Origin of the sequence: Gordonia paraffinivorans NBRC 108238 (assembly GCF_000344155.1) — a bacterium.
In the GTDB taxonomy this organism is placed as follows: domain Bacteria; phylum Actinomycetota; class Actinomycetes; order Mycobacteriales; family Mycobacteriaceae; genus Gordonia; species Gordonia paraffinivorans.
In genome coordinates this window covers 1-42,795 of sequence record NZ_BAOQ01000041.1, presented here as the reverse complement: position 1 = coordinate 42,795, position 42,795 = coordinate 1, and the positions used below count along the sequence as shown (strand labels likewise).

37 protein-coding genes, 1 pseudogene and 1 riboswitch are annotated in these 42,795 nt (G+C 69.6%); of the genes and pseudogenes, 17 read left to right on the top strand and 21 right to left on the bottom strand.

Annotated features, from left to right (window positions below):
* Positions 1-320 precede the first annotated feature (320 nt).
* Together GP2_RS18090 and GP2_RS18085 are read left to right on the top strand one after the other, a co-directional pair.
* Positions 321-2,030 (top strand): adenylate/guanylate cyclase domain-containing protein, encoded by a 1,710-nt coding sequence (locus GP2_RS18090; RefSeq protein WP_006902027.1) that lies wholly within the window; start codon positions 321-323, stop codon positions 2,028-2,030.
* A gap of 130 nt (positions 2,031-2,160) precedes the next feature.
* Positions 2,161-3,051: an oxidoreductase gene (locus GP2_RS18085; RefSeq protein WP_006902026.1), complete on the top strand. Its 891-nt coding sequence runs from the start codon at positions 2,161-2,163 to the stop codon at positions 3,049-3,051.
* A 79-nt stretch (positions 3,052-3,130) separates the two neighbouring features.
* Here the strand turns inward: GP2_RS18085 and GP2_RS18080 are convergent, their stop codons facing one another.
* Together GP2_RS18080 and GP2_RS18075 are read right to left on the bottom strand one after the other, a co-directional pair.
* Complete coding sequence (locus GP2_RS18080) at positions 3,131-3,643, bottom strand: hypothetical protein (RefSeq protein WP_006902025.1); 513 nt, start codon at positions 3,641-3,643, stop codon at positions 3,131-3,133.
* Between the two features lie 175 nt (positions 3,644-3,818).
* The gene (locus GP2_RS18075; protein ID WP_006902024.1) at positions 3,819-4,031 is read right to left on the bottom strand and encodes a hypothetical protein; all 213 of its coding nucleotides are present in this window, start codon (positions 4,029-4,031) and stop codon (positions 3,819-3,821) included.
* A 127-nt stretch (positions 4,032-4,158) separates the two neighbouring features.
* Between GP2_RS18075 and GP2_RS18070 the strand changes: the two genes are divergently transcribed.
* Positions 4,159-4,785, top strand: a complete 627-nt coding sequence (locus tag GP2_RS18070) for an alpha-ketoglutarate-dependent dioxygenase AlkB (RefSeq protein ID WP_040527404.1) — start codon at positions 4,159-4,161, stop codon at positions 4,783-4,785.
* 125 nt (positions 4,786-4,910) lie between these two features.
* Here GP2_RS18070 and GP2_RS18065 read toward each other — a convergent pair whose 3' ends face one another.
* Genes GP2_RS18065 through GP2_RS18055 form a run of 3 tightly spaced genes read right to left on the bottom strand, consistent with a single transcriptional unit; the run spans position 4,911 to position 8,774 of the window.
* Positions 4,911-6,632: a GMC oxidoreductase gene (locus tag GP2_RS18065; RefSeq protein ID WP_006902021.1), complete on the bottom strand. Its 1,722-nt coding sequence runs from the start codon at positions 6,630-6,632 to the stop codon at positions 4,911-4,913.
* Positions 6,629-8,200, bottom strand: coding sequence for a flavin-containing monooxygenase (locus GP2_RS18060; protein ID WP_006902020.1), 1,572 nt, complete (start codon positions 8,198-8,200; stop codon positions 6,629-6,631). The genes GP2_RS18065 and GP2_RS18060 overlap by 4 nt, the downstream gene beginning before the upstream one ends.
* On the bottom strand, positions 8,193-8,774 hold the full coding sequence (locus GP2_RS18055) for a TetR/AcrR family transcriptional regulator (protein ID WP_006902019.1): 582 nt from the start codon (positions 8,772-8,774) through the stop codon (positions 8,193-8,195). Before GP2_RS18055 ends, GP2_RS18060 begins: the two co-directional genes overlap by 8 nt.
* A 216-nt stretch (positions 8,775-8,990) precedes the next feature.
* On the opposite strand from GP2_RS18055, the gene GP2_RS18050 reads away from it, so the two are divergent.
* Complete coding sequence (locus GP2_RS18050) at positions 8,991-9,974, top strand: LLM class F420-dependent oxidoreductase (protein WP_006902018.1); 984 nt, start codon at positions 8,991-8,993, stop codon at positions 9,972-9,974.
* Positions 9,975-9,977: 3 nt separating this feature from the next.
* Here the strand turns inward: GP2_RS18050 and GP2_RS18045 are convergent, their stop codons facing one another.
* Positions 9,978-11,144, bottom strand: a complete 1,167-nt coding sequence (locus tag GP2_RS18045) for a pyridoxal phosphate-dependent aminotransferase (protein WP_006902017.1) — start codon at positions 11,142-11,144, stop codon at positions 9,978-9,980.
* A 189-nt stretch (positions 11,145-11,333) separates the two neighbouring features.
* On the opposite strand from GP2_RS18045, the gene GP2_RS18040 reads away from it, so the two are divergent.
* Entirely contained in the window at positions 11,334-13,184 is a 1,851-nt protein-coding gene (locus tag GP2_RS18040) for a serine/threonine-protein kinase (RefSeq protein ID WP_006902016.1), read from the top strand.
* Positions 13,185-13,191: 7 nt separating this feature from the next.
* On the opposite strand, the gene GP2_RS18035 is transcribed toward GP2_RS18040, so the two are convergent.
* The 4 genes from GP2_RS18035 to GP2_RS18020 all read right to left on the bottom strand — a co-directional run bounded on the left by GP2_RS18035 (position 13,192) and on the right by GP2_RS18020 (position 20,937).
* Positions 13,192-14,877, bottom strand: coding sequence for a DNA repair helicase XPB (locus GP2_RS18035; protein ID WP_006902015.1), 1,686 nt, complete (start codon positions 14,875-14,877; stop codon positions 13,192-13,194).
* Between the two features lie 146 nt (positions 14,878-15,023).
* Positions 15,024-15,950 (bottom strand): oxygenase MpaB family protein, encoded by a 927-nt coding sequence (locus GP2_RS18030; protein WP_006902014.1) that lies wholly within the window; start codon positions 15,948-15,950, stop codon positions 15,024-15,026.
* 169 nt (positions 15,951-16,119) lie between these two features.
* Positions 16,120-18,468: a helicase-associated domain-containing protein gene (locus tag GP2_RS18025; RefSeq protein ID WP_006902013.1), complete on the bottom strand. Its 2,349-nt coding sequence runs from the start codon at positions 18,466-18,468 to the stop codon at positions 16,120-16,122.
* Positions 18,469-18,516: 48 nt separating this feature from the next.
* Positions 18,517-20,937: a protein kinase domain-containing protein gene (locus GP2_RS18020; RefSeq protein WP_006902012.1), complete on the bottom strand. Its 2,421-nt coding sequence runs from the start codon at positions 20,935-20,937 to the stop codon at positions 18,517-18,519.
* A gap of 244 nt (positions 20,938-21,181) precedes the next feature.
* Here GP2_RS18020 and GP2_RS18015 point away from each other — a divergent pair, with 244 nt between their 5' ends.
* From GP2_RS18015 to GP2_RS21970, 4 genes are all read left to right on the top strand, one after another.
* Positions 21,182-21,388, top strand: coding sequence for a hypothetical protein (locus GP2_RS18015; protein ID WP_006902010.1), 207 nt, complete (start codon positions 21,182-21,184; stop codon positions 21,386-21,388).
* 5 nt (positions 21,389-21,393) lie between these two features.
* Entirely contained in the window at positions 21,394-21,924 is a 531-nt protein-coding gene (gene moaC, locus GP2_RS18010; RefSeq protein WP_006902009.1) for a cyclic pyranopterin monophosphate synthase MoaC, read from the top strand.
* Positions 21,921-22,406: a MogA/MoaB family molybdenum cofactor biosynthesis protein gene (locus GP2_RS21975; protein WP_006902006.1), complete on the top strand. Its 486-nt coding sequence runs from the start codon at positions 21,921-21,923 to the stop codon at positions 22,404-22,406. Before moaC ends, GP2_RS21975 begins: the two co-directional genes overlap by 4 nt.
* Positions 22,407-22,499: 93 nt before the next feature.
* Positions 22,500-22,931 carry a molybdenum cofactor biosynthesis protein MoaE gene (locus tag GP2_RS21970; RefSeq protein WP_006902005.1) on the top strand — a complete coding sequence of 144 codons (432 nt, stop codon included), beginning with the start codon at positions 22,500-22,502 and terminating at the stop codon, positions 22,929-22,931.
* A gap of 132 nt (positions 22,932-23,063) precedes the next feature.
* Here GP2_RS21970 and GP2_RS17995 read toward each other — a convergent pair whose 3' ends face one another.
* From GP2_RS17995 to GP2_RS17975, 5 genes are all read right to left on the bottom strand, one after another.
* Positions 23,064-23,702 (bottom strand): transglycosylase family protein, encoded by a 639-nt coding sequence (locus GP2_RS17995; RefSeq protein WP_006902004.1) that lies wholly within the window; start codon positions 23,700-23,702, stop codon positions 23,064-23,066.
* 6 nt (positions 23,703-23,708) lie between these two features.
* Positions 23,709-23,905, bottom strand: a riboswitch (cyclic di-AMP (ydaO/yuaA leader).
* Between the two features lie 254 nt (positions 23,906-24,159).
* The gene (locus GP2_RS17990) at positions 24,160-24,408 is read right to left on the bottom strand and encodes a MoaD/ThiS family protein (protein WP_006902003.1); all 249 of its coding nucleotides are present in this window, start codon (positions 24,406-24,408) and stop codon (positions 24,160-24,162) included.
* An 11-nt stretch (positions 24,409-24,419) separates the two neighbouring features.
* Positions 24,420-25,511 (bottom strand): GTP 3',8-cyclase MoaA, encoded by a 1,092-nt coding sequence (gene moaA / locus GP2_RS17985; RefSeq protein WP_006902002.1) that lies wholly within the window; start codon positions 25,509-25,511, stop codon positions 24,420-24,422.
* 13 nt (positions 25,512-25,524) lie between these two features.
* The gene (locus GP2_RS17980; protein ID WP_006902001.1) at positions 25,525-26,070 is read right to left on the bottom strand and encodes a flavin reductase family protein; all 546 of its coding nucleotides are present in this window, start codon (positions 26,068-26,070) and stop codon (positions 25,525-25,527) included.
* A gap of 7 nt (positions 26,071-26,077) precedes the next feature.
* On the bottom strand, positions 26,078-26,287 hold the full coding sequence (locus GP2_RS17975) for a hypothetical protein (protein WP_006901999.1): 210 nt from the start codon (positions 26,285-26,287) through the stop codon (positions 26,078-26,080).
* A gap of 229 nt (positions 26,288-26,516) precedes the next feature.
* Between GP2_RS17975 and GP2_RS22390 the strand changes: the two genes are divergently transcribed.
* Positions 26,517-26,930, top strand: coding sequence for a cold-shock protein (locus GP2_RS22390; protein WP_040527398.1), 414 nt, complete (start codon positions 26,517-26,519; stop codon positions 26,928-26,930).
* Between the two features lie 75 nt (positions 26,931-27,005).
* Here GP2_RS22390 and GP2_RS17965 read toward each other — a convergent pair whose 3' ends face one another.
* Positions 27,006-27,542, bottom strand: coding sequence for a DUF2771 family protein (locus GP2_RS17965; protein WP_006901997.1), 537 nt, complete (start codon positions 27,540-27,542; stop codon positions 27,006-27,008).
* Entirely contained in the window at positions 27,539-29,530 is a 1,992-nt protein-coding gene (locus GP2_RS17960; RefSeq protein ID WP_006901996.1) for an MFS transporter, read from the bottom strand. Before GP2_RS17960 ends, GP2_RS17965 begins: the two co-directional genes overlap by 4 nt.
* Positions 29,531-29,617: 87 nt before the next feature.
* On the opposite strand from GP2_RS17960, the gene GP2_RS17955 reads away from it, so the two are divergent.
* Complete coding sequence (locus GP2_RS17955; RefSeq protein WP_006901995.1) at positions 29,618-30,406, top strand: DUF3027 domain-containing protein; 789 nt, start codon at positions 29,618-29,620, stop codon at positions 30,404-30,406.
* Between the two features lie 17 nt (positions 30,407-30,423).
* On the top strand, positions 30,424-33,174 hold the full coding sequence (locus GP2_RS17950; protein ID WP_006901994.1) for a sacsin N-terminal ATP-binding-like domain-containing protein: 2,751 nt from the start codon (positions 30,424-30,426) through the stop codon (positions 33,172-33,174).
* 89 nt (positions 33,175-33,263) lie between these two features.
* Here GP2_RS17950 and GP2_RS17945 read toward each other — a convergent pair whose 3' ends face one another.
* Positions 33,264-33,854, bottom strand: coding sequence for a TetR/AcrR family transcriptional regulator (locus GP2_RS17945; protein WP_006901993.1), 591 nt, complete (start codon positions 33,852-33,854; stop codon positions 33,264-33,266).
* Positions 33,855-33,980: 126 nt separating this feature from the next.
* On the opposite strand from GP2_RS17945, the gene GP2_RS17940 reads away from it, so the two are divergent.
* On the top strand, positions 33,981-35,120 hold the full coding sequence (locus GP2_RS17940) for an acyl-CoA dehydrogenase family protein (RefSeq protein ID WP_006901992.1): 1,140 nt from the start codon (positions 33,981-33,983) through the stop codon (positions 35,118-35,120).
* Between the two features lie 87 nt (positions 35,121-35,207).
* On the opposite strand, the gene GP2_RS17935 is transcribed toward GP2_RS17940, so the two are convergent.
* On the bottom strand, positions 35,208-35,930 hold the full coding sequence (locus GP2_RS17935) for a hemerythrin domain-containing protein (RefSeq protein ID WP_006901991.1): 723 nt from the start codon (positions 35,928-35,930) through the stop codon (positions 35,208-35,210).
* 211 nt (positions 35,931-36,141) lie between these two features.
* On the opposite strand from GP2_RS17935, the gene GP2_RS17930 reads away from it, so the two are divergent.
* From GP2_RS17930 to GP2_RS17915, 4 genes are all read left to right on the top strand, one after another.
* Positions 36,142-36,759 (top strand): phosphatase PAP2 family protein, encoded by a 618-nt coding sequence (locus tag GP2_RS17930; RefSeq protein ID WP_006901989.1) that lies wholly within the window; start codon positions 36,142-36,144, stop codon positions 36,757-36,759.
* 68 nt (positions 36,760-36,827) lie between these two features.
* A complete protein-coding gene (locus GP2_RS17925) occupies positions 36,828-39,587 on the top strand; it encodes an outer membrane protein assembly factor BamB family protein (protein ID WP_255218660.1) in 2,760 nt (919 codons plus the stop codon).
* Between the two features lie 36 nt (positions 39,588-39,623).
* Entirely contained in the window at positions 39,624-40,874 is a 1,251-nt protein-coding gene (locus tag GP2_RS17920; protein ID WP_006901986.1) for an acyl-CoA dehydrogenase family protein, read from the top strand.
* Positions 40,875-40,926: 52 nt separating this feature from the next.
* Positions 40,927-42,006, top strand: coding sequence for a phosphotransferase family protein (locus tag GP2_RS17915; RefSeq protein ID WP_006901985.1), 1,080 nt, complete (start codon positions 40,927-40,929; stop codon positions 42,004-42,006).
* A 40-nt stretch (positions 42,007-42,046) separates the two neighbouring features.
* Here the strand turns inward: GP2_RS17915 and GP2_RS17910 are convergent, their stop codons facing one another.
* Together GP2_RS17910 and GP2_RS21710 are read right to left on the bottom strand one after the other, a co-directional pair.
* Positions 42,047-42,319, bottom strand: coding sequence for a hypothetical protein (locus tag GP2_RS17910; protein WP_040527396.1), 273 nt, complete (start codon positions 42,317-42,319; stop codon positions 42,047-42,049).
* 345 nt (positions 42,320-42,664) lie between these two features.
* Positions 42,665-42,795, bottom strand: a pseudogene (locus GP2_RS21710) (IS256 family transposase); the annotation flags it as partial.

The window sequence follows — 42,795 nt, the reverse complement described above, 5'->3', positions numbered from 1 at the left end:
CGGCCGGGCCGGTATCCCGCCGGCACCCGCGCATCCCCCGCGCGGGTGCCGGTTCGTGTTGTCCGGTCCCGTCCCGGGCGGGCCGTCAGGCCGCGTGGAGCGGGCTGTTCGGCGAGGCGTCCACGGGGCGTGGGCGCCCGGGCGCACTCGCAGTCGTTGTCGTCCTGCCTGATGGTGTGGCGCCCGCCGGCGCCGGGTACGAGCATGCCGACGGGCCCGGTGGTAGGTCCGTGGTCGCAACCCGGCGGGAACATTCGATGTGTCCCCGGTAACAGGGGCTTCGGTACGCTTTTCTATATCGCCACAGGCAGGAGACACCGATGAAGCGCAGGCGCCACAGTTCTCGTGGCGTGCCGTGGACGCGGTTGCGACGCCGCACCTCCGGGCTGCTGTGGGGACTCCCGACGGTGCCCAGCCCGCGCGGATGGGCACGTGTCGGTCCGGAGATGCGCGCGCGGATCGCCCGGCACTCCGTCTTCACCGCGGTGTCGGCTGTCGTGCTCAGCTATGCGCTGATCGGTCTCGAGACGTTCCTGCTGGTGCAATTGTCCTTCAACGGCGGACAGCTCACCTTCGCCGAGACTCTCGGCGCCCCCAACTTCCCGGCGGTCGTCGGTGCGATCGTCACCGGCATCGTCGTCAACGTCGTGTTCGGACTCCTGGTCTTCCGCCCGCAGCTGGAGTGGTTCGTCAGTTGCCGGCCCGCCGATCACGCACGCCGACGGGCGGTGCAGCGCGTTCCCGGCATGCAACTGCTCGTCTCGGTCGCGGCATGGGTCTCGGCCGCCCTGTTCTATGTCGCGGTCGCCGACGACCTCACCCTTGCCACGGTCGCCGGTGTCGCGGTCGCGTTCACCCTTGCCGGCGCGTCGAGCGCGTGCCTGACCTACCTGTTCGTCGAACGGGCGTCCCGGCCCCTGTCGATCGTGGTCCTCGAGGACTTCCCGGCCACCCACGTGATGCACGGTGTCCGCATCCGGTTGATGGTGGTGTGGGTGGTCTGTTCGGCGATCCCGATGATCGGTCTCTTGACCGTCAACGCCGGACGGTTCACCGGACTGCTGCCCGACGTCGCCGGTGCCGTGGACTGGACCACGGTGGTGCTCACCCTCGTCGCGCTCGCCGCCGGCGCCCGCGTCATCGCGCTCGTGGGTCAGGCCCTCGCCGACCCTCTCACCGAGATGCACCTCGCCGTCCACCGCGTAGAGCACGGCGACTACAACGCACGCGTCCCGGTCTACGACTCGTCAGAACTCGGTGTGCTGCAGCACGGATTCAACGAGATGGTGAAGGGCCTCGCCGAGCGCGAGCGGATGCGCGAGATCTTCGCCCGTCACGTCGGAGACACCGTCGCCGATCTCGCCATCTCCGATGGGATCGGCATGCACGGCACCAACACCCGGGTCGGGGTGCTGTTCGTCGACATCGTCGGCTCGACCAAGCTCTCCCAGGACCGCAGCCCCGACGACGTCGCCGAACTGCTCAACGCCTTCTTCAGCATCGTGTTCGACGTCGTCGACCACAACCAGGGCTTCGTCAACAAGTTCGAGGGTGATGCGGCACTCGCCATCTTCGGCGCGCCCGTCGAGATCGAGGACCCCGCCGGCCACGCCCTCGCCGCCGCCCGCGAGCTCGCCGACCGCCTCGCCAACAGCCTCGACATCCGCTGGGGGATCGGCGTCTCCTACGGGGAGGTGTTCGCCGGCAACATCGGCCACGAACGCCGCTACGAGTACACCGTCATCGGGGACCCGGTCAACGAGTGTTCGAGGCTGTCGGACATGGCCAAGACGGGCCGCGTTCCGGCGCTCGCCGGCGGGGCTGCGATCGAGGTGGCCGGTACCGAGGCGCAGGAATGGGAACTGCTCGGCAGCCGCATCATGCGCGGGCGGTCGGTGCCGACCGAGTTCTACGCCCCTCGGGAACTCGTGAACCGACTCGGATCGTCGACGAACGTGATCGCCGAACTGTTACGCCCGGCGCGCAAGATCGTCGGGGCCAACCTGAAAACGGGGCTGTTCGGCGGGTGAGCGCCGGGTCGTGGCCGTGCGTTCGCAACCGGTGGCGAACCGTTGACGCCGCACTCGGCCGTCAATAGCGTGGGGGCGCAGGGCCGCGGCGCAGGTGCCCGGCCGCACGACCAGCACAGGGGGCTCGGACATGAGTGGTTGGACCTCGGCGAACATTCCCGACCAGACCGGACGCACCTTCGTGGTGACCGGCGCCAACAGCGGCCTCGGTGCCGAAGCGGCCACCGCGCTCGTCGGGGCCGGGGCAGAGGTCATCCTGGCCTGTCGGAACACCGTCAAGGCGGATGCCGTCGCCCAGCGGCTCGGACCCAAGGCGACGGTGGCGAAACTCGACCTCGCCGACCTCGCATCGGTGCGCAGCTTCGCCGAATCCGTTACCGGGGCAGACGTTCTCATCAACAATGCCGGCCTGATGGCGGTACCGCTGCAACGTACCGCCGACGGTTTCGAGATGCAGATCGGCACCAATCATCTCGGCCACTTCGCACTCACCGCACTGCTGCTGCCGAAGATCTCCGACCGGGTGGTGACCGTGTCGTCGGGGCTCCACCAGCTCGGCAATCTGCAACTCGACGACCTGAACTGGGAGAAGCGTCGCTACAACCGTTGGCGTGCCTACGGCGACTCGAAGCTCGCGAATCTCATGTTCGGGCTGGAGCTGGCGCATCGGTTGCGGGACGCCGGATCGTCGAAGCAGTCGTTCGTCGCGCATCCCGGCTATGCCGCGACGGAACTCCAGGGGCGCACCGAGACGGTCATGGACTTCCTCATGAAGCTGACCAACAAGACGCCGATGGTGCAGTCGGCCGCTGCAGGCGCCTGGCCGGAACTGTATGCCGCGACGATGCCCGGTCTCGAGTCCGGAACCTACTACGGACCAACGCAATTCTTCGGGCTGCACGGTGCACCGGGGCGGAACCGATACAAGAAGATCGCCGACGACGCGTCAGTGCGCGCACGGCTCTGGGAGGAGTCGGAGAAGCTGACGGGCGTGACATTCGACGTGGCATCGGCTGGCTGAGGCCACCAACGCAGAGTGCGGGCCGAGCGTCGGAAAGCGACACTCGGCCCGCACCTTTCGGATCGGCCGGGAAAGCCGGCTATCGCACCGAGAACGCGATGCTGTTCGACGCCCCGGAGATGGTGTCGGTGACGCGGATCGTGAAATCGCCGGCGCCCTTGAAGAAGTACGACTTCACCGCGGTGCAGTCGCGGGTCTTGAAGAGCGCTGCCTCCTTGGGCACCTTCGGGCCGGACAGGCGGACCTCCATGCGGCACTCGTCGCCGTCGACGATCGGGCCGGCCTCGATGATCGAGTTCCAGCGCACGCCCAGGCGTGAGTTCCGCGGGAAGGTGCCCGGCGAGAGCTCGCGGGCGTTCTTCGGGTTGTAGACCCAGACGTTGATCGAGCGGACGCCGTTCGGTGCGTCCTTGCGGCCGAGCTTGCCGTAATGGGTGACCTTGTCGCCCGACGACCCCAGCGCAGCGCTGCCGGAATCCAGGCTTCCGCTCGCGCTGCCGAACATGTCGCCGACGGGATCGGCGGTCGCCGGAGCGATCGGGATCAGGATGGCGGCTGCGGCCAACAGGCCGGCGACACCGGTGCGCTTCATCGAAGTGGGTTCCCCTCGTACGGTTTATAACGAAATGATTAAAGCAAAGTAGCGCGCCGTCGGCTGTGGGCTGTTTCACACCTTGCCGCGGTGGCGCAGGGGCGACCAGCGGGAGTGTCGGCGGAATGCGAACGTCTGCGAGGCGTCCCGGGCCGTACCGACTCCTGATCGGTTGTCACGCGGCGTCGCGGCGTCGCCGGATCACCATCGTGAGCTGGATGATCGCGGCCGCGACCGCGGCGATCACCGGGATGTAGACCAGTACGTCGGAGCTGCCGCTCGCGATCTCCCGGACGGGAAAGATCATGAGCGGGAGAACCAGGCACCAGGTTCCGACGCCTGGGGTGCCGGCATCGGCGTGGTCGGTGGAGTGGTCTGCGTCGCTCATCGTTGCACGGGGTCGGCCTTGGCGGTTTCGGCGTATGGATCGACACCGATACTAGTGAAGGTGCGAACCCGGTCCTTCCGGGCCGTGATATCGAAAATGTGTTCGATATGGGTGTATTGTGACCGGCATGTCCATCGGCATCCAGGGCTCGTTGTTCGCCGAGGCCGACATCGAACCGACCCTCGGCGACCTCGCGGCGACGACGCGCCGGCCGCTTGCCGACGGCGCATGGGTGGACCTGTGTCCCGGCTGGATCGGTGGCCCGGACGAGCTGTTCGAGCGACTCCGGCGCGACGTGCCGTGGCGGGCGGAACGCAGGCAGATGTACGACCGGGTGGTCGACGTCCCTCGGCTGGTGTCGATCTATCAGGCCGACGACCCGTTCCCGGACCCGCTGATCACCGAGATGCGGTCTGCACTGTCACAGCACTATCGCGAGGAGCTGCCGGAGGGTTTCGCGACAGCGGGGATCAGCCTGTATCGCGACGGCAACGACTCGGTGGCCTGGCACGGCGACCGTATCGGCCGGTCGGCGACCCACGACACGATGGTTGCGATCATCTCCCTCGGCGCCCCGCGGCCGCTCTTGCTCCGGCCCCGTGGTGGCGGGAGGTCGTTGAGGTTCACGTTGTCGTCGGGCGACCTGCTCGTGATGGGCGGCAATTGCCAGCGGACGTGGGAGCACGCCGTGCCGAAGGTGCGCGGAGCCGGGGCGCGGATCAGCATCCAGCTGCGGCCGCCGGGTGTGTGGTGACGGCCGGCGTCAGGATGTAGAAGTCGTGGACGCCATGACCCGCTGAGTTCTACGAAATCCGTTGGAGCACGGATGTGTTGGGGCGTGGGGGAGCATGCGCCGCTGGCGCATGCTCCCCCACGCGTCTAGCCGGCGTTCGAGATCGGCTCGATCGGCAACCGCAGCGCGGCCGGCGCGTGGGCCGGGACCGTCGGGCGGACCGGCGGAACCGGTGCGACCGGACGGTACGGCTCACCGAGAGCCGGACGCGGGTCGGCCTCACCTGCGTTCGGCCACATGGCGAGTGCACGCTCGGCCTGGGCCGTGATCGTCAGGGACGGGTTCACGCCGAGGTTCGCAGAGACCGCCGAACCGTCGACGACGTGCAGACCCGGATGGTTGAACACCCGGTGGTACGGGTCGATCACACCGTCCTCGGCCGAGTTCCCGATCGAGCAACCGCCCAGGAAGTGCGCGGTCATCGGGATGTTCAGCCAGTCGACGAACGAACCGCCCGGATCGCCGTCGATCTCGTCGGCGACGCGGCGAACGGCCTCGTGGCCCTCCGGAATCCAGGTCGGCGGCGGGTCGCCGGCGCCCTTCCGGCTGCGCAGCATCGGACCGAAACGACCACGGCCGGAGAACAACTCGAGCGAGTTGTCGGCGGTCTGCATCACCAGCGCGATGATGGTGCGCTCCGACCAGTTGCGCACCCAGAGGCTCCGCGCCGTCACGATCGGATGCCGGATCGCCTCGACGATCGCCATCAGCGGCCGCGGCAACGGGCCGTCGCCGTCGATGAGCATCGCCTGGAGCAGGCCGATCAGATTGGAGCCCTTGCCATATCGCACCGGCTCGATGTGGGTGTGGTCGTTGGGGTGGAACGACGAGGTGATCGCGACGCCCTCGGTGTAGTCGACCTTGCGGTTGCGGGCCGTCGCGGCAAGAACCGCCTCGGAGTTGGTGCGGACCACCTTGCCGAGACGCTTCGACAGGCCCGGCAGGTGGCCCTTCTGCTGCATGTCGAGCAGCAGCTTGTTGGTGCCGTAGGTGCCGGCGGCGAACACCACGTGATCGGCGGTGAACACCCGCCGTCCGCGGCGTGACCAGCGACGTCCCGTCCGGTGCGACTCCACGACATACCCGCCCTCCGACCGCGGGTAGACCGTGTCGACGGTGGTCATCGGGATGATCGTCGCCCCGGCCTGTTCGGCCAGGTACAGGTAGTTCTTCACCAGGGTGTTCTTGGCGCCGACGCGGCAGCCCGTCATGCAGGACCCGCAGTCGGTGCACCCGGTGCGTGCCGGGCCGACGCCGCCGAAGAACGGGTCCTCGACGGTCTTGCCGGGCTCGCCGAAGTACACGCCGACCGGCGTGTGCACGAAGGTGTCGCCGGCGCCCATGTCCTGCGCGATCTTGCGGATCACCTTGTCGGCCGGGGTCTCCCGCGGGTAGGTGGTGACGCCGAGCATGCGCGATGCCTGGTCGTAGTAGGGGTCGAGCTCCGAGGCCCAGTCGGTGATCCGGCCCCAGTGCGGGTCGTCGAAGAACGCGGGCAGCGGCCGGTAGAGCGTGTTCGCGTAGTTCAGCGACCCGCCGCCGACGCCGGCGCCCGCCATGACGAGCACGTCGCGGAGGGGATGCATGCGCTGCACGCCGAACAGCCCGAGGGCCGGCGCCCACACGTAATCGCGCAGGCGCCAGCTGGTCTTGGGCAGATCCTCGTCGGCGAACCGCCGTCCCGATTCGAGAACCGCGACGCGGTAACCCTTTTCGGTCAGGCGGAGTGCGGCGACCGAGCCGCCGAAGCCGGAGCCGATGACTATGGCGTCGTAATGATCGGCGTCATGACGATCGGTTCTGGTCACTTGGTGAGAGTCCTTTCGACGGAGTCGGATTCGGTCTCGACAGCATCGGCGCTGTCGGTGGCGGCCTCGACGGCCGGCGCGGTGGCCGGGATGGCGTCGTCGAAGCGGTGGTCGGCGGTCACGAACGTCGACATCATGCGGCGGAAGTCGCTGGTGTACTTCGGCCACATGACCGAGTTGCGGCCGGTGGAGTCGAGGTACCAGCTCGAGCAGCCGCCCGAGTTCCACACGGTCCGTTCGAGTTCGGGGTCGAGCTCGGCGTTGTAGCGGTCCTGCGCGTCCTGGGTGACCTCGAAGACGCTGCGGCCGTTGCGCTTGAGCTCGCCGATCGTCTTCGACATGTAGTACGCCTGCGGCTCCAGCATCAGCACGATCGAGCTGTGGCCGAGGTTGGTGTTGGGGCCGTACAGGAAGAACAGGTTGGGGAAGCCGTGCACCTCGACGCCGCGGTACGCGCGCGGCGAACCCTGCCACGTCTCGGCCAGGGTGCGGCCGTCGCGGCCGGTCACGGCCTTGGCGATGGGCGGCTCGGTCGGGGTGAAGCCGGTGGCGAAGATGACGGTGTCGACCTCGTGCTCACGACCGTCGGCGTCGACCGCGCCGTTCTCGGTGAGCCGCGACAGCGCGCCGGTCACGGTGACGTTCGGGCGCTGCAGCGCCGGGAACCACTTGTTGGTCAGCAGCATCCGCTTGCAGCCGATCTGGTAGTCGGGGGTGAGCCGACGACGCAGATCCTTGTCCTTCACCTGCACGCGGAGCTGGGCCAGCGCGACCGTCTTCGCGATGGGGAGCAGCTTGGGGTTGCGGGCCATCATCGCGACGTAGAACTCGCGGTAGGCCCACACCATCTTGCGGACGAGGCGGTGCACGCCCGGGACGCGGCGGTAGACCGCGCGCTCGAGCGGGCTGATGGTGCGGTCGATGCGGGGCACGACCCACGCCGGGGTGCGCTGGAAGACGGTGAGCTGGTCGACGGTGTCGACGATCTCGGGCACGATCTGGATCGCCGACGCGCCGGTGCCGATGATCGCGACCTTGCGGCCGCGCAGGTCGTGGCTGTGATCCCACTGCGCGGAGTGGAAGACCTTGCCCGAGAACTTCTCCATGCCGGGCACCTCCGGGACGCCCGGCTCCGAGAGAGCGCCGGGGGCGGCCACCAGGAACCGGGTGCGGATCTGACCGCTAGTGGTGTCGACGACCCACTCCTGTGCGGCGCCGTCCCAACGGGCGGCGGTCAGGGAGGTGTTGTAGCGGATCTGATCCTCGTAATCGGCGGCGACCGAGCGAAGGTACTCGTGGATCTCGCCGCGGCGCCCGTAGGTGTGCGACCAGTTCGGGTTCGGGGCGAACGACAGCGAGTACAGCGACGTCGGGACGTCGCATGCCGCGCCCGGGTAGTCGTTCTCGCGCCACACGCCGCCGGCCCCGGCGGCGCGCTCGATGGCGAGGGCCCGCAGCTCCGGATGGTCCTTGCGCAGGCGGTGGAGTGCGGCGAGGCCGCCGAATCCGACGCCGACGACGAGGACGTCGACGCGCTCGGGCAGTGCTCGCGTGCTGGTGTCAGTCATGGTTCAACAGGTCCTTCCAGATGGGCAGGAGGCGGTCGATGTATTCCCGGTCGGCCTCGGGCGAGCGCAGGATGCGCGACACCGCGAGTCCGCGGGCGAGTTCGATGGAGAGTTCGAGTTCTTCGGGGGTGTAGCGGTCGCCGAACAGTTCGGCGCCTCCGACGGCCAGGGCATCGGAGACCTTCTTCTCGAGGGGGATCATCGCCGTGCGCAGGTTGACGTCGGTGCGGGCGGCGACCCACAGCTCGAGCGCGGCGTCGAACAGCGGCCCGCTGAACGCCTCGACGAGGACCTCGAGGCCTTCCTCGCCGGTGCGCGGCCGGGACAGCACCTCGGCGAGGCGTCGCTCCACGAGATGGTCGACGGCCGCGACCACCAACGACTCCCGGGTGGGGAAGTGATGGAGCAGTGCGCCGCGCGAGACGCCAGCCCGCCGGTTGACCTCCTGGGTGGTGGTGCCGGCGTATCCGACCTCGACCAACGCCTCGATCGCCGCGTCGAGAACCCGTGCCTGGGTCGCGGCGGTGCGTTCGGCCTGGGTGCGCCGACGCGGGGTGGTGGTTTGCTCGGTCACGGTGAGCAGCGTAACACAGAAACAGTCCGGACTGTTTGTAAGTTGTGCCGATTTCGGCAAAAGTGCAGTTCGGGGCCGCTGGGGTGATCCGACGTGGGGGCTTCCGAGGCGACGGTCCGCTAGCTGCAGCTAGCGCCTGGGATGCGAACTCGGGACTCTGCGGACGTCGACGTCCGACGCCGACGCGATCGACGGGCCGCGGAGTAGGTTCGACGCATGCGTTTCGGACTCTTCATCCCCCAGGGCTGGCGACTCGATCTCGTGGGCATCGACCCCGCCGACCAGTGGGAGGTGATGTCGTCGCTGGCCGACCGCGCCGAATCCGGCGGCTGGGACTCCATCTGGGTCTACGACCACTTCCACACCGTGCCGCTGCCGACCGACGAGGCGACCCACGAGGCCTGGACGCTGGTGACGGCGTTCGCCGCGACCACCCGGCGCGTCGACATCGGCCAGATGTGCACCGCGATGAGCTATCGAAACCCCATGTACCTCGCCAAGGTCGCCGCCACCGCCGACCTCATCTCCGGCGGCCGGGTCCAGATGGGCATCGGAGCCGGCTGGTACGAGCACGAGTGGCGCGCGTACGGTTACGGATTCCCTTCGGCCGGAGAGCGTCTCGCCCGCCTCGACGAAGGCGTGCAGATCATGAGGCAGGCGTGGGAGACCGGCCGCGCCTTCTTCGCCGGCAAGCACTACAGCGTCGACGGCGCCATCTGCCGGCCGCAGCCGACGGCCGGGAAGCTGCCGCTGTGGATCGCCGGCGGCGGCGAGAAGAAGACGCTGCGCATCGCCGCCAAGTACGCCGACTACACCAACTTCGACGGCACGCCCGCCGGCTTCGCCCACAAATCGGCTGTGCTGCAGCAGCATTGCGCCGACCTCGGACGCGACTTCGATTCGATCGTCAGGTCGGCCAACTACAACGTGATCCTCGGTGAGACCGATGCCGACGTGGAGCGCAAACTCGACGACCTCGAGTCGCGGATCGCGAAGATCGTCGGAGCCGACGCGGCGTCGGGAACCATGGGCGCCTTCCGCGGGATGCCGGCGGTCGGGACCCCGGAGAAGGTCGCCACGAACCTGCGCGCCCTGAAGGACGCCGGGATGGCCTACGGCATCTTCTACTTCCCCAACATCGCGCACGACCTCGAGGACCTGGAGCTCTTCGAGCAGCAGGTGGCGCCCGCGCTACGGTGAGGCCTACAGCCTCCGCAACCGCTCGGCGGCCTCGGCGATGACGTCGTCGCGCTTGGCGAAGGCGAAGCGCACCATGTGGTTCCAGGGGTCCTTGTCGTCGGCGAACACGCTCACCGGGACCGCGGCGACGCCGATGCGCCCGGGCAACGACCGGCAGAACTCGATGCCGTCGTCGATGCCCAACGGGCGCGGGTCGGCGCACACGAAATAGGTTGCCTCGCTGCGGTGCACGTCGAACCCGGCGTCGAGGAGGGCGGCGGTGATCATGTCGCGCTTGGACTGCAGCGCGGCGGCCGAGTGGTGGACCCAGCCCATCTCGTTGTCGAGGGCGTGCGCGACCGCCGGCTGGAACGGCCCCGACCCCACATACGACATGTACTGCTTGGCGGTGCGGGTCGCCGCGACCAGCTCGGGCGGGCCGCTGATCCACCCGACCTTCCAGCCGGTGCAGTTGAACGTCTTGGCCGCGCTCGAGATCCGCAGCGTGCGTTCCCGCATACCCGGCAGCATCGCCAGGGGAGTGTGGGTGCGGCCGTCGAACAGCAGGTGCTCGTACACCTCGTCGGTCACCGCGATGACGTCGAACTCGAGGCAGAGCCGGGCGATCTCGGCGAGATCGTCGTCGGACAGGACGGTGCCGGTCGGGTTGTGCGGGGTGTTCAGCATGAGCACCGCGCTCTTGGGGCCGAAGGCATCGGCGAGGCGGTCGCGGTCGAGCCGGAAGCCGTCGCCGTCGGGGATCAGCGGCACGACGCGGCGGACCCCGCCGGCCATCGCGACCGTCGCCGCATACGAGTCGTAATACGGCTCGATCATGATGACCTCGTCGCCGGGTTCGATCAGGCCGACGATGGCTCCGGCGATCGCCTCGGTCGCGCCGACCGTGACGAGGACCTCCCGGTCGGAGTCGTAGTCGAGGTCGTAGTGCTCGCGCTGGTGACGTGCGACCGCGTGTCGCAACTCCGGCACCCCGATCCCGGGCGGGTACTGGTTGTGGCCGTCGGTGATCGCGCGGCGGGCCGCCTCGAGCATCGACTCCGGGCCGTCGGTGTCGGGGAACCCCTGGCCCAGGTTGATGGCGTCGTGTTCGACGGCCAGCGCCGACATCTCGGCGAAGATCGTCGTCATGAACGGCCGCAGGCGGGTCGTGGTCCGGCTCTCCGAGGACATGGAACCAGGGTGGCACATCACGGGCGAGGCGCCCGGACCGCAGGTGCCCGGCCGCGAGGCCCTGGGGCGATCCCGAGGCGTGGTGTACGGGAGTGGTCCGGTCGACGGACGCCACGTCACCTCATCCTCGCCGTTTGGGCCGAGGGGATGAAAGACTACAGGCGACCCGACGACCGATGAGGAGGAGCGATGCCGCGTAACCCCGGCGAGCACTTCGCCGGTTACACGATCATCCGACTCATCGGCCGTGGCGGGATGGGTGAGATCTACCTGGCCCGACACCCGCATCTCCCGTGCGACGAGGCGCTGAAGGTGCTCCCGGCGAATCTCAGCTGCGCCCCCATGTACCGGCAGCGATTCGTCAAGGAGGCCGAGCACGCCTCCAGCGTCGTGCACCCGTCGATCGTCACGGTCTTCAACTCCGGCGAGTACGACGGCCACCTGTGGATCGCGATGGAGTACATCGACGGCATCGACGCCCTCAAGCTGCTCCGCCAGAATCCCCATGGTCTCGACGCGGGAACAGTGATCGCGATCGTCCGGGCGATCGGCGCCGCCCTGGACCGGGCGCACGCCACCGGACTGCTGCACCGCGACGTCAAGCCGGCCAACATCCTGCTCCAGGGAGTCGGGGAGCCGGAGCCGCGCGTGCTGCTGGCGGACTTCGGCATCGCGAAGTCGCAGCAGGACGCCGGCCACCTGACCTCGACCAATGTCTTCGTCGGCACCGTCGCCTATGCGTCGCCGGAACAGTTGCTGGGTGAGACCGTCGACGCGCGCGCCGACCAGTACGCGCTCGCCGCGACCGTCTTCGAACTCCTCACGGGCCGCCCGCCGTTCCAGGGGGAGAGCACGGCGTCGATCATCGGCCAGCACCTGCAGAAGATGCCGCCCCGCCCGTCCACCCTGCGGCCGGGGATCTCCCCGGCCGTCGACGCGGTGTTCGAACGCGCACTCGCCAAGGAACCCGGACGTCGCTACGGGTCGTGCCGGGAGTTCGCCGAGGAGCTCGAGCGGGCGCTGAACGCCCCGGACCTGGCGAAGACCCGAAAAGCCCAGGATCTGCAGAAGGGCCCGGATCCGTCGAAGACCCCGACCGTGCGTCCCGGCGCCCCGGTCCCGGGCGAGCCGGCGGGTGCGCCGCGGATCCGTCACGCCCAGGCGTACCCGGGTGTGAATCCCGGGTACGGCCCGTCGCAGCCGCCTCACCCCGCGGTGTCCGGCGCCCCGGCCCCGGTCGCCCAGAACGTCGGGCCGGCGAATCCGTACGCCGGACAACCCGGAGGCGCCGGGCCGGGATACCCGTCGGGCCACTCACCTCAACCCGGTCTCACCCCACCCGGCGGGTACCCGCCGCCGTATGGGGGCGCTCAGGTGCCGCCGCCGAAGAAGAAGAGTTCGGGGCTGCTCATCGGTCTGGGTGCGCTGGCGCTGGTCCTGGTCCTCGCGATCGCCGGTGTGGCGATCTTCGTGGCGATCTCGGTGTCCGACGAATCCGGCCGCGCCGCCGCCCGCTCGACGCCGGGCACGACGACCAGCGACGATCCGACGACGACGACCACCACGACCCAGGACCCGGCGGACCGCACCCCGGACACCTCGCCGAGGGCGGTCACCGGTCCCGGCGCCGTCAGCGTCGGTGAGTGCATCAGCGTCACGATGCAGCCGGGTTCGGCGACGACCGTCCTGGCCTCGCGCGTCGACTGCGGGTCGGCCGGGCTGAACTTCTACACCGCGGCGAAGATCGACAACGCGGCTTCCTGCGCCAGCGAACAGAATTCGACGCTGACCTTCCCCGGCAGCAGTGAGAAGCTCTGTCTCACACCGAATTTCTACGAAGGGCTGTGCTACCAGGTGCCGCTGACGGGCGGGTCGCTCGCGGACTACCGAGAGGTTCCGTGCAGCAGCGCGCCCGCGGCGCGGACCGTGCTGGCGCGGGTGAACACCAGGTCGACGTCGGCGGTCTCGTGCAGCGCGGGGGAGACCCGCTGGACGTTCTACCAACCGGTGTCGATCGGATACTGCCTGGTCGAGGTGTAGGCGGCCCTCAGTCGATGACCGGCGGGTCCGTCGGCGCGGTGTCGCCGATCGTCGGGCCCAGCAGGTCGTCGGCGTCGGTGATCCGGTAGGCGTAACCCTGCTCGGCGAGGAAGCGCTGCCGGTGGGCCGCGTAGTCGGCATCGAGGGTGTCGCGCGACACCACCGAGTAGAAGTGGGCTTGTCCGCCATCGTGTTTCGGTCGCAGCAGACGTCCGAGACGCTGGGCCTCCTCCTGGCGTGACCCGAAGGTGCCCGACACCTGGACGGCGACCGAGGCCTCGGGCAGGTCGATGGAGAAGTTCGCGACCTTCGACACCACCAGGGTCTGCAGCTCGCCCGACCGGAAGCGGTCGAACAGCGCCTCGCGCTCCTTGTTCTTGGTCGATCCCTGGATGACCGGGCAGTCGAGTTCGCGGCCGAGCTCCTCGAGCTGGTCGATATAGGCGCCGATGACCAGCGTCTGCTGGTGCTGGTGCTTGTCCAGGATCGCCTTGACCACGTTGACCTTGGTGTGCGCGGTGGAGCAGAGCTTGTACTTCTCCTCCGGCTCGGCGACCGCGTACTGCAGGCGCTCCTCGTCGGTGAGGGTGACGCGAACCTCGATGCACTCGGCGGGCGCGATCCAGCCCTGCGCCTCGATGTCCTTCCACGGGGCGTCGTACCGCTTGGGGCCGATGAGGGAGAAGACGTCGCCCTCGCGGCCGTCCTCGCGGACGAGGGTCGCGGTGAGTCCGAGTCGGCGGCGCGACTGCAGGTCGGCGGTCATGCGGAACACGGGCGCGGGCAGCAGGTGCACCTCGTCGTAGATGATCAGGCCCCAGTCGCGCGAGTCGAACAGGTCGAGGTTCTTGTACTGCCCCTTCGACTTGCGGGTCATTACCTGGTAGGTCGCGATCGTGACCGGGCGGATCTCCTTGCGTTCGCCGGAGTACTCGCCGATCTCCTCCTCGGTCAGCGAGGTGCGGGCGACGAGTTCACGCTTCCACTGGCGTCCGGCGACGGTGTTGGTCACCAGGATGAGCGTGGTCGCCTGGGCCTTGGCCATCGCCGCGGCACCCACCATCGTCTTGCCGGCACCACATGGCAGCACGACGACACCCGAACCGCCGGCCCAGAACGAGTCGGCGGCCATCTCCTGGTAGTCGCGCAGATGCCAGTCGGTCTGTTCGAGGGTGATCGGGTGCGCCTCGCCGTCGACGTATCCCGCGAGGTCCTCGGCCGGCCACCCGACCTTCAGCAGCACCTGCTTGAGGCGTCCGCGCTCCGACGGGTGCACGACGACGGTGTCGTCGTCGATCCGCGCGCCCAGCATCGGGGCGACCTTCTTGTTGCGCATGACCTCTTCGAGGACCGCGCGGTCGAGGCTGACCAGTGTCAGGCCGTGCACGGGGCTCTTGACCAGTTGCAGCCGGCCGAAGCGGCCCATGGTGTCGACGACGTCCATCAGCAGCGGCTGCGGCACGGCGTACCGCGAATAGGTGACGAGCGCGTCGACGACCTGTTCGGCGTCGTGACCGGCGGCGCGCGCGTTCCACAGCGCGAGCGGCGTGACCCGGTAGGTGTGGACGTGCTCGGGGGCGCGTTCGAGTTCGGCGAAGGGTGCGATCGCCTGACGAGCCGCCTGCGCGTCGGGGTGGTCGACCTCGAGCAGCAGGGTCTTGTCGGATTGCACGATCAGGGGTCCATCGGTCACCCGCTCCATTGTCCAGATGCGGGGGACAGTTGTCAGCGACGGCCCCGCCGACCTGCTGAGAACCGCCCCTGCACGCCGCGCTGGACAGGAGCCCCGGCGACGATCTGGCATTCGCGTGACCCTCGTGCGTCTGGTTCCGGGGCGCTTCAGAAGACGGGGATTCCCAGCTTTCGGCGCAGCCGCAGATCGAGGATGTTGAGCCGGAAGATGCCGCGCAGCATCGGTGCCATCAGCGGGTCCACCAGGCGGAACCCGGCGAGGACCGCCTCGTAGCGACGGGCGTCGGCGGCCGAGAAGGACCAGCCCATCATCTTGCGGAACTCCGGTGGGAGGCCGGCGTTGACGGCGTAGGTGAGGAAGCCGCCGAGCGTCTTGTGCGCGATCGTGCCGACCACACCCGCGCGGAACTCGAGGAACGACAGGTCGGCCAGGCTGCGCAGCTCCTCGCGCACCGGCTCGTCGATGCGGAGTTCGGCGAGCTGGGAGTTCCAGTAGACGAGGAGTTCGGCGTAGGTCCGGGGCCACTTCTCGCGCGGCACGTTCAGCGCGGTGCCGAGGGGGTGCGCCTCGGTGAGGACCGTCTGCTTCTCGGCGTCGGTGAGCGGGCCGTACAGCAGTTCGTACTGGTCGATGAAGTACTTGAGCAGACACACCGCGACCCACAGCTGCAGCCGCGAGTCGTTGGCGCTGTAGCGCACCGGGCTGGTCTCGGTGGAATAGACCCGGTCGTGGACGCGGCCGACGTGTTCGTGGACGTAGGCCCTGTCGGCGTCGCTGCCCATGAGCGCGACGGCGAGATAGGTGCCGGTGGTGCGGGCACGCTTGATCGGTCGCTTGATGGCGTTGCCCGACGGCACGCGGCTCTCGTGGACTCCGTGGCCGACCTTCGGGTTGGACAGCTGCATGATGACGTTCGCGACCGACAGGGTGGGGCCGACGACGGTCACCAGGTCGGCGGCGCGGCGGACGTGGCGGCGACGGCGTCGCGGCCGGATGCGCGCGACGAGGTCGTGCTGGTAGGTGTCGGGGACGCCGTTGCCCGCGATCTCGGTGAGGTGGCGTGTGCTGGTCATGGCCGGGTGCCGCCGAGTCCCTCTGCGAGCGGACCTCGCGGAGACGAGGGGTACGTCCCGAAGCTGTGCAACCCGATCATCGCGGCCCACTTTCCTCAACGCCGAGTGATGCCGAGCGTAGCAAGAAAGTGAGACGTGGGTCACAGGGTGTCTCGTCCGGGGCCGGAACTCAGTCGTCGAGCAGCTCCACGCTCGTGATCCGGTGCAGCGAGAACCGCTGCTCGGTGTCGGTGCCGTCCTCGACCGCCACGAGCTGGCCGGCGCCGAGGATCTTCGGCGTCACGACGTGGCGGCTCGCCGAGCCCTGTGCGTCGACGTATCCGACGCGCAGGCGGCGGTTGGCGCGCAACGCGAGCTGGATCAGCGCGGTCGACGACTCGCCGCCGCCGGTGGCGCGGACCGGTGCCGACGAAGGGTTGCGCGCGGGTGTCGCCGCCGCGGCCCGATCGGTGGAGCGGATTCGGGTGACCACCGCGCGCAGCTGCGCGACCGACGGCGTGCCGCGGCGCGGCTGCGCCTGGCGCCGGGCCCGCGACACCGCGACGCGGCTGCCGCGCTCGCGCAGGTCGACGAGCGCCCCGGTGGAGTCCTCGCCCGCCGGGGCGAAGCCGGCGGCGCGCAGTTGGTCGATCACGTCGCGAACGTCGGACGGCGAGACCGCCACGGTCGGGGCGAGCGATCGCAGTGCGAGGGCCTCGGCCGCCGGACTGCGCATCACCGCTGCCAGCACCGTCGGGTCCTCGCAGCGGATGAACGCCGACGCGACGCCCACCCGCAGCTGTCCGTGCTTGCGTGCCACGTCCTCGATGAGGTACGTGAGCGACTGCGGCACAGGGGTTCTCGAGTGCCTGGTGAACATCTCCTGCAGCTCGTTGGCCGAGCGCCCGGCGTCGAGCGCGCGCCGCACCGTCTTCGGGGTGATCCGGTACACCGAAGCGGCGCCGCCGGATTCGAGGTCGGCGACCAGTTCGACCTGCTCGGCGAGCTCCGGGGTCATCGGGCCGGGCACGGTGAGGGTCAGGTCCGCCTGGGTCAGGAAGTGGTCCACCGGCTCGGGCAGGGCTGCGCGCATGGCCGCGAGAACCGCCGCGTCGGCGTCGGCGGGATCGGCGTCCGGTTCGGGTTCGACGGTGTACGCGCGCCCGACGCTGGTCAGCGCGTCGTGCGCAACGAGTCCGAGTTCCCTTGCCTCACGCAGTGTCTCGGCAACCAGGTGACGGCTGAACCGACGGATCAGGCGGGGGCGGTGCCAGTGCAGGCTCGCGAGGACGGCATCGGGGGTGACCGCGACGGCCGCGTCGGCCTGCGCGAGCGTCGAGAGGATCAGCTGACGCTGGATGGGCGCGTAGGAGTCGTGCAGCTCGGAGGACAGCGTGGCCATCGCGTTGCCGTCGCGGTCGGGTTCGCCGACCTGCCAGGCGCGCCGGGGCATGTGCAGCCACGCATCCGCGAGGGCCAGCCACTGACGTTCGCGCGGCTGGTGGAGCCAGGTGTCGGCGGTCTGCGTCGGGGCGAAGGCCTGCTCGCCGGTGTCGTCGGGCGGCGGCGGTTCCGGAAAACCGGCGTCGATGAGTCGGAGGTAACCGGCGAGTTCGATGAGCAGGGCCACGCGTCCGGTCTCGAGTTTGGTCAGCTTGGCGATCCGGCGGAGCTCGCGCACGCCGAGCGCGCCCGAACGCAGCACGGCGGCGGGGGTGGCCCCGAGGACGTTGAGAATCGCGGTGAGATGCCGGATGAGTTCCAGGGCCTCGCCACCTCCGGCGGCGTCGACGGCCTTGGCCGGGAACCGCGGCCTTGCGCCCGGCTCGTGCAGCGGCGGCGGTGCGAGTGTGTCGGTGTGCCAGGCGGGTTCGCCGCGGATCACCGCCCCCACCATCGGCGGTAGCTCGACGGTCTGATGGTCGACGCGCGCCAGCAGCCCCGACGAGATCAGTTGCGCCACCGGGGCGGTCGGGTCGGCATCGGGTGCGGCGTCGCGGCTTCGGCCCAGCGCCGGACCGCGGGCGAGGGTCTCGAGGAGTTCGCGGGGCCGCTCGGGGAGCTCGGCGATCATCGCTGCGATCTCCTCGCCGGACCTGCCGGCGAGCGGACCGGTGAGATGCCGTGCCTTCCACGGCAACGCCGCGTCGACGTGGTCGCCGGCGAACAGGGAGGAGTCCTTGCCCCACAGGATCGCGCGGCGCCGGAGCAGGTCGATGCGGGCGCGGACCTCGTCGGCGTCGGCGCGACCCGACAGCGCCTTGACGATCGACGCCGCGGTGAGCGACTTCGGCTTGCGCTTGGACGTGTCCGTGCGGAAGGCGATCACCTGCTCGAGGACGGCGACCGACAGCACGTCGAGATCCTCCCCGGCCACGGTCAGCGATGCCGCAGAGAGTGCGCGTTGCGCGAGGACACGGGTGCCCTGCGGAGTGGGGGAGGCCAGATCCGGCCGCTCGATCAGCAGCTCGGTGAGCTCGTCGTCGGAACGTGCGGCCAACTCAGCGGCAAGGCCGGCGTGCTGGTCATCCGAACTCATTCGATCGAGCTTACCGGGGCCCGGCCGGGGTCCCCCGACGCGTCGGGATCAGATCGACAGCTTCGTCGGCGACGAACGGTTGGCGCCCTCGCCCTGGGAGCCGTCGCCGACCTGGCCGCTGCGGTTGAAGCCCCAGCAGTACACCGACTCCGATGCCATCGCGCACGAGGTGCCGTTGCCGGTGGCGATCGAGGTCACGTCGGCGATGTTGATGATCTCCCGGGGGACGCGGGTGGCGCCGCCGTTGGAGCCGAGCTGGTTGCGGTCGTCGTCGCCCCAGCAGTACGCCCTGGTTCCGGCGATCGCGCAGGTCGATCCCCAGTCGGTCGAGATCGCGGTGACGTCGGTCAGGTCGGCGACCTTCGTCGGCGTCTTGCGGGAGTCGGTGGTGTTGTCGCCGAGCTGCCCGTACCGGTTGGCGCCCCAGCAATGGGCTTCTCCGCCGGCCACCGCACAGGTGGTCTGGAAGTAGTTGCTGGTGTTGGTGGACGGGTCGTTGTCGTCGTCGGGCGCAGACTCGTGGTAGCCGCCGACCGCGATGTCGGTGACGTCGTCGAGGCCGTCGACCTTCACCGGCGTCGACCGCGCCTTGGTGCTGCCGTCGCCGATCGCCCCGGTGTCGTTGTTGCCCCAGCAGTAGGCGCTGCCGTCGGAGACCGCGCACGTGGTGCCGTAGGCGGTCGAGATGTCGGTGACCTTGCCCAGTCCCGACACCTTCTGGGGCCTCGACGTCCTCTCGGTGGCGTCGCCGATGCCGAGCTGGCCGTACTCGTTGTTGCCCCAGCAATAGGCGTCGGTGCCCACGACCGCGCAGGTGGTGCCCCAGCCGGTGGAGATCGCCTTCACGTCGGTCAGTCCGCGGACCCGGATCGCGTCCTCGACCGGTTCGCCGTCGGTGCCGTCGCCGACCTCGCCGTAGTTGTTGTTGCCCCAGCAGTACGCCTCGCCGGTGGTGGTGATCGCACATCCGGTTCCGACGTAGGAGTTGTCGCCGGTCAGATAGCCGCCGACGGCCACCATGGTCGCGTCGGCGACGCCGCCGACGACCTCGGGGCGCGCGTGCGGCTCGACCGTGCCGTTGCCGAGTTGGCCGGTGCTGTTGAGGCCCCAGCAATAGACCTTGCCCCCGACGACCGCGCAACTGGACCCGAAGTTGGTGCTGACCAGCGGTTGCGCGACGGTGGCGGGCGGCGGATCGTCGTCCCCGCCGAGGACCGCGACGCCGGCGATCGCGCCGGCCACCAGGACGAGCACCGCACCGAGTACGCCGGCGACGATCAGGCCGGTGCGCTTCTTCTTCGGCGCGGTCGGCGTCGGTACCGGCTGCGAGGCCGCATATCCCGGCTGCGAGTCGAACAACGGTTGCGGGCCGGACCGGTTCACATCCGCGCCCATCGCCGGCTGCGGCCCCGATGCCGCCATCGTCGGCTGTGGACCCGAAGGTCCGTTGACGACCGCGCCCGGACCGGACGGTCCGTTCACCACGGGCTGGGGACCCGACGGTCCGGCCGCAGCAGGTGCCGGCGGTGGCGTGTACCCGCCAAAGGGCCGGCCGAACGGTTGCTGCGGGCCGGACCCGACCCCGGCGCCTCCGACGAGCGGGGGCGGAGACACCGGTGCGGCGATCGTCTGTCCGGCCGAGGCCGTGGCCTCCGCGGCCTCCCGCAGCGCGGCCGCGAAGCTGCGGCAGTCGGGATACCGTGCGGCCGGGTCCTTGGCGAGGGCGCGCTGGAACACCGGGTCGAGATGGGCGAGGTCGCCGCGCAACTGCCCGATCGGGGGCACCGGGCGCTGGATGTGTCCGAGCATCACCGAGGGCTCGGACGGTCCGACGAACGGCGGCTGGCCGGCGAGCAGGGCGTACGCCGTGCAGGCGAGCGAGTACTGGTCCGACCGCGGTGTGGCATCGGCGCCCTCGAGCGTCTCGGGGGCCGAGAAGGCGACGGTGCCGATGAACGAGTGGGTGCCGGTCAGGTTGGCCGAGCCGGCGAGCTTGGCGATGCCGAAGTCGAGGACGAGCGCGCGGTCGACGGCATGCGTCGCGGGGTCGCGCGTCACGAGGATGTTGGCGGGTTTGATGTCGCGATGCACGATGTGGTGCCGGTGCGCGTAGTCCAGGGCGTCGGCGACCTGTTCGACCACGTCGGCGACCTCGGCCGGCGTCAGGCGCTCCTCGGTGAGGTCCTTGCCGTCCACATAACTCATCGAGAACCACGGCGAACCGTCGGCGATGCCGTACTGGTAGATGGTGATGATGCTGCGGTGGTCGAGCTTCGCGGTGGTCTTGGCCTCGTTGGTGAAGCGCTGTGCGAACCCCGGCTGCGCGGCGACCGCCGACGAGATCACCTTGAGCGCCTCGCGTCGCTCGAGCTGCAGGTTCTCCACCAGATAGACCTCGCCCATGCCGCCTGCCCCCAGCTGGGAGATCACGCGGTAGCCGGCGATGTGGGTGCCCGGACTCAGCGGCACGGCGACACCTCTTTCCTCGGAGACGGGGGTGTTTCGGGGTCTACGCTGGGACGGTATCCGTTCCGGGACCCTCTTGGTCATCTCCCGACCGGATGAATCCTTCGCGGTATTCGTGCTCGTGGCGGCTCTCGATGAGGGCGGCAGCGGGCCGGTGAGCTGTGCCGACGCGCCGGCCTCCCGCGTTCGCGTGCCACGCCCCGGACTCGTCACCACCCGGTCGTGACCGCCGTGGCACAATGCTCCCGTGGCAAACAACAGTGGTGACACCGGCAAGAAGCATTACGTCGACAACGGCTGGCCGAGGACCGCCGACGGCGAGGTCCTCGACCACGCGGTCTCCGAGCTCGCCACCGACATCTCGGGCGCCCTGTCGCCGTTCGGCGACACGGAGTTCCCGATCCCGGCGGACGAGCTGCCCTTCGTCCAGCCGAAGACCGTCGTCAACCGCTGACGCCGATGCCGGCCTCCCGGACTGACGGCGGGGCGGACCGACGCGATGGCACCGGCCTGACCCACATCGACAGCACGGGCTCGGCCCGGATGGTCGACGTCGGCGACAAGGCGACGACGAAGCGTCGTGCCGTCGCCGGCGGCACCTTCCACACCACCTCCGAGGTCATCGGACTCCTCAGCGAGGCGAAGCTGCCCAAGGGAGATGTGCTCGCGACCGCGCGCATCGCCGGGATCATGGCGGCCAAGCGCACCGACGAGCTGATCCCGCTCTGCCATCAACTGGCGTTGTCCTCGGTGGAGATCGACTTCGCCATCGGTGCCGACACCATCGACGTCACCGCGACCGTCGCCACCTCCGGCCAGACGGGCGTCGAGATGGAGGCCCTGACCGCGGTCGCGGTCACCGGGCTCACACTCCACGACATGGTCAAGGCCGTCGACCGGAACGCCCGGATGGACGGAATCCGGTTGCTGCAGAAGACCGGCGGAAAATCCGGCGACTGGTTCCGGGACGAGTCGCCGTCCGGATCATGACGTCCGCCGAACCCCGCCGCGCGCGGGTCGTCGTCGCCTCGACCCGCGCGGCCACCGGCGTCTACGAGGATCGGACCGGGCCCGTCATCGAGACCTGGCTCACCGAGCAGGGGTTCGACGTCGACGGCCGTGTCGTCGTCCCCGACGGGCCACCGGTCGGGGTCGCCCTGCGCGCCGCGATCTCCGACGGCATCGACCTCGTCCTCACGACCGGCGGGACCGGGTTGTCGCCCACCGATCGCACCCCCGAGCAGACCCGCACGGTGCTCGACTTCGAGATCCCCGGCCTCGCCGACGCCATCCGGGCCGCCGGGCTGCCCCAGGTGCCCACGGCGGTGTTGTCCCGCGGCGTCGCGGGCGTTGCGGGGGCCACGCTGGTGGTGAACCTGCCAGGGTCGACCGGCGGTGTCCGCGACGGTCTCGGCGTTCTCGCCGGGGTCGTACACCATGCTCTCGAGCAGATCCGTGGCTCGGATCACTGACGCATTCGGCTCTCTGACGCCTCCGGGCCTCTGAGGACCGGACCCCTCCTCCAGCGACGTCCCGCACTTTCCCAGACAGAACAGGATTCACCGATGACCGTAGTCGTGCACACCGCGGTGTCCGAGCAACCGATCTCGCTGGCCGAGCACGAGGCGATGGTCGCCGAGGCCGCCGGCGGGAAGGCCGGCGCGGTGGTCGGATTCGTCGGCACGGTTCGCGATCACGACGGCGGCCGTACCGTCACCGCGCTCGACTACTCCGGACACCCGACGGCGCCGAAGGTGCTCGCCGAGGTCGTCGAGGAGGTGTCCGACGTCGACGGGGTCCGGGCGGTCGCGGTGTCGCACCGGATCGGCGCGCTCCGGATCGGGGATGTGGCGTTCGTGGTGGCGGTGGCGGCCGATCATCGTCGCGCGGCCTTCGAGACCTGCTCCCGGCTCGTCGACGAGGTCAAGGATCGCCTGCCGGTGTGGAAGCACCAGTTCTACGGCGACGGCACCGAGGAGTGGATCAACTCGGCGTAGGTCGCCTACCGACCCGCAGAATTGGAAAAGGGCCCCGCACGGAGATCGATCAACGTGCGGGGCCCTTCGTCTGGGTCCCTCTGCGGGCGCGGATCGTGTCCGCGCCGCTGCAGATCAGGAAGCTGTCACAGATCAGGGATTGGGCAGCAGGTGCTTGTTGTCGTTGAACAACTTGATCTGGTCGGGGCTCAGCGACACACCGCTGTTCTTGGCGGCATTCCAGAGGTTCTTGACCTCGGGGCTCACGCCGGCCTCGGTGAGCGCGTCGGTGACCAGGTTGGCCACGTCCTCGGTGCTCTTGGCCTCGGGGGCCTTCACGAAGCTGAAGCTGCCGTTGCCGTCGAGCTGCGGGGCGATCGACTTGGGAGCCGGGACATCGGTGGGAGCGGTCCGCGGGGTGTGACCCGACAGGACGGTGCCGCAGGTCGGCCAGGCGCCCTTGCCCTGGTTGGCGAGCACGCGCTCGGCGACGACGATCTGCTCCTCGCGGGTGGCCTGGTCGGCGGTCGGGGCGAACTCGCCGCCGCCGTGTGCGGTCCAGGTGCTCGGCGAGAACTGCAGGCCGCCGTGGTAACCGTTGCCGGTGTTGATGGCCCAGTTGCCGCCGGACTCGCACTGCGCGACCTGATTCCACTCGGCGTCGGTGGCGGCGTTGGCGGTACCGGTGCCCAGGAGAGCGGCACCGCCGCCGAGGACAGCGCCGGTGAGCGCGACCTTGGTGATGGTCTTGGTGGTAGAGCTGGTCGTCTGCTTGCGATGACGTCCGGACATAGATCAGTTTCCTCTCTCCACGCGCCTACGAAGTCAGCTGTCGGGTTCGAGCGAGAGGCTGCTCGGCCCCGGTGCGTCGCCGCGGAGTGTTAACCGCGGTTCTGCGCCCGGGACTTAACCCCAAGGGCACCTGGTCGGTGCCCGGTCTCAGGGGATGAGGTGGGTCCCCCGTCCTCGCTCCTAGATTCTTGCGGTCGTCCCTACCGGCGGAGCGAGGCTCGGCGCGGCCGGCAGGACGTATGTCTTGTTTCCTTACCGTGACCTTCGAGAAGGTCGCTTCGTACAGTACGTCGTTCGATCGAGCGATTCACCTGCTTGTGCGCAACCGATTTTCGCGTCGAAACCTGGTCTCTCGACCAACTATCGGCGTCATCGCAGTTCATCGGGGTAGATGCGTTCCCGTGCCCATCTCGTTACCCGTCCGTTATGTGACGAAGGTCACAAGTGAACTGTAGTGTCAGCCACCGGCGAACGGGGGAAGAACATCCAGCGTCGTGCAGGTGCCGAGCTGTTGTGAACGGTCGGTGAGCGCGATCTCGTCGCGCAGGTACGAGCACCGATCGAGAACCTTGCGAAGTTCGTCGTTGCCGCGGGCCAGCTGCGTCTCCAGCTCGCCCAGGGTCGTCGACGTGGCGACGTCGACGACGGTCTCGTCGGTGCCGGCCGCCGCGCGCGCCGCGGCGAAGAATCGGACGGTGAGCTGCATGGGCTGCGAGCCTATCCGCCGATCGCCGACATCGGCCGGTCGGGCTGCCGATAGCCGTCGGCGTTCACCTCGTGGCCGGCGGCCTTGCGCCACATGTCGCCGCGCCAGATCGCGGCGATCGCGGCGTCGATCTCCTCGTCCGGCAACGTCCGCAGGACGGTACGCACGTCGGACTCCGACGTCGCGAACAGGCAGTTGCGCAACGAACCGTCGGCGGTGAGCCGGGTGCGGTCGCAGTCGCCGCAGAACGGACGCGTCACCGAGGCGATCACCCCGACCCTCGCCGGGCCGCGCGGCGTCCGGTGCCCGTCGACGACCCACGTGGCGGCCGGGGCGCTTCCGCGCGGGGCCGGATCGGGCAGCAGGGTGAACCGGGTGCGCAGCGTCGCGAGGATCTCGTCGGCGGTCACCATCCGGGCCCGTTGCCAGGCGTGATCGGCGTCGAGTGGCATCTGCTCGATGATGCGGAGCTCGTAGCCGTGATCCAGGCAGTAGGCGAGGAGATCGGGGAGAGCGCCGAGATCCGCGCGGTCGGGAACCACGGCGTTGACCTTCACCGGGTCGAGCCCGGCGCGCTTGGCCGCGGCCAGGCCGGCGAGGACGTCGTCGAGGCGGTCGCGGCGGGTGATCTCGGCAAAGCGTTCCCGGTCGACGGTGTCGAGGGAGATGTTGATCCGCTGCAGTCCGGCGGCGACGAGCCCGTCGATCCGCCTGGTGAGGCCGAGTCCGTTGGTGGTCATCGCGATCTCGGGACGCGACGGGAGGCCGGCGACCGCGGCGATGATCTCCTCGAGGTCGCGACGCAGCAGCGGTTCGCCGCCGGTGAAGCGGATGCGTTCGATGCCGAGGTCGCGCACGGCGACGGTCAGCACGCGGATGAACTCGCCGGTCGTCAGGACCGAATCGCCGGGCATCCAGTCCAGACCCTCGGCAGGCATGCAGTACGTGCAGCGCAGATTGCAGCGGTCGGTCACCGACACGCGCAGATCCCTCGCCACCCGGCCGAAGGTGTCGCGCAGCGGCCCGTCGGAGGGCACGCCGGCGGTCGGCGCACCGGCCGACGACGGGCGGGGCGCCGGGATTCCCAGCCCGACCGTGCTCATGACGACCTGTCGGTCACGTGGCGTTCGGCTCCTTGCGGGCCTCGAGCGCCCGGAAGGTGCTGGCGTGGAAGACGAGCGGCTCCACGCCCGGGTCGGCCCGCAGGGTGTCGATCTCGAGCAGCACGACGGTGTGGTCGCCGGCCTGGATCTCGTTGTGGATCGTGCAGGACAGGTGCGCGGCCGCGTGGGGCACGAAGACCGCGCCCTTCTCCGTCGTCAGCGGGGTGATGCCGGCGAAACGGTGCTCTGCGGGGCCGGCGAGCTGCTTGCACAGGTCGGTCTGGTGACCCGCGAACACGCTCACGCCGATGGCCGGCGCGGTACGGATCAGCGGCCACGTGCTCGACGTGTTCTGCACGCACACCGACACCAGCGGAGGGTCCAGGGAGACCGTCGTGAACGAGCTCGCCGCCATTCCGATCAGCGTGGCCGAATCTCCCTCGCCCCGCCGGGTGCACACCGCCACGACCCCCGACGGGAAGCAGCTGTAGGCCGCCCGCAGGGCCTTCGAGTCGGAGACTGGGGCGAGATCTGGGATGGTGTCGATGGTCGCGGTCACGGGGTCCTCACCTGGCTCGGCGTCCGGTACGGAGTGCGTGCACGAGGCCGAGCAGAAAACCCAGCGGCGCACACATTGTCAGCAGGTAGACGGCGGTCGGGGCGGTGTCGCCGCCGGTCACCAACGGGGTCACGAACAGTGCCACGAGAGCGACCAGTCCGATCGCGAAAACAATCACTGCGGCCTGCAGCAACCGCGGGGACGTCGTCTTCTGCATGGCCTCTACGGTAGTCCAACGCCGCGCACGGCGACGCGGCGAAGGAGTTCGGCACGGTAATGGTGTGACCGCATGGTGGCCCGTTGGCTACGATGGTCGCGCAGACGCCTTGCATCCGTCTGGGCCCCGAACGGAATCCCGCCGTGGGGCTGCTGCGATGGGTGATGGCGTCTTTTGTTGTGACAGGCTGATCTCTCGCGGATCAACGACACAGATGAGGGTGATCACAGTGCCGACCGGCAAGGTGAAGTGGTACGACGCGGACAAGGGTTTCGGCTTCCTCTCGCAGGAGGACGGCGAGGACGTCTACGTCCGTGCATCCGCACTGCCCGACGGGGTCGAGGCACTCAAGCCCGGTCAGCGCGTCGAGTTCGGCATGGCCGCGGGGCGTCGGGGTCCGCAGGCCCTCACGGTGACGATCCTGGATCCGGCGCCGAGCGTCGCCAAGAACGTCCGCGAGGCCGCGCGCAAGGACGCCAAGCGGCACTCGCCGGACGAGCTGCACGGCATGGTCGCCGACCTGATCACCCTCCTCGAGACCAAGATCCAGCCGGACCTGCGCAAGGGCCGTTTTCCGGATCGCAAGACCGCGCACCGGATCTCCGAGGTCGTGCGCGCGGTGGCACGCGAACTCGAGCGGTAGTCCGCTCCGACGAGACGAGAGCCGCGCCCGGACACATCCGGTGCGCGGCTCTTCGCTTTCTCGGTGCCTTCGCGGTCAGTCGACGATCTGCTGGAAGTCGGCCGGTGAGGTGTCGGCGGTGAGGACCCCGCGGTCGTAGGTGACGTTGTCCCCGATGAAGACGCCCGACGGCGGCAGGACGGTGATGCCGACCAGGATCTTCTCCGGGGTGGATCGGAGCGGCACCGAGTGGGTCGTGCCCGCGTCGAACTTGTCCTCGTCCTCGTCGATGCCCGCGCCGGGAACCCAGTAGACGGTCTGTAGGCGCCAGGGGGATTCGGCGATCTCGGCCGAGACGGTCAGCAGGATGGTCTCGCCGACCGGCACGGGCACGCGGGGCGTCGGGCGTTGCGGTTGGTCGGCCGCCGGGGCGCACTTCTCCAGGAACAGGTCGCACCACCGGGCCGGCTCCACGGTGTAGAGGTCGCTGCCGACAGCGATGTGCAGGTAGGGCTCGTGCTCCTTGTCGCTGTTGCGGGTCAGGAGGAACACCGACGTCGCGACGACGACCACGAACACCACGACCACCGCCGCGATGATGGAAAGGGCCTTCTTCTCACCAGTACTGATCACGGTCGGCGATGTCCTGTCTGATCGGGGGTGTGGTCACCCGGGTTCTCGAAGTGGGCGGTCGACGGCATGCGCGCGGTCGTCGGACGCTGCGTGTGGGGCCGGGTCGGTGCCGATCCGGGACCGGCGCGGCGGGTGCCCGGACCGTCGGCACGTGACCGGGAATCTGCGTGTGAGCGGGACTCGGTGCCGGCCGCGCGGAAGGAGACGGTCGGGGCCGCGTGGTCCGGGCGGCGTCCGCCGAGGCCCGGCACCAGCGACGACCCGCGGGTGGTCATCACCGTCTGCAGAAGTCCCAGGCCCAGCAGGACCGACACCACGGTGAAGCCGATCCACAGCGTCGGCGGCAGCAGCACGCCCAGCGACGCGCCGAACACCCACGACAGCTGCAGCACCGTCTCCGAACGCCCGAACGCCGAGGCGCGCGACTCGTCGGGCAGGTCGTCCTGGATCGACGAGTCCAGGCAGACCTTGCCGATCGCGCTGGTGCCCGAGGCGATCAGCGCGGCGACCGCGGCCATCATGATGCTGCCGAAGATCGCGGCGAGGACCGCGACGACGAAGCAGGCGGCCGTCGACCACACGATCACGTTCGGCGGGTTCTTCAGCTCCAGCCGGGTGCCCACGCCGTTGCCGATCGCGTTGCCCACGCCCGCTGCGGCGCCGACGAGGCCGAGGAGCAGCAGCTGCGTCCAGTCGGAGGCGTTGCCCTGCTGCGCCTTGGCGTAGAAGGCCACGAACAGGGTCAGGAAGCCGGTGAGGATGCGGATGGTGCCGTTGCCCCACAGGCCCGCGACGACGGTGCGGCCGAGGGGCTGACGCATCTTCGCCGCCAGCATCTTCGCGCCCTCGCGGGCACTGGTCGGCTCGTGTTCGGGGACCGAGGTCCGGGCCGGTTCGCCGTGGTAGGTGATGGTCGTCGGGATCTCGCCCTCGGTGACCTCTACCCACGACGGGATCCGCATGCACAGGTAGGCGCCGGCCGCCGCGACGATCGCCAGCCACAGCATCGCGCCGGGCAGGTGCAGCGGCAGGAGCTTGCCGAGCACCATCTCGACGAGTGCGGCGAGCGCGCCGCCGACGATGGTGCCGCCGATCAGGCCGAACGTGGTCAGACGGGAGTTCACCCGCGGCAGGTCGATGGTCGGTGGCACCACGCGCGGGGTGACCGCCGACTTCAGCACGCCGAACGATTTCGAGAGGACCAGCAGGCCGAGGGCACAGGGATAGAGCACCCACGGGTCGTACTCGAGCTGCTGTTTGACGTCGTTCCACTGGACGTTCGACATGATCAGCAGGGCCAGCACGACGCGCAGGCCGAAGGTCGTCGCCATCGCGATCCGACGCCCCCGCTGCAGGCGATCGAGCAGCGGGCCGATCAGCGGCGCGATGAGCGCGAACGGTGCGATCGTCAGCGCCAGGTACAGCGCGACGTTCGTCTTGGACTCGCCGGTCGCCGCGGCGAAGAACAGGGTGTTGGCCAGCGCGACGGCCATGGCGGCGTCGGCGGCGAAGTTCGCGATCACCGGGAGGGTGAGCGCGGTCAGGCCCGACTGGTCGGCCCCGTCGGCCGTGGCGGCCTTGTAGATCTTGCCGATGCCCTTGCTCGTCAGCTCGCGGCTGCGCATCGCGGCCACCCGCATCACCGTCAGCTTCTTCGGCGCGCGCGGATCGCGGTCGTTCGGCATCGCCCGGGTGGCGGACTCGTCCGACGGCGGCTGGTGGCGGTCGTCGAGCGGAGGCAGGTGGGGGTTGTGCGTCGGCGGCGGGAGATAGGCGTTACGTCCCGGCCCCGGGTTGCCCGAAGGGCCCCAGCCGGGCGCGGGACGACGCGACCGCATCTGCCGGGTCTCGTCGGCCGGATAGTTCGCCGAACCGGGGTGAGGTGCGGACCGCCGGCCGCGGTCGGCGGGTGGCGGTTGACCGTGCTGGTTCGCCGGACCCCTGGGGGCCCCGCGCCCCTCGTCGTGTCGGGAACTCCGTGGGATCACGATGTCGATTGTTCCTCATCTGCGCCCGGTGACGCTTGAAGCGGGTCGGTTGTGTGGCCCACGTCGACGATATTGCACACTGGAACCGTGACTGACGTAAGTGACGGCGGACGACTGCTCGCGGCTGTCGACATCGCTCGTGCCGCGCTGGTCGAGGAAGGCCAACAGCCCGGCGCTCACCGGCGCAGCGTCGCCGAGGGCGAATGGGCGGCCGCACATTACTTCGACGCCGAGCTCGCAGGCTACCGCGGGTGGCAGTGGTGTGTGGTGCTGGCGGGTGCGCCCGGCACCGATGAGATCACTCTCAGCGAGATCGTGCTGCTGCCCGGCGAGGGTGCGCTGCTGGCGCCGCCGTGGGTTCCGTGGGCCGACCGGGTCGCCTCCGGCGACCTCGCGCCCGGCGACCTGCTGGCCGCCGAGCCCGACGATCCCAGGCTGGTCCCCAACCACGTCGACACCGCCGACGAGTTCCGCTTCCACTCGGAGTCGCCGGACCCGGACGACGTCGGCCAGGTGGTCGGTGAGATCGGCCTCGGGCGGCGTCGTCTGCTGAGCTACGAGGGGCGCCTCGAGACCGCGCAGCGCTGGTACGACGGTGAGTACGGTCCGGGTTCGGACATGGCGCAGGCCGCACCGTACAAGTGCTGCACCTGTGGATTCTTCGTCCCGCTGTCCGGTGCCCTGCGTGCCGCGTTCGGCGCCTGCACGAACGAGTACGCGGCCGACGGCCACGTCGTCTCGGCCGAGTACGGCTGCGGTGCGCACTCCGACGTCGAGGCGCCGAAGGGCGAGGGTTCGCCCGCCTATGACGCCTACGACGACGGTGCGCTGGAGATCATCGAGTTCGCCCGCGACGCCGAACCGGCCCGTTCCTGAACGACACCGGGCGTCCGATGAGCGCCGATCCGTTCGGCACCGCATCCCTGCGGACCGCGACCCTGGACGCCTGGGCCGCATCGCCCACCAGGCTCGCCGAGGACGCGGCGGCCGAATCCGATCTGGTCACGGTCGGTTACCGTGACCGGCTGCTCACCGAACTCGCGGCCAACGCCGCCGACGCGGCGGCCGCCGCCGGTGTCGCCGGCCATCTCGAGGTGTGGGCCGACGGCGACGAACTGCATGTCGCCAACACCGGCGCGCCGCTGACCGTCGAAGGTGTGCGCTCGCTGGCGGCGCTGCGGGTGTCCGCCAAGGCGCCCGCCGAGGGGCAGATCGGCCGATTCGGGGTCGGGTTCACCGCCACCGCAACGGTTTCCGACCGCGTCGAGGTGAGATCGAGGTCGGGATCGATCGTCTTCGATCGTGAGCGGACCCTGGATGCGGTCCGCGCGGCGGGGATCCCCGTCGACGACTCCTCGGTGCCCACCCTGCGCCTCGTCTGGCCCACCGACGCCCGACCGGCCCCCGACTTCGACACCGAGGTGGTCCTGCACCTGCGTGAGCCGGCGGCCCCGCTGCTGGCGGCGATGATTGCGCAGGCGCCCGACCTCGTCGTGGAATTGTCAGCGCTGCAACGGATCACGATCTCCGGTGTGGACGTGCGGGTGGAGCGGACGCCGGGTCCCGAGCTCGACGACCCGGATGCGGTCGCCTCGGTCATCGCGGTGACCGTGGGCGAGGACGGCGACCGTTCGGCGCGGCGATGGCTCGAGGTCGCCCGGGGTGGCACACGGTGGCTCGTCGAGGCCGACGGCGTCCCGCCCGAGCATGACGTGCTGCGTGCGCCGACCCCCACCGACATCGAGTTGAGTCTGCCCTGCCGCTGTATCACCGACCTACCGCTGACCCCGGACCGGCGACACCTGCATCCCGGTGCCGAGATCGCCGATGCCGCAGTCGGATACGTGGATCTCGTCCGGATCGTCGAGCCGGCACGGCGGGTGGAGCTCGTGCCGGAGCTCCATCTAGCACGCAACCGGGATGACGCACGGCTCATCGAGGCGGTGCGAGCGCAGCTCCGGGACGCGGCGTGGCTGCCGGCCGCCGACGGCGGCGAGCTGATCCCCTCCCGCGCGGTCGTCCTCGTCGGGCTCACCGACCGCCTCGCGGATCTGCTCGGCGAGCACTTCGGCGATCTCGTTCACCCCGATCTCTCGATGGCGCAACATCTTCCGACACTCGGACGGCTCGGGGTCGAGGAGCTGGGGCTCGCCGCGCTCGCCGAGCGGCTCGTCGGGTTGCAGCACGAGCCGTCGTGGTGGCATGACCTGTACGACGCGCTCGCCCCGCTGGTCTCGACCGGGCGCGAGGTCGAGGAACTGGGCGCGTTGCCGGTCCCGAGGTCGGACGGCCGGATCTCCATCGGGGTGCGCGGGCTGTTCGTCAGCGACCGCATCGCCACGCCCATGCGCTGGATCCCCACTGTGCACCCCGACGCCCGCCACCCGCTGCTGGAACGGCTCGGGGTCGGGCAACTCACGGTGGCCGACGCACTCGCGGACCCGGCGTTGCGGACGCTGGTGGCCGATGTCGATCTCGACGGGATCGACGACGACGGCCTGGCCGCCGAGATCTGCGCCGTGCTCCGCGCCGACCCCGACGCCGCGGTGCCGCCGTGGCTCGCGGAGTTGCCGTTGCGTGACACCGAGGGCGAACTCCGCCCCGCCGACGAGCTGCTGCTCCCGGACAGCCCGCTGCTCGACGTGCTCGTCGAGGACCATCCGTTCGGGGTGGTCGCCGACGACGTCGTCGCCGGATGCGGCGCCGACGAGCTGCGTCGTCTCGGTGTCGGATGGGGATTCCTCGTCGTCGAGGACGCGTTGCCCGTCGGGCCCGATCACGACCTGCCCGACGAGGAGGACTGGTGGGACTCCCTCCCCGAGGCTCCCGAGAGCCTGCGGGCGGTACGCGATCTCGACCTCGTCGACGAGGGCCGCTGGCCGGAGGCGCTGACGATGCTCGCCACCGACGAGGAGATCGCACCCCTGCTGGCCGATCGTGACGGTTACACCGCGTGGTGGCTGCGCCGGAACGCCGAGATCGACGGGCTGCTCCTGGGGGAGTACCGTGCGCCGTCGGACGACATCCTCGCCGGGATCGTCGACCCGCTCGAGCATCCACACGCCGACGCCCTGGTCGGTGCGCTCGCCCGGCTCGAGCCCGACACCGCCGACGACGCCGCGCTGCTCCTGACCAGGCTGGGGTCGGCCGACCGGGAGATCGCGGCAGGGGCGGCGGTGCTCGTGCACGCCGCGGTGGTGGCGGCGTGCCGGTCCGGTGTCGTCGACCCCGCCGACGTCGAGGTGCCGGAACGGGTGCGGACGCTGTCCGGCGCGGTGTCCGATCGCGCTGTCGTCGTCGACGAGGCGTGGTTCCTGCAGGCGCTGCCGGACGACGAGGCGGTGCTCTCCGGTCCGACGGTGAACCCGGCGGACGCCGAGGTGCTCGCGACCCTGCTCGACCTGCCGCTGGCCTCCGAGGAGTACGGGGCGAGCGTCGCCGAACCGGGCGACGCGGTCACCTGGGCACACCCGGAAGCGGTGCGGTTCACCGCCGAACGTGGGGTGGAAATACCGCGCGGTGAGGTGCGGTTGCACGACGAGCTGTGGATCACGGTGTCCGACGGTGGATCTCCGCGCGAGGTCCGCGTGCGGTGGTGGGTCGACGCCGCCGGCGTGACGCACCTCGAGCGTCGAGGTCGCTGAACAGGACAGTCGGGCCGAGGGCTCGTTCCTGGGCGGAAAGCGTTCCGCGGGAGTGCTTTCCGGGCGGTGAGAACCGGCGAACCGCGGTCTCAGGAACTGTCGCCGGCCGCATCGATTCCCGCGGTGAGGATCGATGCCAGCTGCCGGTAGGCCGCGGCGTCGTCGAGTCCCGTCGCGGCATGGACCTCGCGGCGCTGGATTCGGCTCATCATCGACGCGGCGAGGTCGGCGGCGAATGCCGCGTTCACGTTGCGGAACTCGCCCGCCGCCACGCCTTCGGCGATCAGCTCCTGCACGCGGGTGGCGGCCGCACGGGTGTTGAGCTCGTAGAGGGCGCGGGTGGGCGCGAAGGCGTCCAGGTCGCGCATGAACGCCTCCGACGCCGGGGACAGGGCCTCGCCGACCGCCACCAGGTAGGCGATGACGGCCTCGCGGGGGCCCTCGGCCGCCACGACCCGTGCCTCGACCTGCTCGGTCGCGGTGCGGAAGAAGTGGGTCACGGTGGCCGTCACCAGCTGCTCCTTGCTCGCCGCGAGCGTGTACAGCGTCGACTTGGAACAGCGCAGCTCGGCGGCGATGTCGGCGATGGACAGGTGGGCGAAGCCGTCCCGCAGGATCAGCTCGAGCAGGGCGTCGAACAGCGCGGCACGACGACGCGTGGCGAATCCCTCGCGCGGCACGCGGCCACCTCCTCCCTCACCCGACCCACAACCACCGTGGCTGTACGGACGGCTGCCGAAATAGTACTGTGCAGAGGACTTGAGTACTAGTTCAGTTACCTGAACGCTGTGAACATGGAGGTTCCGATGCCGGTCGACCGTCTACTTCCCAACGACGAGGCCCGCGACCTGATCGCGCTGGTCCGCGACATCGCCGACAAGCGGATGGCGCCGATCGCCTCCGAGTACGAGAAGGAGCGCAAGTACCCCGAGGGCCTCTTCGCCGAGCTGGGTGAGGCGGGCCTGCTCGGCCTGCCGTACCCGACGGAATGGGATGGCGGCGGCCAGCCGTACGAGGTGTACCTGCAGGTCCTCGAAGAGCTCGGCGCGCGCTGGGCATCGGTCGCCGTCGCGGTGAGCGTGCACGGACTCGCGAGTCATCCGCTGTTCAACTTCGGCACCGAGGAGCAGAAGGAGAAGTGGCTCCCGGACCTGTTGAACGGCAAGATCATCGGCGCCTACAGCCTCAGCGAGCCGCAGGCCGGGTCCGACGCCGCCGCGCTCACCTGCCGCGCCACCCCGACCGACGGCGGTTACTCGATCACCGGTTCCAAGGCGTGGATCACCCACGGCGGGATCGCCGACGTCTACAACCTGTTCGCCCGCACCGGCGAGGGGTCGAAGGGCGTGTCCTGCTTCTTCGTCGCGCGCGACACCGAGGGGCTGACCTTCGGCAAGCCCGAGGACAAGATGGGCCTGCACGCGGTCCCGACCACCGGTGCGTCCTACGACGGCGCCTTCGTCGAGGAGGGACGCCGGCTCGGTGCCGAGGGGCAGGGTCTGCAGATCGCCTTCTCGGCACTGGATTCCGGGCGCCTGGGCATCGCTGCGGTCGCGACCGGCCTCGCGCAGGCCGCGCTCGACGCCGCCGTCGAATATGCACAGGAGCGAACCGCGTTCGGCCGCAAGATCATCGACCATCAGGGCCTGAACTTCGTGCTCGCCGACATGGCGGCCGCGGTCGACTCCGCCCGCGCCACCTACCTCGACGCCGCCCGTCGCCGCGACGCCGGCAAGGAGTACTCGCGCGCCGCGGCGACCGCCAAGCTCGTCGCCACCGATGCCGCCATGAAGGTCACCACCGACGCGGTCCAGGTCTTCGGCGGCGCCGGCTACACCCGTGACTTCCCGGTGGAGCGGTACATGCGCGAGGCCAAGATCACCCAGATCTTCGAGGGCACCAATCAGATCCAGCGCCTGGTCATCGGGCGCGCGCTGACGAAGTAGCCCGGACCGAAAGCAGATCGCCACCTCCGCGACCGATTCGCATGCGAATCCTGCGGAGGTGGCGATCTCGTTCCGGGGCGAGCGGGCCTAGGCGCCGATGTAATAGAAGGCGCGTCCGTCGAGTCGGCGGAACGACGGTCCGCCGAGCTTGACGATCAGCTTGAGGGCCGACGGGATGCGGGCGTTGACGTCGGCGAGGTGCTCGCCGTGGAGTCCCTTGAGGAACAGGGGCCCGACCTTCGTCATCTCGCGCAGGCCGTTGGACCGCTGCATCTTCGCCTCGAAGTCGGCCCAGTCCTGCGGCGTCATGCGGCGCTGCACGATGGCGAGCGCATCGGCCTCTTCATGGGCGAGGTGGGCGTCGAGGACCGTCACGGCCTCCGACAGGACAGCGGAGAGTCGTGAACGCGTCTGCTCGTCCGGATTCTCGAGGAGCGCGGCGAATCCGGCGGCGGCCTTCTCCAGCAAAGGGTCGATCATGTCGTGTTCGGCGTCCATCGCCTGCAGGACCACTCTCTCCTCCTCGTCCGCACGCTCCTCGAGGACCGGCCACAGCTCGAGGTCCTCGCCGGTGTGATGGTGGTGGAGCGCGCGGGAGAACAGGTCCCACCGGCGGGCCAGCGCCTTCCACGTCCCTGCATCGTGGAGCGGGGTGACCGGCACCGCCGCGGCGAAGTCGGTGAGATCGCGACGGAACGCGTGATGCATCACGTACATCATGAACGGGTCCACCGAGCCCTGCGGCGCGGCGGCCTGTCCGGGCAGACGCAGCTGGACGGGGTGGACGGAGGTGGCGACGGGGGTCTTCATCAGAGGGCTCTCGCTTTCGTATCGGTGCTTCTGGAAGGTGATGGGACCACCTTTGTGGCCAGGACTTGCGGCGCACTTGGAGGCGGCTTGCGGGGCGTGCCTGCGCAGGTGGCGGGCATCGCAAGTTCGTTCGGTCGGACGGATGGTTGCCGAAGCCGGGATAAGGTTGGGCACGCGACGCGATCGGTACGAGCAGGAAGGCCGGTGACGGATGTTCATATCGCCGACCCGGATCGACGAGAACATCTGGGAATGGGTCGTGACCCACCGCACCGAACCGTGGAACACCATCGCCGAGGTGATCACCACCTTCGGCGACACGGTGACCATCACCGTGATCACGGTTCTGGCGGTCCTGGCACTCGCGGCGGCGCGGCGCACCGCCGACGCGGTCTACGTCGCGGCCGGCACCATCGTCGGTTTCGCGATCTCGCAGGCGCTGAAGTTCGGGTTCGCGCGCAACCGTCCGCCGGTCGAGGACCGCCTGCTCAACATCGACACCTTCTCCTACCCGTCGGGCCACTCGATGATGACGATGATCGTGTTCGGTCTGTGCGCGGTCGTCGCCTACCGGTCCTTCGCCTGGGTCCGTGCTCACCGATGGGTGCTGCTGCTCGCCCCGCTGCTGTCGATCCTGGTGGGGCTCACCCGAATCGAACTCGGCGTGCACTGGACCACCGACGTCCTCTCGGGCTGGCTGTTCGGCGCCATCTGGGTGTGGATCTGCACGCAGATGCTGCTCCGATACGAGAACCGCGCTCGCGCAGATCTTCCCGTCGGTGAGGCCGACCGGGAGGAGACGGCGGGAAATAGTCCGCACGGGGGATAGTCGTCCGGGTCCTCCTGGGTTTGACTGTGGGGATGTCGCACACGGGTGATGGACAGTCCGGTTCGCCGGTGCCCGATCCGGACGAGTCACCCACGGTGATCGAGCCCCGGGCGGTCCGCCCCGGGCCGGAACCCCCGACGGTCGTGCCCGGCGTGTCGCTGAGCAAGGACGTCGCATCCGATCCGGCCCCGCCCGAGCCTCAGCCCGAGCCCCCGACGGCAGTGCCCGGCGTCTCGCTGAGCAAGGACGTCGCATCCGATCCGGCCCCGCCCGCGCCGTCCGGAGGCATCCCCGCCCAGCCCGATCCGTATGCCGCGACCCAGTCGGTACCCACCGCGTACGGACCCGGGCCGGCCATGCCGCAGCCGGGACAGAGTCCGTATCCGGGGATGGCTCCGACATCGGGTCCTCCCGGCCCGACTCCTCCCGGGTATCCGACGGCCGGATACCCGGCCCAGGGATACCCGCCGGGCGGATACCCGCCCCCGGGATACCCGCCAGGAGCTCCGCAGTCCGGATGGCAACCGCCGCAACCGCGACGCTCGAACACCAAGGCGTACGCGATCACCGGTATCGCATTGGCATGCGTGCTCGCCCTGGTGATCGGCGGCGTGGTCTGGTGGAAGACGTCGCGGTCCCCGGACGACCCGGAGTTGGTCGCCGGTCAGCTGACCGGCTCGTTCCCGACCACGCCGAGCGCGGCGTGGAGGATCGACTCGGCATCGGTGGGTGGGGAGGCGTTCGTGTCGGTGCTGTCGCAGGAGTCCCAGTACCGGACCAGTGGCGCCGCCCATGACGACGACACCCTGGTGACCCTCGTCAGCGGCCCGGGCACGGCAGACGGCCCGACGCGGCGCGTGCTCGGGGTCGACGTCGAGACCGGTGGCCGGTGGATCTTCGACAAGCCGGTCACGTCATGCTCACCGTCGATCGTCGACCACACCATCGCCTGTCTCGGCGACGCCACGGCGTACTTCATCGACACCCGCACGGGACAACAGACCGGCGCGGCGCCGGCACCGGCATCCGCGTTCGGCATCGCATACAACGGCAAAGCCGCATACGTGCGCACTTTCGGCGGCGGAGCCGGACGCTCGGTGACGTTCCAGAAGATCACCCCGAGCGGCACCGAGTGGGAGCGCGTGGTCGAATTGCCCGAGGCACTCCCCACCGGGGACAGTTCGCAGTTCATCGCCACCGAGCACTTCGTCGCCAGCGCCGACGGTGTCGTGGCGGTGGTCTCGGCGGACGACGGGCGAGAAGTCCTCGCCCGTCCGGGCCGAACCGGCATGGACGCGTTGTCGGACGGCTCGCTGCTCGTGACGACCGGACGCATGGTCGGCGACATGCCGGAGAACGGACCGCTCGTACGCATCCGACCCGACGGCACCACCGACGAGATCGCCGGCGCGACCGCATCGGCACCGGTGGTCGCGACCCCGGGACAGGAGGGGCGCGTCCTGATCGACACCGCGTACACCGATCTGGCCGACGGGGACCGGCTGTGGTCGATGCAGGGGCTGCAGCAGTATTCGTCGCCCGAGCTCGCGGTCGCCGAGGACCGGGAGGTCGTGGTGCGGGACAACGGGAAGATCATCTCGGTGGACACCCGGACCGGGCAGGAACGGTGGACGTCGCCGGCCGGAAGGGCCTACGGCTCCACGTCTCACTCGGTGACCGACGGTGAACGGCTCATCACCCCGACGGCAGAAGGCGGTCTCGTCGCGCTCGATCTCGAAGGCGGCGCGGCGGCGTGGACCCTCCCGGCAGCCTCGCTCGGAAACGTGCCGCCCGCTGGGGACTCGACGCCCCGGGCGGCGCTCACCTTCGCACTCGGCGACCGCCTCGTGACGCTGACCAGCACCGCGATCACCGGCTTCGCGCCGACCGGTCCGCGCGCGATTGTCCCCGGCACCGAGCGCCGGTCGGCGACCGGTGACGGCGGAACCACCTACGTGACGCCCTGCGGTTCGCCGCCGGTGTTCGAACCGCAGTCCTTCCGCACAGCCTCGGGCGGGCTCGTGGTCACGTTCAAGGTGACGGCGAAATGCCCGGGCGGAGACGTGCTCTACGGGCCGCAGACGCGGATCACCATCTCCGACGGCAGCGGGCTCATCGCCTCGGGCAACTTCGACTTCCAGCGGTCACCGGTTGCGGTGCCGTCGCTCGACGACGCGGGCTCCGGCCTGACGCTGGAGCTGACCTATCCGCCGGGCAGCTTCTTCCGGCTCCCCGACACCCTCCCGGACGGGACATCCGCCGAGCCCGGTACGGCCGGGTCCGGTTCCGGCGAATCGAATGACGGCGGCGGCCGGTACCTCGTCGACTGCGACAAGGGCCCGACATCGGGTGCGCCGCCGTCGCTGACGGTGCCGGAGTCGGGCACGTCGTCGGCGTCCGCGGTGGCGACCGGTCCGGCCCTGCCCGCGGGCGCGGATGTGACCGCGAGCAGCGCGAACGCCTTGCGTCTCCAGGCCGATTCCGATCGCGCGTTCATCCTGGCCAACCTGAACAACCGGTGGGTGGCGCAGCTGAGTTCCAAGCGCCCGGGCCTCGTCGCCGACGGTCGCACCTGGGACGACCAGGCGATCCTCGACGAGCTCCTGGCACTTCGGCTGCGGTTCAACGATGTTCGGCTGCTCTACAGCGACGAGTGGCCGATCTTCTCCTATTCCGGCTGGTGGGTGACCGTGGCCGCGGCGACGTTCCCCGGCCCGGCCGAGGCCAACAACTGGTGCCGCGCCCAGGGCTTCGACCCCGACCACTGCTTCGCCAAGCTGATCCGCACCACCGGAGGGCCGGAGGGGACGACGGTCTACTGGAAGTAGCCACCCGACGGTCGTGGGCCGCGATACGGTCGGGGCATGGACTTCTCTCCGTCACCAAGGTCCGCCGAGCTCACCGAGCGGGTGCGGGCGTTCGTCGCCGACAAGATCGAACCCGCCGAAGCCGAGATCCATCGGGACATCAAGAAACGTCGTGACGAGGGCGGCGACCCGTGGACGCCGTCGCCGCTGATCGCCGACCTGCAGCAACAGGCTCGCGCGGAAGGGCTCTGGAATCTCTTTCTGCCCGCGGCGCACGCCGGCCGGTATGCGGCGGACTTCGGCACCGATGGGGGAGAGGGCCTGTCGAACATCGACTACGCGCCGATCGCGGAGGCCATGGGGTCGTCGGCGCTGGCGCCCGTGATCTTCAACTGCAACGCGCCGGACACCGGCAACATGGAGGTGCTGCTCCGCTACGGCACCGAGGAGCAGCGGAAGGAATGGCTCGAACCGCTGCTGCGCGCGGATATTCGCAGCGCCTTCTGCATGACCGAGCCGGCAGTCGCGTCGTCGGACGCCACCAACATGGCGGCGAGCGCGGTACTCGACGGCGACGACGTGGTCATCAACGGCACCAAGTGGTTCTCCACCGGCGTCGGGCATCCCGACTGCAAGGTGCTGATCTTCATGGGCGTCACCGATCCGCAGGCCGACCGGCACTCGCGGCACACCATGGTGCTCGTCCCCATCGACACCCCCGGGGTGAAGGTCGAGCGGATGCTCACCACGATGGGCTATTTCGACGAGCCGTTCGGCCATGGTGAGGTCAGCTTCGACAACGTGCGCGTCCCGGCGTCGAACATCCTGCTGGGTCCGGGGCGGGCGTTCGAGATCGCGCAGGGACGCCTCGGCCCCGGTCGCGTCCACCACTGCATGCGCGCGATCGGCCTCGCCGAGCGGGCGCTGGAACTCGGTGTCCGGCGAGCGCTTTCACGCGAGGCGTTCGGCAAGCGGCTCGCCAAGCTGGGCGGCAACAGCGAGCGCATCGCCGACGCCCGCATCGCGATCAACCGCTCGCGGCTGCTGGTCCTGCACGCGGCGTGGCTGCTCGACCAGGGCATGAGCCGGGAGGCGTTGTCGGCGGTCAGCGAGATCAAGGTCGAGGTGCCGAACATGGCGCTGTCGGTCATCGACATGGCCATCCAGTTGCACGGCGGCGCCGGCATGACCGACGACTTCCCACTCGCCCAGGCATGGGTCGGCGCGCGGTCGCTGCGCCTGGCCGACGGTCCGGACGAGGTGCACCGCAACGTGGTCGCCCGACTGGAGCTGGGCAAGTACCGCTGACACCCCGTTGATCGAACACGACCCAATCGCACGAGAGGAAGCACCGAACACGATGGCAGACGAGGTGGCCGGGGCCAGCGCGGTCCGGGACGAGGATGCGTTCGACGTCGAGGCCGTGGCGTCCTGGCTGCGTGCCGCCGCACCGGACGTCGAGGGGCTCGACGCCGTGCCCGAGGTACGCCAGTTCTCCGGCGGCGCATCGAATCTCACGTTCCTGCTGCGCTACCCGACGCGCGACCTGATCCTGCGTCACGCGCCGCGCGGGACCAAGGCCAAGGGCGCGCACGACATGCGGCGCGAGTACCGCATCCAGTCCGAACTCGCCGACGTGATCCCGTACATCGCGCCGATGATCGCGTTCTGCGACGACCCGTCGGTGCTCGGCGCCGACTTCTACGTCATGGGGCGGATCGACGGGGTGATCCCGCGCAAGGAGTGGCCGGCCGATGTCCCGCTCAGCCCCGAGCAGGCCCGGCAACTGTGCTTCAACTTCATCGACACCCTCGTCGAGGTGCACTCGGTGGACGTCACCAAGACGGGCCTGGGCGACCTCGGGAAGGGCCCCGGCTATGTGAAGCGGCAGGTCGGCGGTTGGATCACGCGCTTTCGCAACGCGCACACCCCCGACGTCCCCGACCTCGAGACGTCGATGGGCTGGCTCGAGGCGAACCAGCCCGACGACGTCGGGAACTGCGTCATCCACAACGACTTCAAGCTCGACAACGTCGTCCTCGACAAGAACGACCCGACCAAGGTCATCGGCATCCTCGACTGGGAGATGGCCACGCTCGGCGATCCGCTGATGGACGTCGCGGGGTCGATGGCGTACTGGATCCAGGCCGACGACTCCGACGCCCAGAAGATGATGCGCCGCGTGCCGACGCACCTGCCGGGCATGATCACCCGTGCGGAGTTCGTCGAACGCTATTGCGAGCGCATGGGTTTCGAGATGACCCCGGACAAGTGGCGCTGGTACGAGGCGTTCGGCCTGTTCCGTGCCGCCGTGATCGCCCAGCAGATCTACTACCGCTACTACCACGGCCAGACCCACAACGAGGCGTTCGCGTTCCTCGGTGAGGCCGTGAAGTTGCTCGACGGGAGGTTGGGCGAGATCATCTACCGCGTGGGATGAGCCCGCTTCGACGGCTCACCCTACGCGGCGATCCGGACTGCTAGGGCGCGCAGAAACGCGAGGGGTAGTAGGTGACTACGTTCGTGTAGTTGCCGGTTCCGTTGCCGAAGACACGCACGGAAATGCAGCCGCCGGTCCGTGCCGCCTGGTTCGCGGTCTCCTGGATCGTGTTCCCGAGCCAAGGATTGTTGTACACGGTCGGCAACGGCGGCGTGGCGGCGAACATCGCCGCGACACCGGTCTGTGCAACCGCAGCGGTCTGCGATCTGGTCAGCTTGACGTAGTGGTGGAGGGGCGTGCGTCGGCGGTGCACGCTCCCAGTGCGACACCTGCGGTAGCCGACGCGATGGTTGCCGCGGCCATTCCCGCCGCGAGACGTGTCCTCATTCATGGACCTATTATTTGAGATAGTGAATCCCCGTCCGGGGGTAGCAAAGGGTTCGGGCGATTTCCCCGCAGGTGCTCGGACCCTGATCGGAAGCGTCGGGTTTGGCTCCCCGGTTATGGGCTGGTGCGCCGTCTGGTCGGGACGTGCGTCGCGATGACGGTCGCTGGGGGATTTGCGGCTCGCCGTGGCGGAATCGTGACTCTCGCAGCGGGTGCGCCCAGTCAAGTCCCAGGTAGTGGTGTAACTCGTTTCTGATCCTTCGTCGGGCTTTCAGGCAGGCAGTTCGATCAGCGGGTCGGTAGTGGCCTCCGGTGTTGTGGTGGTGTCGGTGGTCAGGGTCAGTCGACATCGGTTGAGGACCTCGAGGCCGAGGTATCGGCGGCCTTCGGCCCACTCGTCGT

Coding starts and splice junctions, on each gene's coding strand:
- GP2_RS18090 (WP_006902027.1), top strand. CDS start 321: ATGAAGCGCAGGCGCCACAGTTCTCGTGGCGTGCCGTGGACGCGGTTG.
- GP2_RS18085 (WP_006902026.1), top strand. CDS start 2,161: ATGAGTGGTTGGACCTCGGCGAACATTCCCGACCAGACCGGACGCACC.
- GP2_RS18080 (WP_006902025.1), bottom strand. CDS start 3,643: ATGAAGCGCACCGGTGTCGCCGGCCTGTTGGCCGCAGCCGCCATCCTG.
- GP2_RS18075 (WP_006902024.1), bottom strand. CDS start 4,031: ATGAGCGACGCAGACCACTCCACCGACCACGCCGATGCCGGCACCCCA.
- GP2_RS18070 (WP_040527404.1), top strand. CDS start 4,159: ATGTCCATCGGCATCCAGGGCTCGTTGTTCGCCGAGGCCGACATCGAA.
- GP2_RS18060 (WP_006902020.1), bottom strand. CDS start 8,200: ATGACTGACACCAGCACGCGAGCACTGCCCGAGCGCGTCGACGTCCTC.
- GP2_RS18050 (WP_006902018.1), top strand. CDS start 8,991: ATGCGTTTCGGACTCTTCATCCCCCAGGGCTGGCGACTCGATCTCGTG.
- GP2_RS18045 (WP_006902017.1), bottom strand. CDS start 11,144: ATGTCCTCGGAGAGCCGGACCACGACCCGCCTGCGGCCGTTCATGACG.
- GP2_RS18040 (WP_006902016.1), top strand. CDS start 11,334: ATGCCGCGTAACCCCGGCGAGCACTTCGCCGGTTACACGATCATCCGA.
- GP2_RS18030 (WP_006902014.1), bottom strand. CDS start 15,950: ATGACCAGCACACGCCACCTCACCGAGATCGCGGGCAACGGCGTCCCC.
- GP2_RS18025 (WP_006902013.1), bottom strand. CDS start 18,468: ATGAGTTCGGATGACCAGCACGCCGGCCTTGCCGCTGAGTTGGCCGCA.
- moaC (WP_006902009.1), top strand. CDS start 21,394: ATGCCGGCCTCCCGGACTGACGGCGGGGCGGACCGACGCGATGGCACC.
- GP2_RS21975 (WP_006902006.1), top strand. CDS start 21,921: ATGACGTCCGCCGAACCCCGCCGCGCGCGGGTCGTCGTCGCCTCGACC.
- GP2_RS21970 (WP_006902005.1), top strand. CDS start 22,500: ATGACCGTAGTCGTGCACACCGCGGTGTCCGAGCAACCGATCTCGCTG.
- GP2_RS17995 (WP_006902004.1), bottom strand. CDS start 23,702: ATGTCCGGACGTCATCGCAAGCAGACGACCAGCTCTACCACCAAGACC.
- GP2_RS17990 (WP_006902003.1), bottom strand. CDS start 24,408: ATGCAGCTCACCGTCCGATTCTTCGCCGCGGCGCGCGCGGCGGCCGGC.
- moaA (WP_006902002.1), bottom strand. CDS start 25,511: ATGAGCACGGTCGGGCTGGGAATCCCGGCGCCCCGCCCGTCGTCGGCC.
- GP2_RS17975 (WP_006901999.1), bottom strand. CDS start 26,287: ATGCAGAAGACGACGTCCCCGCGGTTGCTGCAGGCCGCAGTGATTGTT.
- GP2_RS17950 (WP_006901994.1), top strand. CDS start 30,424: ATGAGCGCCGATCCGTTCGGCACCGCATCCCTGCGGACCGCGACCCTG.
- GP2_RS17940 (WP_006901992.1), top strand. CDS start 33,981: ATGCCGGTCGACCGTCTACTTCCCAACGACGAGGCCCGCGACCTGATC.
- GP2_RS17935 (WP_006901991.1), bottom strand. CDS start 35,930: ATGAAGACCCCCGTCGCCACCTCCGTCCACCCCGTCCAGCTGCGTCTG.
- GP2_RS17930 (WP_006901989.1), top strand. CDS start 36,142: ATGTTCATATCGCCGACCCGGATCGACGAGAACATCTGGGAATGGGTC.
- GP2_RS17920 (WP_006901986.1), top strand. CDS start 39,624: ATGGACTTCTCTCCGTCACCAAGGTCCGCCGAGCTCACCGAGCGGGTG.
- GP2_RS17915 (WP_006901985.1), top strand. CDS start 40,927: ATGGCAGACGAGGTGGCCGGGGCCAGCGCGGTCCGGGACGAGGATGCG.